We start from the raw sequence: 46,335 nt of genomic DNA, 5'->3' as shown, positions 1-46,335 counted from the left end.
AGAACGGCGCTTGTCCGTGCCGGATTCGTTGACACCCTCACGGCGGGGGATTACGCTTGCTGGCTGTTTTTCCACTGATTTCGATTTTCGAGAAGGCGGTTCCGTCATGAAGAGGACGTTTCAACCCAGCGTCATCAAGCGCAAGCGCAATCACGGGTTCCGTGCCCGGATGGCCACGCGGAATGGCCGCAAGGTGCTCGCTCGGCGCCGCGCGAAGGGACGCGTTCGACTGACACCGTAGGTCCGGCGCCAGTGACGGGCCCGGATCAGAGGTTTCCGCTCGAGGCCCGACTCTCCAGCAGTCGTGAATTTCGAGCGGTGTTTGCCCAAGCGAGTCGCTACGCAGACCGCTACTTCACGATACTGACCGGGGCTGGCCAGGCTGACCGGGCGCGACTAGGCCTGGCCGTTTCACGCAAGGCAGCCCCTCGCGCCGTCGACCGGAACCGGATTAAACGATTGATTCGCGAGCGGTTTCGACATTGGCAAGCCGATTTGCCCCAGGTGGACGTGGTTGTCATGGTTAGACCGGTCGCCCGACACACAGAAAACGCTATACTCTCCGCGGCACTGGACAGACTCTGGCAACGGGTATCCCGGTCATGCGAACCATCTTGATCGCGCTGCTACGCGCATACCGCTACGTCATCAGCCCCCTGCTGGGTCCGAGCTGCCGCTTTCATCCAACCTGTTCCTGCTACGCTATTGAGGCGGTTGAGCGCCATGGGGCGCTGCGGGGCGGGTATTACGCCCTTCGGCGCATTCTGCGCTGTCATCCCTTTCATCCCGGGGGGCTAGATCCTGTCCCGGACCAGGAATCTGCGAGTCACCGCCGATGATGGATAACCAACGCCTATTTCTGCTGGTCGCCCTCGCGCTTGTCATGCTGTTGGTCTGGACGACCTGGCAGCAGGACTATGGCCCGCGCCAGGCAGAGACCACCGCCGCCACTCAGGAAGAACAGGCTGACGCAGCGGCACCGGAGCCAGGCGCCGCGGATGATCGCGCCGCTGACGACCCCGCGTCTCCGGGTGGCCGCGAGGATGACGCCCCTGGCGCATCGGATGACACCGGTGCAGGCGCGGACAGTGAGGCCATCATGGCCGATACCGTGCGCGTGACCACGGATGTACTTGACATTGAGATCCCGCTAGCGGGCGGCAACATACGCGACGCGGCACTGCGCGAACACACACGGGCGGTCGACGATGACACGCCGTTTCAGCTGCTCGGCAACACTGATCCCTTGTTCGTCGCCCAGAGTGGGTTGATCGGCGATGATGTGGAGGCACCCGGGCACATGGCCGAATGGGAGGCCGTGGCGGAGCGCTATACGCTTGAAGACGATGCAGATCAGATCGAAGTGCCGCTTCGCTGGCGCAGCGAGTCGGGTGTCACCATTACTCGGCGTTATTTATTCGAGCGCGATAGCTACCTCGTGCGCGTCGTGCATGAAGTCGAGAATGCCAGCGACGCCGACTGGCGCGGCTATCAGTACAGCCAGCTTCGCCGTACGACCGAAACCGAGGGTCCGGGTTTCCTGGGTGCTGCCAGCTACACCGGTGGTGTGCTCTACAGCCCGGAGGAGAAGTATCAAAAGATCAGTTTCGGTGACATGGACAAGGAGGACATCTCCCTGGACATCGCCGATGGTTGGCTTGCGATGATCCAGCATTACTTCCTCGCCGCCTGGGTGCCACCGCGGGATCAGGAGCTGCGCTACTACTCCCGGGTTAGTCGGGGTGAATACATCCTCGGGCATAGCTCGCCCTGGCAAAGTGTGGCCGCCGGTGACACGCAGGCCTTCGAGAATCGTTTGTTCATTGGCCCCAAGGAGCAGGACCGCCTGGACGCGGTGGCCGCCGGGCTTGAGCTCACCGTGGACTATGGCTGGCTGACCATCATCTCCAAGCCCCTGTTCGTGGCGCTGGACTGGATCCACGACGTCGTCGGTAATTGGGGCTGGTCAATCATTCTGCTCACGCTCGGCATCAAGTTGGTGTTCTACAAGCTCTCGGAGACGAGTTATCGCTCCATGGCCCGGATGCGCAAGCTCCAGCCTGAGATGCAAAAGCTCAAGGAGCGCTATGGTGAGGACCGCCAGCAGATGAATCAGGAGCTCATGCAGCTCTACAAGAAGGAAAAGGTGAACCCGCTGGGCGGCTGTTTGCCGATTCTGATTCAGATACCGGTGTTCATTGCGCTGTACTGGGTGCTGTTGGAGAGCGTGGAATTGCGCCAGGCTCCGTGGATTCTCTGGATTCAGGATCTGGCCGAACGGGATCCGTTCTATGTGCTGCCGCTGTTGATGGGCGCGACCATGTTCCTGCAGCAGAAGCTCAATCCGGCGCCGATGGATCCGATTCAGCAGAAAATCATGATGGGCCTGCCGTTGGTCTTTACAATTTTCTTCATGTTCTTCCCGGCGGGGCTGGTGCTCTACTGGGTGACGAACAACAGTCTTTCCATCCTCCAGCAATGGATTATCACCCGGCGTATTGAGGCCGGCGCGAAGTCCTAGCATGGCCGAGCCCACCCTGTGCGCCGTGGCCACACCGCCGGGGCGCGGTGGGATCGGCGTCGTACGGGTCTCCGGGCCTGATGCTCAGGCGCTGGCGCAGGCTATTGCTTCGCCCCTGCCGGCGCCACGCTATGCGGCGCTACGACGGTTCCGTGACAGCAACGGTGAAGCCCTTGATGAAGGGCTAGTGCTGTTCTTTCCTGGTCCCCAGTCGTTCACGGGCGAGGACGTGGTCGAGTTCCACGGCCACGGTGGCCCCATCGTTCTGGATCGATTACTCCAGCGGCTCCTCGCGTTGGGTGCGGTACTGGCCGAGCCCGGCGCGTTCAGTCAGCGCGCTTTTCTGAATGGCCGCCTGGATCTGACCCGCGCTGAGGCCATTGCCGATCTGATTGACGCCGGCAGTGAGTCTGCGGCCCGCGCTGCAATGCACTCCCTTCAGGGCGAGTTTGCCGAGACAGTCAATGGATTGGTGGCCTCGGTGACCGAACTGCGGGTGCATCTGGAGTCGAGCATTGATTTTGCCGACGAGTCACTGGATGGCCTGGCGGCGGACGAACTGATTGGCCGCATTGATGCGATTGCCGAGCGGCTTGCGGCGACGCGGCGGGCGGCGGGACAGGGGCAGCGGCTACAGGAGGGCCTGACGCTGGTTATTGCCGGGCGGCCCAATGCCGGCAAATCGAGCCTGCTCAATGCCCTCGCCGGGCGCGATGCAGCCATTGTGACCGAACTCGCGGGGACGACTCGGGACATCCTGGACACCCAGCTTCATATCGATGGCTTGCCTCTGCGCGTCCTGGATACTGCGGGTTTGCGGGACGGTGGCGATGTCATCGAGCAGGAAGGGGTGCGCCGAGCGCAGGCGGCCATGGCCAGAGCCGACCGCATTCTGCTGGTGAGTGATGATGCCGCCAAGGACCCCGATGCGTCATCCGATCTGCTGGATGAACTGCCCGCGGATGTTCCGCTGACTCGGGTGGCCAGCAAGATTGACTTAACCGACCGTGCGCCGGGCGTTCAAGCGGGGGTGATCGGGGTATCGGCCCTAACCGGAGCCGGTCTTGATCACTTGCGCGCGCACTTGCGGGGTGAGTTGGGTGAAATGCATACCGAGGCCGGTTTTATCGCCCGTCGCCGGCATCTCCAGGCGCTGGATGCAGCCGCCGAGGCACTCACCGAGGCGCGCGGCGCAGCAGCGGCTGGGCTGGGAGATGAGCTGGTCGCGGAATCGCTTCGTCTCGCCCAGGACCGGTTGGGGGAGATTACCGGGACCGTGACCACCGAGGATCTCTTAGGGGCGATTTTCTCAACCTTCTGTATTGGCAAGTAATTGATAAACTGCACGGTCGTTGAACACATCAGGTAAGGCGTCATGGATCCTGCAAGGCCATTTGAAGTCATTGTCGTCGGTGGCGGTCATGCCGGCACCGAGGCCGCGCACGCCGCGGCCCGTATGGGTGTGCGCACACTGCTCCTGACCCAGAGCCTCGAGACCATCGGTCAGATGAGCTGCAATCCGGCGATTGGCGGGATTGGCAAAGGCCATCTGGTGCGTGAAATCGACGCCATGGGGGGCGTCATGGGTCGGGCCATTGACCGGGCAGGGATTCAGTTCCGGTGTCTCAACCACCGCAAGGGGCCGGCGGTGCGTGCGACCCGCGCTCAGGCGGATCGGGCGCTGTACCGGGAAGCCGTGCGCCATGAACTCGATGCCCTCGAGGGCCTGCAACTCTTCCAGGACAGCGTCCAGGATCTCATCGTCGAGCAGGGCGAGGTCTGTGGCGTGGTCACCGGCATGGGGCTGTCATTGCGGGCGCAGGCGGTGGTGTTGACGGTCGGGACCTTCCTCGGTGGACGGATTCACGTGGGCGATCACAGCCACAGCGGGGGGCGTGCCGGTGATGCCCCGTCCAATGCCCTTGCCGCACGGTTGCGTGAGCTCCCTCTGCGGGTGGGCCGGCTTAAGACCGGAACGCCACCGCGAATTGATGCCGGCAGCATTGATTATCGGCAGATTGGCGAGCAGCCCGGGGACGATCCGGTGCCCTACTTCTCGCGCTGGAGTCGGCGAGATGAGCATCCACGGCAGGTGGCCTGCCATATCACGCACACCAACGAAGCCACGCATGCCATCATCCGTGACGGATTGCATCGCTCACCGATGTTCAGCGGCGAGATCGAGGGCACGGGCCCGCGTTACTGCCCGTCGATCGAAGACAAAGTGGTGCGCTTTGCCGATCGCAACGCCCATCAGATTTTCCTGGAGCCTGAAGGCCTCGGCAGTCGCGAGGTGTATCCCAACGGCATTTCCACCAGCCTGGCTTACGACACGCAGGTGGCCCTCGTGCGCAGCATTCAGGGGCTTGAAAACGCCCACATCACCCGACCGGGCTACGCCATCGAGTATGACTATCTGGATCCGCGGGATTTGCAGCCCCATCTGGAGAGTCTGCATCTGCCAGGGTTGTGGTTGGCTGGGCAAATCAATGGCACCACCGGATACGAAGAGGCGGCCGCCCAGGGTTTGCTGGCCGGGGTCAATGCCGCCGCGCGCGTCCAGGGAGAGTCGAGCTGGGTGCCGGGACGCCACGAGGCGTATATCGGCGTGCTTGCGGATGATCTGACAACGCGGGGAACGCGGGAGCCTTACCGCATGTTCACCTCGCGGGCGGAATATCGCCTACAGCTGCGCGAGGACAACGCGGATCTGCGATTGCTCCCGGTGGCCTATCGTTACGGGCTGATCAGCGAAGCGGCCTGGGCGGATTTTGAGGCCTATCGCGAGGGGATCGAGACCGAACGCGTGCGATTGGAGCGCACCTGGGTCAAGCCGGGTGATTTAGGCGACGATGCTGGCGCCAGCTTACTGGGACAGCCCCTGCGCCGGGAGCAGACGCTCATGACACTGCTGCGGCGCCCTGAGATGGATTACCTGACCCTGATGCAATTGCCGGGGGGTGGGCCCGGACCGGCGGACCCGCGCATTCGCGAGCAGTTGGTTATCGAGGCACGGTATGCGGGTTATCTGAAACGACAGACCGATCAGGTAGCACGCAGTGAGCGATCCGAGCATCTGCGGATCCCGCAAGATCTGGATTATCAGTCGGTCGCCGGGCTGTCTGCAGAAGTTCGGGAAAAGCTCCTCAGTCATCGACCGGCGACGCTGGGGCAGGCCGCGCGTATTCCGGGTATAACGCCCGCGGCCGTCTCGCTGTTGCTCGTGCACCTGCGCCGGGATACCGAGCGCCGGAGCGCCTGAGTGGCCCTGCGTGCCGGTGAGGATAACGCCACACTGACGGCGGGCTTGGCTGCTCTGGGTGAACGCCCAGACCTGGCGGAACCGCTGCTCGCCTACCGGGATCTGCTTGCGCGGTGGAATCGCGTCTACAACCTCTCCGCCGTGCGGGACCCGGCCGCGATGGTGCCCCGCCATCTGCTCGACAGCCTGGTCGTGCGGCCCTGGTTGCCGACCGGCGCTCTATTGGATGTCGGCACCGGCCCGGGGCTACCCGGGATACCCCTCGCCGTGGCGGAGCCTGACCGGCCGGTCACACTGCTCGAGTCCAATGGCAAGAAAACGCGATTTCTTGCGCAGGCCTGTCTTGAACTCGGGTTGTCTAACGTCGAGGTGGTGCAGACCCGGCTTGAAGACTACGCGCGTGCCGAGGGCTTCGCGGGCGTCATTTGCCGGGCATTCAGTGAGGCGGGCACATTCTGGGCGGGTATCCGGCATCTACTGGCGCCCGGCGCACCCGCGCTGGCCATGAAAGGACGCCGCCAGGACCATGAGTTGGCAGGCCTTGAGCAAGCCGGCGTATCATGCCGCTGGCATAAACTGGATGTGCCCGGGCTTGATGCCGAGCGCCATTTGCTCATTATGACGGGCACGGAGCCCGCCACAGGATAGAACGATGACTCAGACACTGGCCGTGGCTAATCAAAAGGGTGGCGTTGGCAAGACCACCACCTGTGTCAACCTTGCCGCTTCATTAGTGAGCAGCGGCCGGCGCGTGTTGCTCGTGGATATGGATCCACAGGGCAATGCGAGCGTTGGGGCAGGGCTTGAGAAGAATTCGGTCACGCACACCAACTATGAGTTGCTCATGGGCGAGGCGGACGCCTCGGCCGTGCGCTGTACGGGCCTCACCGGTGGGTTTGATTTGCTACCGGCCAACGGGGACCTGACGGCCGCTGAGGTGGCGCTGATGGGCACGGGTGAGGGTCGCGACAAACGCCTGCAGGAGGCGCTCGCCCCCATTCGCGACGACTATGATCATATTCTTATTGACTGCCCACCGGCGTTGAACATTCTCACGGTGAATGCCTTTGTGGCGGCTGACCGGGTGCTGATCCCGATCCAGTGCGAATACTATGCCCTCGAAGGGCTGTCGGCGTTGCTCAACACCATCGAGCGGGTTCGCCAAACCGTGAACCCGACACTCGAGATTGAGGGGTTGGTGCGCACGATGTTCGATGGCCGCAATAACCTGGCCAACCAGGTTGGCGCGCAGCTCCTTGAACACTTTCCAGGCCAGGTTTATCGGACCCAGATCCCGCGCAATGTGCGCCTGGCCGAGGCGCCGAGCCACGGGTTGGCAGTGCTTCAGTACGATCGGGCCTCGCGCGGTGCAGTGGCCTATCGGGCGCTTGCCTCGGAGCTGTTGCGTCGTCAGCAAGCGGGCGCCGCCACGGCAGGAGACACGGCATGAGCAATCGGCGACGGGGATTGGGACGCGGTCTGGATGCCTTACTGGGTGAGGCCTCGGCGGAGGCGGGTCAGGCCGGAGAATCCGGTCTGCGTGATCTGCCCCTCGATCAGCTTGAGGGTGGGCGCTATCAACCGCGTCGAGAATTCGATCCGGCCGCATTGCAGGAGCTGGCACATTCCATTCGAGCCCAGGGGGTCGTACAGCCCATTGTCGTGCGGCCGCTGCCTGGTGGCGAGCGCTACGAAATCATTGCAGGCGAGCGGCGTTGGCGGGCGGCACAGCTGGCGGAGCTGGAGACGATTCCTGCCATTGTTCGGGATATCCCCGATGAAATGGCGGTGGCCGTTGCCCTGATCGAGAACATTCAGCGCGAGGACCTCAACCCGCTGGAAGAGGCAACGGCGCTGCACCGGCTGATCGAAGAATTCGGCATGACGCACCAGGCCATTGCGGATGCGGTCGGCCGGTCACGCGTTGGCGTCTCGAATTTGCTGCGCCTGCTGGATGTCTCGGCCACGGTTAAATCGCATATTGCCAATGGCGAACTGGAAATGGGCCACGCCCGTGCCCTGCTCTCGCTGGATGAGGCGGGCCAGGCCGAGGCGGCCCGCCAGATTGTGGCGCGGGGCCTGTCCGTGCGCCAGACGGAAGCGTTGGTCCGGCAGATGCAGTCGGCGACGACGGATCGCCAGGAAAAAGCCGCACCGGATCCGAATATTCGCAGTCTGCAGGACGATCTGGCTGAACGTCTCGGGGCGAATGTGCGCATCGAGCACGGGCAGCGGGGCAAGGGCCGGCTGGTGATTCGCTACAACAGTCTTGACGAGCTCGATGGGATTCTTGAGCACATTCGTTGAAGCCGTGAGCGGAGTTCTTTATACTTCGAGCGCTTTTCCGATCCTGCTTTCCGGTGAAAGCGGATGCTGAGACGGGTTGCGTTTAAGGTCATTCGGATTCAGCTCGTGATCGGATCAGTGGCAGTTGTGGCCTGGCTCATCGCCGGGGGAATGACGGCCGGGTTCGCGGCGCTTGTGGGGCTTCTCATCAGCATTGCCATGACCGGTTACGTTGCGCTCAAGTGGTCCTTGAGCAGCACGGCCGAGGAACCACGGGCCATGCTCGGTGGCTTCTATCGGGCTGAAATGATGAAACTGCTACTAGGCACAGGATTGATTTTCGTCGGGGTTTACATGTTCCGCGACCAAGCCGCGGCCCTCGTCACAACGCTGGCTTTCACGTTGGCCGCCTACGGCTTCGTGTTGCTCGAGAACATCGACTGACTGGTTTCGGCACAGGATAGAAAAGGGTATGGCAAGCGGCTCGGCCACAGAATATGTCACTCACCACCTTGAGCATCTCTCGGTGGGAGAGGGTTTCTGGACCCTGCATATCGACACCCTCATTGTGTCCTGGATTCTGGGCTTCATCTTCTTTGGTCTGTTTTACGCGGTGGCGCGCCGCGCAAGCGTCGATGCGCCCAGTGGACTGCAAACCGCTGTCGAGGCGTGCATCGAATTCATTGATAACCAGGTGAGCGAGAGTTTCCATGGCCCTAAGGACTTCGTCGCGCCCCTCGCGCTGACGATCTTTGTCTGGGTGTTCTTCTGGAACCTGATGGACCTCATACCGGTGGATCTCTTCCCGGAGCTGCTCAAGCTCGTCGGGATTGAATATGTGCGCATCCTGCCATCCGCCGACATGAACGCCACGTTTGGCCTATCGCTGACCGTGCTCGCGTTGATCATCATCTACGGCATCAAGGGCAAGGGCGGGAAAGGCTTTACCAAAGAGCTTTTCTGTCACCCATTTGGTTCGCACCCGGCGCTTTGGCTGGCCAACCTGATGCTGAACATTGTCGAGATGATCGCCAAGCCGGTATCGCTGGGGATGCGGCTGTTCGGCAACCTGTATGCCGCCGAGATCATCTTTATTCTGATTGCACTGCTGCCGATTTGGGCACAGTGGGTGCCGGGTGTGGCCTGGGCGATCTTCCATATTCTGGTGATCCCGCTGCAGGCCTTCATCTTTATGGTGCTCACGGTTGTGTACCTGAGTCTGGCCTACGAGGAACACTGAGCGGCGCCCGGGGGCCGTTCGTGCTGGTTTTAACTTAAAGACCCCTGTTTGGAGGAATCATGGAAGCTATCGCACAGGTTCAGGCGCTCACCGCCATCGCCATCGGACTGATTTTCGCCTTCGCCGCGGTCGGCACCAGCATTGGCTTCGGCATGCTGGGTGGCAAGTTTCTGGAGGGCATTGCCCGCCAGCCTGAGGTGGCCGGTGTGCTGCAGGTCCGCATGTTTATCGTCGCCGGCCTGCTCGACGCGGTGTCGATCATCGGTGTGGCGTTCGCCGCCCTGCTGATGTTTGCGAACCCGCTGCTGGGCGCGCTGAGCTGAACAATCCACTCGCCGCGAATCCCGTCAACGGGCAGCATGGGAGAGTGAACCGTGGGCATTAACGTCACACTGTTCGGGCAGATGATCACCTTCCTGGTGTTCATCCTGTTCACGATGAAGTTTGTTTGGCCGCCGATTCAGCAGGCCATGCGCGAGCGTGAGAAGCGTATCGCCGACGGGCTGGCATCGGCCGAACGGGGCCAGCACGAGCTGGACCTCGCGAAAGAGCGCGCTGCGGAGCATGTCCGAGAGGCCAAGGCGCAAGCGGCTGATATTATCGAGAAGGCCAACCGCCAGGGTGCCAATCTGATTGACGAGGCGCGGGAGGAAGCGCGAGCCGTCGGTGAGCGTGAGCGCGCTGCGGCCGAGGCCCGGATCGAGCAGGAGCTCGGCCAGGCCAAGGCGCAGTTACGTAGCGAAGTCTCCGAGCTCGCCATCCTGGGTGCGAGCCGGATCCTTGAGCGGGAGGTTGATGCGAAGGCGCATCAGCAGATGCTCGATCAGCTGACTGAGCAGGTCTGAGGGGCGCTCGATGGCACAGTCGATCACCATCGCCCGACCGTACGCTGAGGCCGCATTCGAACTCGCCCGCGAGTCGAATGACCTGGCGGGCTGGGCCCAGGGGCTAACGTTAGCCGCCGCAGTGGTCGGCAATGAGCAGGTGGATCTTGTCCTTCGTAGCCCACGCGTGAGCGACGAGGACAAGGCCGCGCTGATCATCGAGATCTGCGGGGATGACCTCAATCCGACGCTCGCCAACATGATCCGGCTGCTGGTCGATCGTGACCGCATTTTGCAGCTGCCGGAAATGGCGCGTCAGTTCGATGACCTGCGTGCCACCCATGAACGGACGCTGGATGCACAGCTCGTCACGGCCCAGCCGATTGACGATGCGGTCCGGGATCGCTTGGCCAAGGCGTTGTCGACCCGGCTCGATCGGACGGTGCGACTGGCGTCTGAAATCGACGAAACACTTATCGGTGGTGCCATTGTGCGCGCCGGTGACCTGATCATAGATGGATCGGTGCGCGGCCGCCTGACGCGTCTGACCGGCGCCCTGAGCCGCTAAGAGGACAGATGAGATGCAACTTAATCCGACGGAAATCAGTGACCTGATCAAACAGCGCATCGAGAACTTCGAAGCGGTGGCTGAGGCGCGTAACGAGGGCACCGTGGTCAGCGTGACCGACGGCATCGTGCGCATTCACGGACTCAGCGACGCCATGCAGGGCGAGATGCTCGAGTTCCCGGGCGAGACCTACGGCATGGCGCTTAACCTGGAGCGCGACTCCGTCGGCGCTGTGGTGCTCGGCGATTACTCCCACCTCAGTGAGGGCGACAGCGTTCGCACAACGGGCCGTATTCTCGAGGTGCCGATTGGTGAGGCACTCCTGGGTCGCGTGGTGAACGCGTTGGGCGAGCCGATCGACGGCAAGGGCAACATCGACACCGATCAGACCGCCCCGGTCGAGAAAGTCGCCCCCGGCGTGATCGCCCGCCAATCAGTCGATCAGCCTGTGCAGACGGGTCTGAAAGCCATCGACTCCATGGTGCCGGTCGGCCGAGGCCAGCGTGAGCTGATCATCGGTGACCGCCAGACCGGTAAAACCGCGGTGGCCATTGATGCCATCATCAACCAAAAGGGCACGGGCATTACCTGTGTCTACGTGGCGGTGGGTCAGAAGGCTTCCTCTATCGCCAACGTGGTGCGCAAGCTCGAAGAGCATGGTGCGCTGGAGCACACCATTATCGTGGCGGCCTCGGCAGCCGAATCGGCGGCGTTGCAGTTCATCGCGCCCTATGCGGGTTGCACGATGGGCGAGTTTTTCCGTGATCGTGGTGAAGACGCCCTGATTATTTACGATGACCTCTCCAAACAGGCGGTCGCGTACCGTCAGGTGTCGTTGCTGCTGCGCCGTCCGCCAGGCCGTGAGGCGTTCCCGGGTGACGTGTTCTACCTCCATTCACGGTTGCTGGAGCGGGCTGCCCGCATCAATGCCGACGAGGTCGAGCGGCTGACAGAAGGCAAGGTCAAGGGCAAGACCGGTTCGCTGACCGCGCTGCCGATCATCGAGACCCAAGCCGGTGACGTCTCCGCCTTCGTGCCAACCAACGTCATCTCGATTACCGATGGCCAGATTTATCTTGAGACCGATCTGTTCAACGCTGGTATACGGCCAGCCATCAACGCGGGTCTATCCGTTTCGCGTGTGGGTGGCTCAGCGCAGACCAAGATCATCAAGAAACTGGGTGGCGGTATTCGCCTGGCCCTGGCGCAGTATCGGGAGCTCGCAGCGTTCTCGCAGTTCGCGTCGGATCTGGATGAGTCGACACGTAAGCAGCTCGAGCGGGGTCAGCGGGCCATGGAGGTCCTTAAGCAGGGCCAGTACGCGCCGCTGTCAGTGGCCTACATGGCGGTCTCGCTGTATGCGCTGAACGAGGGGTACCTCGATGAGCTGGAGCTCAAGAAGATCAGCGCCTACGAAGGAGCGCTTCATCAGTATATGTCCAGCAACTATGCCGAGTTGATCAAGCAGATCGACGACAGCGGCGATTACAGCGACGACATACAGGGACAGCTGAAAGAGGCCCTGGATGATTTTGCCGCCAACGGCACCTGGTAACCCGGAATAGGATAGAACGGCATGTCCGGCGCGAAGGAAATCCGCACACAGATCAAAAGCGTGAACAACACGCAGAAGATCACGACGGCCATGGAAATGGTGGCCGCTTCGAAGATGCGCGGCGCACAAAAGCGCATGCAGGCGGCGCTCCCCTATGCCGAGAAGATGCGCCAGGTCATCAGTCATCTGGCTGAGGCCAATCCTGAATACCAGCACCCCTTCCTGGAGCGCCGGGATGAGGTGAATCGGGTGGGTTACATCGTTGTCTCGAGTGATCGGGGCCTGTGCGGTGGGCTGAATAACAATCTGTTTCGGGCGATTATTCGGGATCTGCGGGATCATGAAGCGGCTGGACAGGAAGTCCGGCTGTGCACGATCGGCTCCAAAGCCATTCAGTTTTTCAGTCGGCTCTCGGCACCGGTGGTCGCGGAGGTCTCGCAGCTGGGTGATACGCCCCGTCTTCAAGATCTGATTGGCACCGTCAAGGTGATGATGGATCAGTATGCCGAGGGTGAGCTGGACCGGGTGGTCATTTGCTACAACCGGTTTGTGAATACGATGACCCAGTCGCCGACGGTGGAGCAGCTGCTACCGCTCCCCGTCGCCGAGGAAGATCAGGCCATGGCCCGGTCCCACAGCTGGGACTATCTCTACGAACCCTCGGCGGCTGTCGCGCTGGATCTACTGCTCGAGCGCTATATCGAATCCCTCGTCTATCAGTCCGTCGTCGAGAATATTGCCTGTGAGATGGCCGCCCGCATGGTGGCCATGAAATCCGCCTCCGATAATGCCGGTAAGCTGATTGATGACCTGAACCTCGCCTATAACAAGGCGCGTCAGGCCGCCATCACAACGGAGCTATCGGAGATTGTTGCCGGCGCCGAGGCCGTCTAGCGTGGACGGCGCCCAACCAATGAATAAAACGCTTTCGCGAAGAGGAACCGCGCTATGAGTTCAGGAAAGGTCGTCCAGATCATCGGTGCCGTGGTGGACATCGAATTCCCCCGCGATTCCGTACCGAAGGTCTACGACGCGTTAATGGTGAGCACACGCGATCTGGTCCTGGAGGTCCAGCAGCAGATCGGTGACGGCGTCGTCCGGGCGATCGCCATGGGCAGCACGGATGGGCTGCAGCGTAACGTCGAGGTCACCAACACCGGCGCGCCGATTTCCGTGCCGGTGGGTGAAAAAACCCTTGGCCGCATCATGAACGTGCTGGGTCACCCGGTGGACGATGCCGGTGACATCGGTGCCGAGCAGAATTGGCCCATCCATCGTAAGGCGCCGTCTTACGAGGAACAGGCCGGTTCGACCGACCTGCTGGAGACGGGTATCAAGGTCATTGACCTGCTGTGCCCCTTCGCCAAGGGCGGCAAGGTCGGCCTGTTCGGCGGTGCGGGTGTCGGTAAGACCGTCAACATGATGGAGCTGATCCGGAATATCGCCATTGAGCATTCCGGCTATTCCGTGTTCGCCGGTGTCGGTGAGCGAACGCGCGAGGGCAACGACTTCTATCACGAGATGAAAGAGTCGGACGTGCTGGACAAGGTGGCCCTGGTTTACGGGCAGATGAACGAGCCGCCCGGTAACCGCCTGCGCGTTGCCCTGACCGGTCTCACGATGGCGGAGTTCTTCCGGGATGAGGGGCGCGATGTGTTGATGTTCATCGACAACATCTACCGCTATACCCTCGCGGGTGTGGAGGTCTCGGCGCTGCTTGGCCGCATGCCGTCCGCCGTGGGCTATCAGCCGACGCTCGCCGAGGAGATGGGCGTGCTCCAGGAGCGGATCACTTCCACGAGCAAGGGCTCGATCACGTCGATCCAGGCCGTGTACGTGCCGGCGGATGACTTGACCGACCCGTCCCCGGCGACGACCTTCGCCCACCTGGACGCGACCGTCGTGCTAGCGCGCTCCATTGCTGAGCTTGGTATTTACCCGGCGGTGGATCCACTCGATTCGACGTCGCGCCAGCTGGACCCGCAGGTCGTGGGCCAGGAGCACTACGACACCGCGCAGGACGTCCAGCAGGTGCTTCAGCGCTATAAGGAGCTGCAGGACATCATCGCGATTCTTGGCATGGATGAACTGTCCGAAGAGGATAAGCAGACCGTGACCCGGGCGCGTAAGATCCAGCGTTTCCTGTCGCAGCCGTTCTTTGTGGCCGAGGTGTTTACCGGCTCGCCTGGCAAGTACGTGTCGCTCAAGGACACCATTCGCGGTTTCCGTGCGATCGTTGACGGCGAGCATGATGACCTGCCGGAGCAGGCGTTTTACATGGTCGGCAGCATTGATGAGGCCATTGAAAAGGCCCGTAGCCTGTAAGGTATCGCCACTATGGCCTTGACCATGCATATCGACATCGTGAGCGCTGAGGAGTCCATCCACTCCGGCGTTTCCTCATACATCCTGGCCCGGGCGACTGAGGGTGAGGTGGGCGTGTACCCGCGCCACCTGCCCATGCTGGTTCAGCTCCGGCCGGGTGAGGTAACCGTGCGCGATGAGCACGGCCAGGAAGATCATTATTACGTGTCGGGTGGGACCATGGAGGTCCAGCCACATGTGGTGACGATACTGGCTGATGCCGCGACGCGGGCGGGTGACATCGACGAGGCCGCCGCTGAGCAGGCGCGCAAGCGGGCTGAGGAAGCGCTGGCCAACCGTAGTGGTGAAATTGACTACGCCCGCGCTCAGGCCGAGCTTGTCGAGGCCGCCGCTCAGCTGCGCACGATCCAGAAACTGCGCAAGAACACGCGGGGCTGACCCGCCGTGGGCAGCCCCTGCTGTATGGCTGAGGGTTCCTGATGGCTTCCTACCCGCTGAGTGTCGTTGTCCTTGCCGCCGGTGAGGGCAAGCGCATGCACTCCGATCTTCCCAAAGTCCTCCATCCCATTGCCGGTCAGCCGATGCTGGGTCGTGTGCTGGATGCCGCCCAGGCGCTGGCCCCGAGCGTGATCCATGTGGTGCATGGCCATGCCGGCGAAACTGTGAAGGCCGCCTTCGCCGATGCCCCGGTGAACTGGGTGTACCAGGCCGAACAACTGGGGACAGGTCATGCCGTGATGCAGGCGTTGGCGCAGGTTTCGGATGGCCACCAGGTGCTGGTGCTCTGTGCCGATGTCCCGCTGATCAGCGCGCAGACGTTGCGTGATTTGGTGGAAGCGGCGGGAGAGGGTGTCTCGTTGCTCAGTGTCTGCCTTGCCGAGCCCCGCGGGTATGGGCGGGTGCTGCGCGATGCGGATGGCGCGGTCATGGGTATTGTTGAGGAAAAGGATGCGACGGATACCCAGCGTCAGATCAACGAAGTGAACACCGGGGTGATGTGTTTACCCGCCAAGCCCCTGCGCCGCTGGCTCTCCGACCTGGATACCACCAACGCGCAGGGCGAGTACTACTTGACCGACTGTATCGCTCAGGCTCGGCGCGCAAGTGTGGGTGTCCAGTCTCTCGTTTGTGACGACCCCTGGGAGGTCCAGGGCGTCAACGATCGGCTCCAGCTGGCTGCGGTGGAGCGTGCCTGTCAGCGCCGTCAGGCAGAGACGTTGATGCGTGAGCACGGCCTGGGAATAGCCGATCCGAGCCGATTCGATCTGCGCGGCACGCTTAGCGTTGGCCGCGATTGCTTCATCGAACCCAACGTCATTATCGAGGGCACCGTCTCGCTGGGTGACCGGGTGACGATTGGTCCTTCGACTCGATTACTGGACACCCATATCTCATCCGACACCGCGGTCCTTGGCCACTGCGAGATATTGGACACCCACGTTGGTGCCGGCTGCCAGATCGGGCCGTTTGCCCGCCTACGCCCGGGGACGGTGCTCGCAGATAAGGCAAAAGTGGGCAACTTCGTGGAAACGAAAAAGGCGCAAATCGGTTCTCGTAGCAAGGTGAATCACTTGTCTTATATCGGTGACGCGGAGCTCGGCGAGGATGTGAATGTGGGCGCAGGGACGATCACCTGTAACTATGATGGCCAGGCGAAGCACCTCACAAAAATCGGTAACGGTGTGTTTATTGGCTCGAACACTGCCTTGGTGGCACCGGTCGCCGTTGGGGACGGCGCGATGATCGGGGCGGGCACGACCATCCGGGACGATGTGCCGAGTGATACGTTAGCCGTCACTGATGGTCGGGCGCGTCAAATTCCCGGCTGGCAGCGACCTCACAACGAATAGGAGTTCAGCATGTGCGGCATTGTTGGAGCCGTTGCCGAACGCGATGTCTCGCCGATATTGCTTGAGGGGCTCCGGCGACTTGAATATCGCGGCTACGACTCGGCCGGGTTGGCGGTAATGGACACCCACAATCTGCTTCACCGGCATCGAGCGGTCGGCAAGGTCTCTGCGCTGGACGCCGCGCATGCGAGTGCGCCACTGACCGGCTCTACTGGCTTGGCACATACTCGTTGGGCCACGCATGGCGCGCCAACCGAGGCCAATGCTCATCCGCACCTGGCCCGCGATGAGGTGGCCATCGTTCACAACGGAATCATCGAAAACCACGAGTCGTTGCGCAAACGCCTGACTGCCGATGGTTATCACTTCACCTCCGAGACCGATACCGAATCGGTCGTCAATGCAATTCACGCCCGCCTTGCAGCGGGTGATGATCTTTTTGTGGGTGTCCAGAACGTGCTCAGCGAGCTTGAGGGCGCCTACGCACTGGGTGTGATTAGCACGCGTGAGCCGGGTCGGCTGATCGCCGCGCGCCGCGGCAGTCCGCTGGTGATCGGCGTGGGTATTGGTGAGCATTTCATTGCCTCTGATGTTGCTGCCCTGTTGCCCGTAACCCGCGATTTCATCTACCTCGAGGAGGGTGATGTTGTTGATCTGACTCGCGATTCACTGACCATCTATGACACGAATGGGCAGCCTGTCGACCGTCCGGTCAGGACGACGGAACTCACCGCCGATGCCGCTGAGCGGGGCGAATACCGGCATTTCATGGCCAAGGAGATTCACGAGCAGCCGCGCGCTATCGCTGAAACACTCGAGGGTCGCATCTCGGATAACCGTGTGCTGCCAGAGGCCCTTGGCCCAGAGGCAACGGCACTGCTCGAGCAGGCCCAACGAATCCAGATCGTGGCGTGTGGGACGAGCTACCACGCCGGGCTGGTGGCGCGTTATTGGTTTGAATCGCTGGCGGGCCTGCCCTGTGATGTCGAGGTGGCGAGCGAATTTCGGTACCGCCGTCATGTCGTTCCCGCGGGAACCCTGTTTGTGACGCTTTCTCAGTCTGGAGAGACGGCGGATACCCTCGCCGCGTTGCGCGAGGCGAAGACCCTCGGTTATCTGGCTTCGCTCGCGATCTGCAACGTCCCGGAGAGCTCGCTCGTCAGGGAGTCTGACCTCGTTATGATGACGCGGGCAGGCCCCGAGATTGGGGTGGCGTCAACCAAGGCCTTTACCACTCAGCTCACCGCCTTGCTTCTCACCGTGATCGCCGCGGCCCGGCGCCAGGGCTTGGGGGAGAGCGAGGAATCCCGTCTGGTGGCCGCCTTATGTCATATCCCGCGTCAGATTGAAGAGGTGCTCACGCTTGAATCCAAAGTTGAGGCCTTGGCGGAGCAGTTTGTCGACAAGCATCACAGCCTTTTTCTTGGCCGCGGGAGCCAATTTCCCATTGCGATGGAAGGCGCGCTGAAGCTCAAGGAAATTTCCTACATTCATGCTGAAGCCTACCCCGCGGGCGAGCTCAAGCACGGACCGCTCGCGCTGGTCGATGCCGATATGCCGGTCATAACGGTCGCGCCCCGGGATGATTTAGTGGAGAAGCTGAAATCCAATCTCCAGGAGGTTCGGGCCCGCGGCGGGCAGCTCTATGTATTTGCGGATGCCGCCTCTGCGCCCGCGGCCGATGACGGTTGCCAGGTCCTGATCCTGCCCTCAGTTGACGAAGTCCTGGCGCCGTTGCTTTACACGATTCCCTTGCAGCTGCTCGCCTATCACGTGGCTGTCCTCAAAGGCACCGATGTCGACCAACCGCGTAATCTCGCCAAGTCCGTGACGGTGGAATAGTCCCTGCCTACTGTCTCCCTGGCTGAGGGATTCCTCAATGCTGGACACCCACAACTCGCTGGCGGCTGACCCGAAGGGGCAATTCAGTCGTATGTTGGCGGGTGGCCTCCTGGCTGCCTGCGTCGTAACGGGGGCAATAGCCAGTTTGACGTCGTGGTTACCGACGCTTCTGGCGGGTCTCCTGGCATGGGCAGCGGGCTTTATTCTGTGGTTGGAGGTCCCCAAACGAACCCGCGTACAGAGCGCAATCCTGCTAACCGTGGGAGGCCTTGGTCTGCTGGTCGGGTTTGTTGCAGATGGTTCATTGGCGTGGCGTACCACCATTGCAGGTAACGCTAACTTGATTGCCATGCTGGCTGCGGTGAGCTTCCTTCGTCTGATTACCGCGCCATCGAACGCCGAGCCGGTCGTTAGCGCGTACGGCCGCCGAAGCCTCCTCGCGACGATTGTGGGTGTCCATCTTTTCGGCGCGGTGGTGAATTTGTCGACAGTCTTCATCATGGCGCGCCGCATGAGCGACGGCGACACGCTGTCTCGGCAGCAGTATGTTGCCTTGGTGAGGGGTTTTGGGTCAGCAGCGTTCTGGTCCCCATTTTTCGCGGCTATGGCCGCTGCGCTAACGTACGCGCCAGGGGCTCAACTCTCTTCGTTGCTCGCCTTCGGGCTACCGCTGGCCATGATTGCCCTTGCCCTGACTTATCGCGACGTGAACGCTTTGGGTGTCCAGCACTTTCGGGGTTATCCCATGAACTTCGCTAGCCTGTGGCTGCCCGGCTTGTTGGCCGCGCTTATCTTAGGTGCGCACTGGTGGCGGCCCGCGCTCTCGGTACTCGGTCTGATTGCTGCGCTGGCCCCATCCGTTACGATTCTGACGCTGGCGCTCCGCCGGCAACCGGTGGGTCGTCAATTGGCACATCACATACGTGAGGGCTTACCAGGGATGAGGGCTGAGTTAGTGCTTTTCCTCGCTGCCGGCGTGATGGCGGCGGGTTTGATGAGCCTGATTGCCGTTACTGGGGTGTCCTTACCGTTTGATGGCTTCGGGGCCTGGCAAGCGAGTGCTTTGTTGACCGGGTTGGTTGGTCTCTCAATCGTGGGTGTCCATCCTGTGATTGGCGTCGCCGCGGCAGCGCCCTTGGTGGCGCCGTTGGACCCGGATCCGAGTCTGCTAGCGAGTTGTTTCCTCGCCGCGTGGGGAATTGGTGTTGCCGCAAGCCCGCTTTCAGCGATGAACCTGGCACTGCAAGGCACCTATCGCCTGAGGGCGGGGGATAGCTTGCGATGGAATCTCCCTTTCGCCGCCGCAATGCTCGTTGCAGCGGCCCTGCTTTTTTTGTTGCACCCAGGCGCCTGAGGCGGGTCGGGCGCCTTTACTTCGTGGAGGCCTAAGGCGAGGTTTGCCCTTTAGGATTTGCCGGCCGTGAACCCGCCGTCTACTAGAAGATCGGCTCCGGTCACAAAGCTTGCTTCGTCGCTTAGCAAGAAAGCGACTGCGTTGGCGATCTCCTTAGGCTGTCCAAGACGCCCGATTGGGTGAAGATCTCGGAGCGCATTGACGCTTTCCTCATCGAGTGCCTCGAGGATGGGGGTTTCGACGTAACCGGGCGATACGCTGTTCACACGGATGCCCTGAGCCGCGAACTCGATGGCCAGCGTTCGGGTGAAGTTTAATACGCCGCCTTTCGCCGCGCTGTAGGCCGGCGTTTGGGACTGGCCGAGGTGGCCAAGGATGGACGCGCAATTCACGATGCTGCCGCTGCGACGGGGCTGCATATATTGAAGGGCTTTCCTGGCGATTTTGAAAACGCCCGTCAGATTGATATCAACCACCCTCTGCCAGTCGGCGTCACTGCACTCAGCACTCGGTGTAATGGCGCCGACGCCCGCATTATTGAAAACCCCATCGACGCCACAGAATCGCTCCGCGGCTTCGAAGAGGGCGTCGACTTCTTGGGTGTCCACGACATCGACGTGAAGGTACTTGACCCGGTCTTCGCCGAGCTCGTTGACCAGTTCCGTTCCTTTGTCGTTATCAAGGTCGGCGATGATGGCTCGCCCACCCTCTTCAACGATTTGACGCACGGTCGCCTCACCGATACCACTCGCGCCGCCGGTGACGATGACGCCCTTTTCACTGAGCCGCATAAGCTGCTCCTTAAGTCTTGGTTGTCCATTTTTTGTCCGAGACGTTAGATGCTGGACACCCAAACTTGTTCACTGATCAGTCATTCCTCTCCGCCTTGATCGAGCAAAGTCGCCATCCGATCGGCTTCTTCGCGCGCGGTGACCAAGGAGGTAATGTCGTACTGGACACCCAGGTAGTACATCAGTTGCCCGTTCTCATCGCGTAAGGGCTGGACGGTGAGCTGGTTATGAAAGAGCTCGCCGGTCTTTCGATAGTTTCGCAGCGTAACCTCGACTTTCGATTCGGTCTTAAGCGCATCACGAATCGCTTGCAGGCCCGGCTGGTCCCGGTCATCGCCGTGCAGGAAGCGGCAGTTGCGGCCGATGATTTCTTCCTGTGTATAACCCGTCATGTCACGAAAAACGCGGTTAGCGAAAACGATGGGGTTATCTGGCTGGTCGGGATCCGACAGGGTAATCCCATTCACACAGGTATCCAGGATCTGCGTAAGTACACTCGGGATAATTCCAGGGTCTTTTTCCGGTGTGAATTCCATCATTGCACTCCTGCGAGCGGGCCAGCGCGATTGGTCTGGCATATTATTTGGGTGTCCAGTACTGACATCATCCAGATGGTGTCTCTGATTCCACGAGGTATTTTAGGTTACGCGCGACCCGGTCTACACCACTTTGGACCGCATGCTTGATCAACTTCTCGAAAGGCTTAAACGCCATGCCGAGCTGACCGAGCTCGAACACGAAGGTCAGCTGTGTGCTGTCCTCGGTTGCCGCCGCAAAATGGAAATCAATGAAGTAAGGGTCTTTGATTCCTTGAAACCCCACGTGCTCCGGCGGTTTCAGTGCAATCACCTCGAAGTCGGTGGCGGTGCGGCGACCCTGGTCGACACGGACTTGTCGAGCCTTCCAGCCTTGCACTAGAGGGCCGTCACTCAGTGGTTTGAGGCTTTTGACTTCGGGGGACCAGCGTGGGTAGTTCTGAACAAAGTCATCCACGACAAACGAGAAGACCACTGGACTGGCCCGGTTGATCAGTGCACTGGCGCTTGTTCTGACCATAACTCTCCCGGTAGTGGACACCCACACTTCGTTCAAGCACCTTAACCCGAGGATCCCGATAACCGAAACACTAACGCGTACGCTGCGCGTAAGAGGCGACCACGCCAGTACATCTGTCTCAAATGCCCGCAGCGACGAAGGAGAATCTCGCGATGGATTTAGCAGTCCCCGGGCGGCGCCTAAGCTTCCTTCGACTCGCCCTCTTCTGTTCTCTGGGTGTCCAGTTCTTGGCAACTTCGGCTTACGCTGAGCCCGCCGCCGAGCCGAGTCCCGAGCTGTCGCCGGAGCAAGTGGTCAGAATTCAGCTTGAGGCGCTAGCGGACAATGACGACCCCTCTCAGGACGCCGGTATCGAGCAAGTCTGGGCGTTTGCCCATCCGAATAACCGTGAGATGACAGGCCCTTTGGAGCGCTTTACTCGCATGATCAAAGGGCGTAACTATCGGACCTTGATCAACCATCGCTCCTATGAGCTTCAGCGGGTTGCATTATCCGATGCGGTCGCGGTCTATGCCGTGCGCGTTCTTGCAGCCGACGGGAGCTTTTACGGGTTTAGCTGGCACTTGCGCACAGCAGAAATTTCAGCTGGAGAAGTCTGGATGACAACCATTGTCTCGCCCGCTGAGGATACCGGTGAGCAAATCTCCCAACTTGAGCGCTCAAACCTGGGCATCGTCGCTCAAGCCGATTGAGGCACCTGGAAGACCGTTTCGGCGGCACCCTGCCCCTGTAAAAAGCGACGTCCCAGCAATCCGGCAATGTGTTGCATGGCGTGGGATGGGCCAATCCAGTTTTTGAAACGGCGCTCGGTCCGACTGATGAGTCGTGTGTAGCCATCTGGCTGCAAGCCAAGCCGAACCAGCAGTGGAGGAAGCGTGCGGCTAATCACGCCGATTTTATCCTTTTGAACGAATCGCCCGCTCCAGTCGACGAGCTCAAGATAATCGTCGAGGCCGCAGAGTTGATTACCTAGGTCTCCAAGGCGGTCTCCGAGGGGTTCGAGGGGTTCTCCAGCCCCTCTTCGACCCCTGATTCGCTCCTGGATAGAGGTGTAATCAGCGTCTTCGGGTGTGGAGGCGAGGCCTGCGCGAATTGGGTTGAGATCGACATAGGCCATCGCGGCAATGAGAGCGCCAGCTGTTAACAGCGCCTGGCTTTTGAACCGTCCGTCCCAGAAGCGACCGGCAACGTTGTCCTCCTGGTTCGCCATCCTGGCGATGGGTTCATTGATGGCGCGCATGAACCAGGACAGCGATCCCAGCCGCTCTCTGTAGAGCGGGATGAGCATCTTGATCCGTGCGCGCTCTCCCGTGGACAACTTTGCACCGCGGGTGAATCGATCGAGTAGCGCTGGGCCTTTGAAGGCCATACGCCAGCGCCGGATAACCTCCGTGTCACTCCACTGCAGCACCTGATGAGGTTGCAGCTCAACCACCAGGTGAAAGTGATTCGACATGATCGCGTAGGCGTGGATGTTAATGGCAAAAGCCTTGGCAGCCTGTCGCATACGCGCCCGGATCCATTCCCGACGATGCGTGAAATCGCGCGAGGTCCGGGTGTCAAAGCCGCATAGGAACTGCTGACGCACGCATCGGCTGATCACATGGTAATACGGCGTTGCTTCCGGACGGACGAGGCTGGCGCGAGGTAGGGTCATCTCAATCACTCCGGTGTCATCTGCATGGCCTGCTAGCATGCGTCTATGGATGACGGGAGTTTTGGTGCTGCGTCACATTTTTTTGCTTGGTCCCCAAAAAGGACTCCCTGGGCCGTTTTTCTGGCCCAAGGAGCGCTACTGTCGCGTCAGCTCAGTGTTGTGTTGACGTCAACGTTGCCTTTGGTCGCATACGAATAAGGGCACACGACATGGGCTTTTTCGACCAGCTTCTCGGCATCCGCTTGATCAACGCCAGGCAGGTTCACATCGAGGTCTGCGCTGATGTTGAACCCCTGCCCGTCATCACGCTTGCCTAGCGAGATGGTGGCCGTGACTTTTGTTTCAGCAGGCACTTTAATGCCTTCCTGGCCCCCCACGAACTGCATGGCACCGAGAAAGCACGCTGAGTAGCCGCAGGCAAAAAGCTGTTCCGGGTTGGTTCCCTCGCCACCCGGGCCACCGAGTTCTTTTGGCGCAGTTAGCTTTACATCCAGGGAACCATCAGCGGTCTTAGCCTGGCCATCCCGACCACCCGTCGCTGTTCCTGTCGTTGTGTAGAGCACATCCATCGCGGTCTCCTTCGTTATTGATTGAAATCCGAGCCTTTTATGAGGCGATACTGGACACCCAAAGTTCCATCACGATACACCGTCTAATCTGCGTTAGGCGGATTGTGGGTGTCCAATACGCTAATCCCTGCCATGATGCACGGACAGATGCGGACAAGCGAAAGACGAGGGAAATCGTGAAGCGGGACACGAGGTTGGTGCACGGCGGACGGCCGGGCTACAGCGATGGCCGGCGGCCTGTTAATCCGCCGTTGGTGCGCGCGTCAACGGTCGACTTTTCCTCGGTCGCTGAGATGAAGGAAGCCCAGCGTCTCGGCGCATCCGGCGAGCAGGCGTTCACCTATGGGATCCACGGAACACCGACGACGTTCGCACTCGAGTCATTGATCACAGAACTGGAGGGAGGCGCGGGCACCTGCCTGTACAGCTCTGGGCTGGAGGCCATTAGTGCCGTGTTCCTGGGCTTTCTGAGGCCAGGCGACCATCTGTTAGTGGTTGATACGGTTTACTCACCGGTTCGGCGACTTTTGGACCGCTTCTTGGCTGAGCGCGATATTCAGTACGACTTCTATAGTCCGAGGGAAGCTGATCTCGGCCGTCTGATTCGAAAAGAAACCCGAATGATTTACACCGAGACGCCGGGGTCGGTGTCCATGGAGCTCCAGGACATTGATGCGATTGCGCAACTCGCCCGTCAGCACGGGGAGATGATTGTCGCCTGTGATAACACCTGGGCATCAGGCTACTGCTTTCGCCCTCTCGAGCATGGCGCCGATCTCTCGATCGTGGCGGGCACCAAGTATCTGAGTGGCCATTCGGATGTGATGATTGGCTCGGTAACGGCTACAGAACAGCGTTATTCGACCCTGCACAGTACGCACGAGCTCCTGGGCTTTTCGGCATCTCCGGATGATTGCGCGCTGACGTTAAGGGGAGCCCGGACGTTGCATATCCGATATCCGGCCCACGCCGAGCGGGCGCTTCAGGTGGCGCAATGGCTTGAGGGACACGATGCCGTTGTGGCTGTCCACTACCCAGCACTGCCCTCCAGCCCAGATCATCCGCTGTGGCTGTCCCAATATGAAGGCGCCGCCGGCTTGTTCACGATGGAGCTGTATGACGTTGATACACAACGGGTGACGTCTTTTCTGGATCAGTTGAAACTCTTCGGGCGTGGCGCGTCATGGGGTGGTTTCGAGAGCCTGGCTTTGCCTTGCCCGATCGCCGAGAGCCGTTGTGTCGATGATTGGGAAAAGCGCGGCGCGTTAGTCCGGCTACACATCGGCCTCGAAGATCCCCTGGACCTGATCAACGATCTTGCGCAGGCCTTGGCTGCGGCTGGTTGCCGGACGCGATAGCGCATCGGCGACACCGGCGTCGCTGGATTAAATCCGGCCGGTCACATCGTGCTGGACAGCCACATAATGCGTAGCGGAACCCTGCTGGGTCACCGGGATGACATGCCACTCCATGATGAATTCCGTGCCGTCCTTCCGGTAGTTGATGGTTTCTCCGTGGAATGGCTCGCCTTTGCTAATTTGGCTCGCCAGTCGCTCCAAGACGGCAGGCTCTGTGTTCGGGCCCTGCAGCATGCCGGGGCTTTTGCCCATGACTTCGTCTGGTGTGTAGCCCGTCATTTCGGTAAACGCTTCATTGACGTAAATGATTGGCCCAGCGCCGCCCTGGGGGCTCGCCTCGGTCACCGTGATGGCATTGAATGCCCGGTCCGCTGCGGTTTTAAACAGCGTAAATCCCAGCTCGCTCGAAATATCTTCGACTTTCATTACTTGCCCTCACATGAGCCAATCCAGATTCGCCCCAGAGTCACAGCCTGCCGCGAGCGAGTCAATTCATCTTGAAGTACTGGACACCCACAGCTCGATCAGTGTGCGTCACTGCGGTGCTTCGCCATGGATGCTGCGTTGAGCAAAACGAACAGCAATGTCGCCGAGCACACAATCGTCGCCCCGGTTGGTGTGTCCAGGTGCCAGGAGCCGAATAAGCCGGTGATCACCGCAGCGATACCCACCAGGGCTGCACCGGCCGCCATCCGCTCGGGGGTTGTGCTGAACGGTCTGGCTGCCGCAGCCGGAATGATCAGCAGCGCGGTGATCAGCAAAACCCCCACCACTTTAATGGCCACGGCAATGATGATGGCGAGTGCAATGGTCAGAATGAGCCCTTCCCGTCGGGGGTCATAGCCCTCGGCGTAAGCCAGATCCTCACTCACCGTCGCGGTGAGTAGGGCCTGCCAGCGCCAGAGCATTAAAAGGACGACCAGCCCCGCTCCGCCCCAGATGATCGCGAGGTCGTAGCGACCGACGGCCAGGATGTCGCCGAACAAATAGGCCATCAGGTCAATGCGCACGTCCGTAATGAACGACACAGCGACGAGGCCAAAGGCGAGCGCTGCGTGGGCAAGGACACCCAGAAGCGTGTCCATTGCGTAGCCACGATCGGTTAGCACGTTGACAACAATGGCCATTAATAAGGCGACCGCCAGGACGCCGGCGAACACGGAGATGGACAACGCCAGGGAGAGCGCAACACCCAGTACCGCAGCATGCGCCGTCGCCGCGCCAAAAAAGGCCATGCGGCGCCAGACCACAAAGCATCCCAGTGGAGCGGCCGCCAGGACGACCCCCAGACCGGCAAGCGCCGCGCGCACCATGAAGTCATCAAGCATCAGGACTGCGCCCTTTTTTGTGGGTGTCCAGTCTCCCCATGGGGATGGTTATGCGGGTCGTGACGAAAGATCGCCAGGGCCTCTTCGTCGTCCGTGCCAAACAGGGCGCGATACTCGGGGTCAGCGCTGACGTCCTCCGGATGGCCTTGGCAGCAGATCCTGTGATTCAGGCAAACGACACGATCGGCCGCTCGCATTACAACGTGCAGGTCGTGGCTGACCATCAGCACGCCACAGCCAAGGTCATTCCGGATTTCCTCAACCTGACGGTAAAAGTCGGCGGTGCCGGTCTGGTCGAGACCTTGAGAGGCCTCGTCCAGCATGAGCAGGTTAGGCTGATCGAGCAGGGCGCGGGCCATGAGCGCGCGTTGGAACTGCCCGCCAGACAGCCCGGCCATCGGGACATCTCGGTGGCTGGCGATGCCCGCTCGTTCAAGCGCTTTTTGTATTTCGGACGCCCGGTGTCGTTTCGGCAGGTTGAGGAACCGTCGGACGGTGAGCGGCAACGTTGGGTCGATATGGAGCCGCTGCGGTACATAACCGATACGCAGATCTGATTGACGCTCAATCTGTCCTGCACTCAGTTCAATGGACCCGATCAGTGCTCGAAGCAACGTCGATTTGCCTGATCCATTCGGACCGACAACGGTGACGATTTCCCCAGGCGAGATCGTGAAGTTGATCTGCTCAAGAATGGCGTTGCCACCGATGCGGACGTGCAAGTCGGTGGCACGAATCAATGGCTGGGTGTGTGCTGACATAGTAGTTGGCGACCGTGCCACAGCGGTGCCCTTTTCGGTAGCGGCAATATTGATATAGTATAACATAACGCTTTCCCGCAAAAGCAGCTGCACATGCCAGCTCGTCGATAAAGGAGTCCACCATGTCGATTCGATCCTCACGTGCAGCCAATAGAGCAACCCTGCGACGGTTGATCGCGCTTGCTGTGCTTAGCGTGAGCGCCCTTCTGACGACGCCCGCGCAGTCTGCGCCCCGCGTTGCCGCAGATATTCCGCCGGTGCACTCGCTGGTGGCTCAGGTCATGGAAGGCGTTGGTGAGCCAGAGTTGGTGATTCAGCGCGGCGCATCGCCGCATGACTACGCCTTAAGGCCTTCGGAAGCGGCGGCGCTAGAACAAGCTGAGATCGTGTTCTGGACGAGCGCCGAGCTGACGCCCTGGCTTGACCGCTCCCTGCAGACACTGGCGGCCGACGCAACACAGATTCAGCTCATTGAGTCCCGCGGCACGACCCGTTATGCGTTTCGAGAGGCATTTCTGGACACCCAGGCATCTGGCCACGACCACGGACACGAGCAAGAATTGGACACCCACAAATCGACCGGCGACCATGATCATGCTCACGACAGCATCGACCCCCATGCTTGGCTGGACCCGGTCAATGCCCAGAATTGGTTCGGGGTGATCGCGGAGACGCTGGCCAAAGCGGATCCCGAGAACGCAGCGACATACCGAGGGAATGCGCAGGCGGGTGACGAGGCGCTGAATACCCTCATGGATGATATTCGGGGCGATCTCCAACCTGTTTCCGACGAGGCCTTTATCGTTTTTCACGACGCCTACCAGTATTTTGAGCGGCGCTTCGATGTAACGGCCCTTGGCTCGATTGCGTTGAGTGATGCGTCAGATCCAAGCGCTGCGCGGATTGCCGAGATTCGGGAAGTGGTGCGTGCAAATGACGTCCGCTGCGTGTTTGCCGAGCCTCAGTTCAACCCGGATCTTGTGGAAACGGTATTGGATGGGACTCAGGCGGAAACGGGTGTGCTGGATCCCCTTGGCAGCGATATTCCCTCCGGTCTCGACTTTTACCCGGCCTTGATCGAAAAGCTATCAAGCAACCTGGTGGAGTGCCTGGGCAGTGGCTGACACGCCAAAGAGCACTGGAACCCGGTGTACTGGGTCAAGGCATGGGGTCGCGGTAAAATTAAAGCCAATACTGGACAGCCACGTTTTTACCCATGACGAACATTAACTTCCGGGATCTGCGCTATCTGGTGGCCGTCGCTGACCATCAGCATTTTGGTCGGGCGGCGGCGGCCTGCTTTGTCAGTCAGCCAACACTGAGCACGCAGGTCAAAAAACTGGAGGAATACCTGGGTGTCCAATTAGTGGAGCGCACCAGCAAGAAAGTCATCGTGACGCCGGTTGGTCGTATGGTCAGCGAGCGCGCGCGCCAGGTCCTCAATGAGGTGGATGACATTGTTGACGTCGCCCGGGCAGCGGGCGATCCGATGGCGGGTGACCTGCGCCTCGGGATCATCCCCACCCTCGGTCCGTATCTCATCCCCCATCTTTTTCCCGTGCTCCAGGCCGAGTATCCGCGCCTTAAAGTGCTGTTACATGAGGAGCGAACCAGCGGTCTGATCGACCGGCTGCGCGAGGGCAGCCTTGATGCCGCGATCATGGGCGCTCCGATTCCTGATGATGCCCTGATTCCGCAGCCGCTTTTTCAGGAACCTTTCCAGGTCGCTCTGCCTGCCGGCCATTCCCTGGCGGCGCAAGCGACGATTGAGCGAGCCGATCTGGGTGCGGTTCCCATGCTTTTGCTGGAGGAAGGCCATTGCATGCGGGATCAGGCCCTGGACTTCTGCTCCACCGTGGGGGCGCAGCAACAGCAGGATTTTCGGGCGACGAGCCTTGAGACGCTGCGACAGATGGTTGCCACAGGGGCCGGCGTGACGCTGCTTCCCACGCTGGCTGTCGACCCTGCGAGCGCGGCGCGTGAGCACATTGCTGTGCGCCCCTTAGCTGGCGCGCCGCCAGTGCGTGAACTGGCGGTTTACCGCCGCCGAGGCTGTGCCCGTGAACCGGTGATCAGCGCGCTTGCCGAGCTCATCCAGAACCTGCCACCGGTCAGACATCTGAGTGACCCGTAGCCGAGGGCGCCGCTGATATACTCCGGCGCATGGATGTCTCTGACCTCATCGACCCGCTGAACGACGCGCAACGTGAAGCCGTCGCCGCCCCCCTGGGTCGGGCGCTTGTCCTGGCGGGCGCTGGCAGCGGCAAGACGCGCGTCCTCACCCATCGTGCGGCTTGGCTGGTGCGGGTGGAGGGCACGACGCCGTATAACCTGTTGGCGGTGACGTTCACGAATAAGGCTGCCGCGGAGATGCGCGGTCGCATCGAGCGTTTGCTGGGCATTTCGGGTTCGGGCATGTGGGTTGGCACCTTCCATGGCCTGTCTCACCGCCTGCTTCGCTTGCACTGGAAAGAGGCGGGTCTGCCCCAGGGCTTTCAAATCCTCGACAGCGAAGATCAGCGCCGCCTCGTCAAACGGGTGATGCGCGATCTTGAAGTCGATGAAAATCGTTGGCCCGTTCGCCAGCTCCAGGGGTTCATCAATGCGCGCAAGGATGCTGGTGAGCGTCCGGACGATCTCGACAGCAATGATCCCTATACCGGTCAGATGGCCCGCGTGTATGCCGCTTATGAGGCCGCCTGCCGCAGCGCAGGCGTGGTGGATTTCGCCGAGCTCATGCTGCGCACGGTCGAGATGCTCCAGAACCATCTCGAGTTACTTGGGCATTACCGGCGTCGCTTTGCCCATGTGCTCGTCGACGAGTTTCAGGATACCAATGGCATTCAGTATCAGTGGCTCAAGCTGCTTGCCGGCCCGGAGGCGGATGTCTTCATTGTGGGTGATGACGATCAGTCCATTTACGGCTGGCGCGGTGCGCGGGTTGAGAACCTGCAGCGTTTTCGCAGCGATTACAGCGACACACGCGTGCTGCGACTGGAGCAGAACTACCGGTCCACCTCGACGATTCTGGAAGCCGCCAACGCACTCATTGCGCTGAACAGCGATCGCCTGGGCAAAAAGCTGTGGACCGAGGGCGAGCAGGGCGACCCCATCGCGTTGTATGCCGCGTTCAATGAGCAGGATGAGGCGCGTTTTGTTATCGAACGGCTCGTGAGCCTGATCGATGACCAGGGACTCGCCCGAAGCGATGTCGCCATTCTCTACCGATCCAACGCGCAATCGCGGACTTTCGAGGAGGCCCTCCTATCCCGGCGCATCCCGTATCGCGTGTACGGCGGCTTGCGATTCTTCGAGCGCGCGGAAATCAAGGACGCCCTTGCGTATTTGCGCTTGATCGCCAATCGGGATGACAGCGCGGCCCTCGAGCGCGTCATTAATACGCCGACGCGGGGGATTGGCAATCGCACCCTTGAGGCGATCCGGCTGGCGGCGCGGGAGCAGGACGTCAGTCTGTGGCGAGCTGCCTCAGGCCTCTTTGCAAGCCACGGCGCCCTGCCCGCGCGCGCCGCGAATGCGCTGGGTGCCTTTCTCGGTCTGATCGACCGGCTGGCGGCCGAGACGGCCGACATGGCGCTCGCTGATCAGCTTGAGACGGTCCTCGATCGCAGCAGCTTGCGCGCGCATGTGGGGAAAGATCGCTCTGAGCGGGCGCAGGACAAGCTCGAGAACCTCGATGAGCTGATTACCGCCGCGCGCAATTTTCAGCAGGATGCGCAGATCGACGAGGGAATGGATCCACTGACTGCCTTCCTGTCCCACGCCGCACTGGAAGCGGGCGAGGGCCAGGCTGGCGCCTGGGAGGACTGTGTCCAGCTCATGACCCTGCATTCGGCCAAGGGCCTGGAGTTTCCGGTGGTGTTCCTCGTGGGCCTGGAGGAAGGGCTTTTCCCCCATCGCATGTCGGTTGAGGAGCCGGGTCGACTTGAGGAAGAGCGCCGGCTGGCCTACGTCGGCATCACCCGGGCGCGACAGCAGTTGGTGATGACCTATGCCGAGCGCCGTCGCCTGCACGGCCGGGATGAGTTCGGGATCGCGTCTCGATTTATTCGCGAGCTGCCGCCGGAGTTGGTGGATGAGGTTCGGGCGCGCTTTTCGGTGACGGGTCCGGGGGTTGCCGCCAGTCAGGGGGGTATGGCTGGCGCGGTGGCGCCAGAGGCGGAATTCGGGCTCGGTGAGCGCGTGCAGCATAGCCGTTTCGGTGAGGGCGTTGTGCTGGATTGTGAGGGCAACGGCCCGAACGCCCGCATCCAGGTCAACTTTGACGCGGTCGGCGCTAAGTGGCTGGTGGCGGCCTACGCCAATCTCGAGCGGGTTTGAAGTCGATTATAGATCGAGCAGGACCTCCCGTTCCGCCTGAGACGGCTCAAAGCCCCGGTGTTCGTAGTAATCAAAGATGGCGTCCACCGCCGCCTGAGGCTCATCTAGTAGTGTGAAAAGCGCAAGATCCTCACGATCGATGTGTCCCGCCGCCACCATGCGCTGCTCAAGCCAGTCCACCAGGCCTTGCCAATACGCGCTGTCCATCAGGATGACGGGGATCTGACGGGTTTTGCCCGTCTGCACCAGCGTCAGAATCTCCGCAAGCTCGTCCAGCGTCCCAAATCCGCCGGGGAACACGACATAGGCCGAGGCGTACTTCACGAACATCACCTTGCGTGAGAAGAAATGCTCAAAGTTAAGCGCGATCTCCTGATAGGGGTTGGCTGTCTGCTCGTGGGGCAAGTCGATATTGAGCCCAACGCTCGGCGACTTGCCGTCGCGGGCTCCCTTGTTCGCGGCTTCCATGACACCTGGGCCGCCACCGCTGATGACCGAAAATCCGGCATCGGAGAGCAGTCGGGCCGTCTCTTCAGCCCGCTGGTAGGCTGGGTGATCCGGGCTGACGCGGGCCGAACCGAATACACTGACTGAAGGCCTGATCCGGGCGAGCCGCTCAAACCCCTCCACGAACTCGGCCATGATCTGAAAGATCTTCCATGACTCGCGCGTCATCAGCGCGTCATCGATCTTCCGCCCAGCCGGCCCGTCGTACTTACTCTCGCTCATTGAATTGGTCTCGCAATCTCTGGGTGTCCATTATCGTCGCACGTCGCGTCCAGGCCGTGGCTGAAATGTGGGTGTCCACAACTGTCTGGGTGTCCAACGCTGCGCTGCCCCGGGTATCATTCACCGGATCGTAGTGAGGAATGCTTCATGACCAGTTCCGAGAAACGTCTGCTGCTGGTGGACGGCTCGTCTTACTTGTACCGCGCCTACCATGCACTTCCGCCCCTCACGAGCGCAGAGGGTGACCCAACGGGTGCCATATACGGGGTGATCAGCATGCTGCGTCGCCTGGTGGCCGATTACGAGCCGATTTACATGGGGGTCGTGTTCGATGCGCCGGGGAAGACGTTCCGCGATGAGCTGTTCGCTGAGTACAAGGCCAATCGCCCATCGATGCCGGAGGACCTCGCGGCTCAGATCAAGCCGCTAAAAAAGGCCGTGATCGCGATGGGGTTACCGCTTGTGGAAGTCGGCGGTGTTGAGGCTGACGATGTAATTGGCACATTGGCGGTCCGTGGCCGGTCGGCCGGCATGGAGCTGGTGATTTCCACCGGCGACAAGGACATGGCCCAGCTGGTGAATGGCGATGTCACCTTGCTGAACACCATGTCCAATACCGTGCTGGACCATGATGCCGTGGTGGAGAAATTCGGAGTTCCACCAGAGCGCATTATCGACTACCTGGCGCTCGTTGGGGATACCTCAGACAATATTCCGGGCGTCCCCAAGGTCGGTCCGAAAACGGCGGCGAAATGGCTGAACCAGTATGGCTCCCTCGACGCGGTTCGCGATCGCGCGGATGAGATTGCTGGTAAGGTTGGAGAGAGCCTCCGAGAACATCTGGATGCGCTTGATCTCTCCCGCCAGCTCGCCACGATTCACTGCGATGTCGAGCTCCCGGTAACGCCGGGCGATCTGAAAGTCGCCGATCCAGATTTCGAAGCCCTCACCCAGCTCTTCCGTCGCTTTGGTTTTAACGCCTGGCTTCGAGAGGTTGATCCAACGGTAGTGGACACCCAGACATCCCCTGATCACTCAGAGGGTGAGTTACTGGACACCCACAATCCGGCAGCGCCAAGCGCGCACTACAGCTGCATCCAGGACCAGGCGACGCTGGATGAGTGGATCACGCGACTCGAGGCCGCGGAGGTGTTTGCGTTTGATCTCGAGACTGACAGCCTGAATTACATGGAGGCCCGGATTGTTGGCGCCTCGTTCGCCGTTAAATCGGGAGAGGCGGCCTACTTGCCACTGGCGCATGCCGGGCCGGATCAGCCGCAGCAGTTGGATCGCGACGCGACGCTTGAGCGTCTGCGCCCGCTGCTCGAGAAACTGGACACCCACAAACTGGGCCAAAACCTCAAGTACGACACCAGCGTGCTCGCGAACCACGGGATTACGCTGCGCGGCGTGGTGCATGACACGATGCTGGAGTCGTACTGCCTGGACGCCACGGCGAATCGTCACGACATGGATACGCTGGCCAGTAAGTACCTTGGCTATCAGCCGATTAGCTATGAGCAAGTGGCGGGCAAGGGCGCCAAGCAAATCACCTTTGATCAGGTTGCGCTGGCCGAGGCGACGGACTATGCGGCCGAAGATGCCGATGTTGCTCTGCGTCTCCATGAGCACCTCTGGCCGCGGCTCGCTGAGCAGGCGGGGCCTCGGTCGATTTATGAATCGATTGAGATCCCGCTGCTGCCTGTCCTCTCGCGGATCGAACGCACGGGCGTCCGCGTCGACGCCGAATTGTTGGGTGTCCAGAGCCGGGAACTCGCCGAGACCATGCAGCAGCTGGAAGCCCAGGCGTATGGGGCGGCGGGCGGGCCATTCAATCTGGGCTCTCCAAAGCAGATTCAGGAGATCCTTTATGAGCGTCAGGGCCTGCCAGTGCTCTCGAAAACGCCGAAGGGCGCCCCTTCAACCGCCGAGTCTGTGCTTGAGGAATTGGCGGCTCAGGGCCATGAGCTACCGCAATTAATTCTCGATTACCGGGGCGTCTCGAAGCTGCGCTCGACCTACACGGACAAGTTGCCGACACTCATCAACCCGAACACCGGACGGGTGCACACCTCTTATCACCAGGCGATTACGGCGACCGGGCGGTTGTCATCGTCCGATCCCAATCTCCAGAACATCCCGGTGCGTAGCGCGGCCGGCCGGCGCATTCGCCGCGCTTTCATTCCGGCCGAAGGCCATCGGCTCATGGCGGCAGACTACTCCCAGGTTGAGTTGCGCATCATGGCGCACCTGTCCGGTGATGAGGGGCTCAAACGCGCGTTCGCCGAAGGACAGGACATCCACGCCGCGACGGCGGCCGAGGTCTTTGGGACGAGCGCCGAGGCTGTAACAGCGGATCAGCGTCGCGCAGCCAAGGCCATCAATTTCGGCTTGATCTATGGGATGTCGGCCTGGGGGCTGGCGCGTCAGCTCAATATTGAGCGTGGCGAGGCGCAGCGTTATGTCGATCGGTATTTCGAGCGCTACCCCGGTGTCCGTGCCTTCATGGACCGGACTCGCGAAACCGCGCGCCAGCAGGGTTATGTGGAAACCGTGGATGGCCGTCGCCTTTACGTACCGGAGATCAACAGCCGCAACAATCAGCGTCGGCAATATGCCGAACGCACCGCGATCAACGCGCCGATGCAAGGTACCGCAGCCGACATCATCAAGCGGGCCATGATTGCAGTGGACGCGTGGATTACCGCTGAGTCGCCTGGCACGGCCCTTGTTATGCAGGTCCACGACGAGCTCGTGCTCGAAGTACTGGACAGCCAGGTTCAGGACGTCGCTGAACGGATTCGCGGCTTCATGGCCGAGGCCGCGTCGCTGGATGTGCCGCTGGAGGTGGAAATCGGGGTCGGAGAAAATTGGGACGATGCCCACTGAACTCTACCCAAAAGCGTGGTGTCACAGTATTCGCGCCAGTGCCCGGCGCGGCCCGCTATTCCCTCCCTTTTAGCGGGCCATGGGATCCGGCCCCGCCCCCAAGGCCGGGTCCATCGTCCCCGAAGGCCACACCCCATGGCCTTCGGGGTTTTTTATTTCAGACCGCCGAGCAGCCATTCGTCGAGTTTGGTGCGTGCATCACTCACCCCCTGGCGCGTCTGCGCGGAGAAAAGCTGCACGCTGCTACCAGGGCAGTGTGCGATGACCTTCGGGCGAACCGCCTGAAGGGTATTTCCTGCCGCCCCCCGGCTTAGTTTGTCGGCCTTGTTGAGCAGGACATGGACGGGCAACTCAGCGGCTGCCGCCCACACCACCATCTGCTCATCCAGCGGTCCGAGCGGGTGGCGGATATCCATGATCAGGACCAGGCCACGCAGGCTGCGGCGGTTTTCCAGATACTCCGGCAGGGCCTTTTGCCAGTGCGTGCGCATCGCCGCTGGCGCCTTTGCGTAGCCATAGCCGGGTAAGTCGATCAATCGGTGGGTGTCCAGGATTGGAAACACGTTGATCTGCTGAGTCCGCCCCGGCGTCTTGCTGACCCGAGCGAGTTGACGTTGATCGGTGATGGCATTCAGGGCACTGGATTTACCGGCGTTCGAGCGCCCGGCAAACGCCACCTCAGCCCCCTCATCCACGGGTAATTGGGAAGGCTCCGCGGCGGAGAGCAGAAAATGAGCCTGGCGGTAGTCAAGCGGCATGAAATCGCACCCCGGCGGAAATTGACCCCTTACGGGCCCGTTGGTATAAATCACAGGATTGTACTCGAGAGTTTTGTTACATGACCCCCAAGATCGCTGCCCTGATTCTGCTTAGCTTCATCAGCTTCTCCGCTGTTGCCCAACTGGACAACGCGGACCCCATGCGTGGCGAGGAATCGGCCGCGGCCTGTGCGGCATGCCATGGCGCGAAGGGCAACAGCAATAATGGGGAGTGGCCCAACCTGGCGGGCCAGCACGCCGACTACATTTATGAGCATCTTCAGTACTACAAATCCGGTGAGCGCGAAAATGCGCTGATGCTGGGGCAGGCCGCTGGATTGGACAAGCAGACCATGGCGGATCTTGCGGTCTACTTCGAGGGCCTCGAGCCCGAGGTTGGCGAGACGCCGGAGGAATTGCTCGCTACGGGGCGTAGCATTTACATGGGCGGTATTGCCGAGAAAGGGGTGCCGGCCTGCGTGAGCTGTCACGGCCCAGCAGGCCTTGGCGTGCCCGGCAGCGGTTACCCGCGCCTGAGCGGGCAGAAAGTTCAGTACACCACGGATCAGCTCGGTCTGTATCGCTCCGGAGAGCGCGCCGGTTACGGCCAGGCTGGTGTCATGAACGACATCGCCTCAAACCTCACGGATGAAGAAATCCAGGCTGTCGCCAACTACGTTCGCGGTCTCTACCCCAAGGACATCGCCGCCGAATAGGTCAGCGCTGGCGTCGGGTCTCCGTCCCGCCACGCCGACGCCTTGCGTTGACGTTGCGCAAGAATTTCTTTGCTCAATGGTGGTCGATTAATGGCTGTGTTCAGGTTACCCTGACGGGGTAACCCCCTAACCGAGAGTGATCACGACACCGGAACCATGGCTGAGACCGCTGCCAGCGTAGCTTCCACTCCGACCCGGCCCCGCGCGCAGCGTCGTAAGGGCCTCGGGGCGATATGGCTCGAGTTCCTGGGGTCGATGAACCTGGCGATCAGCCTGCTGGTCGTGGTGAGCATCAGCTCGGTCATTGGCACGGTGCTCCCTCAGAATCAGGCCTACAACGAGTATTTGATCCAGTTCGGGCCCTTCTGGTTCGAGGTCTTCCGTACCCTGAACCTGTACGACGTTTACTCAGCATGGTGGTTCCTGGCCATCATGGGCTTTCTCGTGCTGTCCACCGGTGTCTGCGTCACGCGCCACATGCCCAGTGTGTGGCGGGAAATCACCCGTTACCGCACGCATGTGCGCGAGCAGTCGTTAATGGCACTGAGTCAGCATCGCCGCTGGCGGTGCGCAGAGGCACCCGCCCAGATGGCGGCCGTCGCCGAAACCGCCTTCCATGCCCACGGCTTTCGAACCCGTGTCGAGACCCGGGGTGATGCGACGGTCATCGCCGGCATGAAGGGCCGGGCCACGCGCATGGGTTACGTGCTAACCCATGTCGCCGTGGTGGTCATCGCCGTTGGTGCGCTGGTGGATGGCAACATCATGCTCAAGATTCGCGAGATGACCGGTGATCTCGCGGTTGAGACGCGCGATTTGCCCGTTTCTCAGGTACCGGGTCGTAGCTGGCTTGAGCCGGAGAGCGGCTCGTTTCGCGGGAATGTGACGATTCCGGAAGAATCGAACAGTGGCGTCGCCTTTCTTCAGGTGCGGGATGGCTATGTCGTCCAGGAGCTGCCGTTCGAAATCTTTGTTGAGGACTTTCGAATCGACCACTATCCCAACGGCATGCCGCGCGCCTACGAGAGTGATCTCGTGATTCACGACCCGACACTCGATGAGCCGATCCGCGAGACGATTTCGGTTAACCATCCGCTGACCCATCGGGGTCACACGATCTACCAGGCGAGCTTTAACGACGGGGGGACGCGGCTGCACCTGTCGGGCCATCCGCTCGATGGTTCCGGGCAGACCATGGACATTACCGCTCGGGTGTTCGAGAACCTGCAATTACAGCTTGGACGCCTGGAGCAAACGCTCGAGCTCGAGGATTTCCAGCTCTTCAATGTGAATCGAACTGATCCCCGCGCGGTGGAGCGTACCGGCAGTCGGGATGAATTCACCAACATCGGCCCGTCCTTTAACTACACGCTGCGCGATGAGGCCGGCCAGGCCCGCGAGTTTCATAACTACATGGCACCGGTGGAGATTGACGGGCGCTGGTACTACCTCCACGGGATGCGCCCCAGTGGCAGTGAGCGCTTCCAGTACCTCCACATCCCCGCTGACGAACAGGCCTCGATGGACACCTTTTTGGCCTTCCATCAGGCACTGCATGACCGCAGCCGGGTAGACCGCGCTGCGCAGCGCGCCGCCGATGCGTTACTCACGCAGATGGGTGTGGGCAGTCGTGACATGGGTCAACGCGTGGCGGGTACGGCCCATGACATGATGGGCACGTTGCTCGATGGCGGGTTCGCCGCGGTCAACGCTCAGCTCGAGGAGCGCGTGATGGGAGCGAATCGGCCCGACATGCTGCTGGCGTTCTCCCGCTCGGTGCTTCAGCGCACCCTGTTTGAGGTCTACCGCGATGTGGTGGCGGAGCGCGACGGCGTGGCACTCGCCGCGGTTCGGACGGACGCGGACCAGCGGGCGTTTTTTGAAGATGCCATGAATGCCGTGTCAGCAACGGCGGATTACGGCGCGCCGATGTTGTTCAGTCTGGATCACTTCGAGCACCGTCAGGCCACCGGGCTGCAGATCACGCATGCGCCGGGCAAAAATGTGGTCTACGCTGGCTCTGGGCTGTTGATTTTGGGCATTTTCATGCTCTTTTATGTCTCTCAACGTCGGGTTTGGGCGATGATTACGCCAGGAGAGGACGGGCAGCATCAGTTGCTTGTGGGGGGTGCGAACCAGCGCCGGCCAGAGCAATTTGAGCAAGAATTCGAGGATCTGGCCGACACCGTCGACCAGCATCTGGGCCAGGGCGGCGAGCACGCCCCGAACGACAGAGGATAAGCGCCATGGTGGCCTCACGCGAAGACATGCTTCGGACCATGCGTCGGCCGTCGTTGGTACAGCGGCTGACGCCAGGAGACTGGGTCTGGGCTGCCCTGATGGTGGTCGCCACCATCGCGACTTACGTCGTGCTCTGGGACGCGATGAACGTCTACGAAGTGGTGATCACCTTCTTCACCGCCGGCTTTATGATCGGCATGGGATGGCACTGGCATGGCTCACGGCTCTACATGGGGCTGGTGTGCACGGCGAGCCTGTTTGCGATTGCCCGTTACCCCGAGTTGGCGGCTGCCCAGTCCGACTTTTTCTTGAAGTATTTGCTCTCCAGCCAATCGGCGATCATGTGGATGAGCGCGCTTTTCCCGGCGGCAACGCTGACCTATGGGGTCGCGCTGGTATCGGGTAATGACTTCACGGCGCGGGTGGCCTCCCGTCTGACCTGGATAGCGGCGGGGGCGGGTCTGATCGGCCTGCTTGTCCGTTGGCACGAGACCCATCTCTATGACGGGGCCATCGGCTATATCCCGGTCAGCAACCTCTACGAGGTGTTTGTCCTGTTCGCGGTGATTACCGCGCTGATCTACCTCTATTACGAGCAGGCCTACAAGGCCCGGTCCATGGGGTTTTTCGTGTTGCTCGTCATTTCGGCGTCAGTCGCGTTTTTGCTCTGGTATCACTTTGATCGCCAGGCCTACCAGATCGAGCCGCTGGTGCCCGCGCTCAACAGCTACTGGATGAAGATACACGTCCCCACCAATTTCATCGGTTATGGCTGTTTTGCCATCGCCGCCATGCTGGGTGTGGCCTATCTAATCCGGGCGCGGGTGGCCGATGACAGTCCCTGGGCTGAGCGCCTGCCCACGCTGAAGCAGATCGATGACGTCAGCTATCGCGCCATTGCCCTGGGTTTTGCGTTTTTTACGGTCGCCACGGTACTGGGTGCACTCTGGGCCGCCGAGGCGTGGGGCGCCTACTGGTCATGGGATCCCAAGGAGAGCTGGGCGCTGATCGTGTGGTTGAACTACGCGGCCTGGCTCCACTTGCGTTTCACCAAAGGTCTGCGGGGCAAGCCGATGGCGTGGTGGGCGATTGTCGGATTGTTTGTCACGACGTTCGCATTTTTGGGTGTGAACATGTTCCTGTCGGGTCTGCACTCCTACGGTGAACTCTAGTGCAGGTATCGAAGAATGGAAGGCGTGTGTTGATGCATCGACTGAATTGGATTCTGGTAGCTGGCCTGCTGGCGCTGTGCGGCGTTGCGGGGCCCGTGTTGGCGCAGGATCAGCCGTATCGCGAACTCGATTCCCCGCAGAGCACTGGGGGCGGGGCGGTCGAAGTCCGGGAGTTCTTCTCCTACGGCTGTCCCCATTGTCATGACTTTGAGCCGCGTTTGTCGGCCTGGGCTGAGTCAATGGGTGATCGCATTGATGTCGTGCACACCCCGGTGACGTTCGGGCGGGATAGCTGGGCGCTGCTGGCGCGGGCGTACTACGCTGCTGAGGCGCTGGATATTCTGGGCACAACGCACACGGCGACGTTCGAGGCGATCCACGAACAAGGCCGGCAGTTCAGTGATGCCGACGATGTGGCGGCGTTTTATGCCGAGATTGCCGAGGTGAGCGAACAGGCGGTCCTCGATGCGCTAGCGTCTTTTGAAGTGGATGCCAGTGCACGTCGGGCTGAGCGCATGGTCAGTGCCTATGGCGTACCGGGCACGCCGGCGGTGGGTGTTGCCGGGCGCTATTTGATCGATGTGCGCGCTGCCGGTGGCCAGGCGGGCATGCTCGATGTGGCTGAGCAGCTCGTGGCTGAGGAATCCAGCCGCTAGTTGGTGTCATTGAACCCGACACAGGGCCCGGCGCCGACGCTCCCTGCCACGCTGCGGTTGATGAGCTTCAACATCCAGGTCGGCATCGAGACGCGGTATTACCATCAGTACTTCACTCGGGGCTGGCGTCATGTGCTGCCGGATGCAGGACGGGTGCCTAACCTGCGGCGCATCGCCGAGTTGATCAGTCGCTTTGATCTGGTGGGCCTGCAGGAGCTTGATGCCGGTAGCCTGCGCAGTGGGTTTGTCGACCAGACTGCATTTCTTGCCGAGACCGCGGCCTTCCCGCACTGGTATCACCAGACCAATCGCCCGCTCGGTCGGCTGGCGCAGCACAGTAATGGCCTGCTGAGCCGGTTGCAGGCCCGAGCCGTGATCGAACATCGTCTACCCGGCCGCATTCCAGGCCGTGGGGCCTTGATGCTGCGCTTTGGCCCTGCGCAGGCCGAGTTGGTCGTGGTGCTCTTGCATCTGGCCTTGAGCCAGCGGGCCCGGCTCAATCAGCTCGCCTATGTGGCCGAGCAAATCGCCGACAGTGATCATGTGATCGTGATGGGAGATCTCAATTGCCATTCCCGCAGCCCCGAGCTGGCCTTTCTCTGCGCCGAGACAGGCCTACGCGAGCCGCTGCATGATCTGCCGACATACCCCAGCTGGCGACCGGCCCGGAACATTGATCACATCCTGGTTTCACCCAGCCTCACCGTAGATTCCGCAGAGGTGCTCGACGCACCGCTGTCCGATCATTTGCCCATGACCATGGCAGTCCGCCTACCCGAGGCGTTACAAGGGGCCATCGCCGAGGGGCCGGTGCGCGCGGGCTGATCCGTCGGGTGTCAGTCTCGCTCGGCGGTAGCGCCGCCCCCTTCGAGGAGCGGTCGCAGCGCCGTCCAAATGTTCTCGAGGATCCGTGGCTGCGCCGCTTCGTTGGGATGAATGCCGTCGGCCTGCATCAGCGTTTCATCTTCGGCGACCCCGTCCAGAATGCGCGGCACAAAGGCAACGTCGTATTCCTTGGCCACGTCTTCATAAACACCCAGGAACCGTTCGATGAATGCGCTGCCATAATTGGAGGGCAGCCGCACGCCCGCGAGCACAACCGCCGCGCCGGCGGTGTGTGAAGCGGTTATCATATCCACCAGATTGGCCCGGACATCGCCGAGGGAGTAACCCCGCAGCCCGTCGTTACCCCCGAGCGCAATGATCACGACATCCGGTTGGTGGGTGTCCAGTAATGCGGGCAGGCGTGAGACCGCGCCAGCGGTGGTTTCGCCGCTGATGGCGGCGTTGATGACGGTGGCGTCATCGTCCAGGCGCTCCGAGAGGAGAGCGACCCAGCCGTCGTCGGTGGCCATGTTGTAGGCCGCCGAGAGGCTGTCGCCGAGGACCACGACGGTGGGTGATGAGGCGCTGGCTGCGGCTGCACCCGATCCGCACAACAACGCGATCAGACAAAAGGCCAGGAGACGGCGGCGCAGGCCGGCACATTCCGATGCAAAGAGGGATTCCATGAACGATTCATCCTCCAGTGAGGCGGCGATCCTTGAGACACGCGCCCTTGCGATGCGATTTGATGCCCCTGAGGGCCGGATCAGCCTGTTCGAGAACCTCGATCTTAGCATCCAGGCGGGTGACTCTCTGGCCATTCTCGGGACCTCGGGCTCGGGCAAGTCCACCCTGCTCGGCCTGCTCGCCGGCCTCGATTTGCCCACCGCCGGGACAGTGATCATGGACACCCACGATTTGACCACGCTCGATGAGGACGAGCGTGCGGCGTTGCGGGCCGGCCGTGTCGGCTTTGTGTTCCAAGCCTTTCACTTGCTCCCGGGTTTGACCGCGCTGGAGAACGTGATGCTCCCTGCCGAGCTCGCAGGCGCTGCCGACGCCCGCAGTCGAGCGGTTGAGGCCCTGCGCCGAGTGGGCCTCGCTGACCGCGTGGCGCACTACCCGGCCCAGCTCTCTGGTGGCGAGCAGCAGCGCGTGGCGCTCGCCCGAGCCTTTATCAGCGAGCCACAAATCCTCTTCGCTGATGAGCCCACCGGCAACCTGGATCACCGCACGGGCGAGCAGATTGTGGATCTACTCTTTGAACTCAACCGCGACCACGGCACCACGCTGATCCTGGTGACGCACGACCATGCGGTGGCTTCGCGCTGTGCCCACATTCGCTATCTGCGCGATGGGCGGCTTTCGAAGGACGCTGCCTGATGCTCTCACTGCGCCTGCTCTACCGCGACTGGCGGGGGGGCGAACTGCGCCTGCTCGCCCTGGCGGTGATCGTTGCGGTGGCCGCCGTCACGGGCGTGGCCTGGCTGGCCGACCGCGTGGCGGGCGCGACGGAGTCCCGTGCCGCCGATTTGCTCGCCGCCGACCGCGCGGTGGAATCGCCAGAGCCCATTCCATCGGCGTGGCGTGAACGGGCTGAGGCCGCGGGGCTTGAGACGGCGTTGATCGTGACCTTCCCCACGGTGGTGGTGGCCGAAACCGACAACCGCCTGGTGTCGGCCAAAGCCGTTGACGAAGGCTATCCCCTGCGCGGTGAATTGTTGGTCAAATCAGCGCCTGGTGCAGCGGAGACTGACCCCGGGGGGGTGCCCGAACCCGGCACCGCCTGGGTTGAGTCGCGCCTGCTTGGGCTGCTGAATCTCGAGATCGGGGACACCCTAGCGCTTGGATCCGCCGAGGTTGAAGTGGATCGGCTGATCAGTTTTGAGCCGGATCGTGGTCAGGGCTTTGGCAGTTTCGCACCGCGGGTGATGTTCAACCGGGCCGATCTGGAATCCACCGAGCTGCTGGGTGAGGGCAGCCGCGCCCGGCATAAGCTACTGCTTGCCGGCCCGCGTGCGGCCATCCAGTCATTCACTGACGCGTTGGTCGCCGAGCATGGCAACGCCGTTGAGATCGAGACCCCGGGTGAGCAGGGCCGCGGCGCGAGCGAGATTATCGGCCAAGCCAAACGGTTTCTTGGTCTGGCGGCGCTTTTGACGGTCATTGTGGCGGGCGTGGCGGTGCTGCTCACCGTGCGTCATTACGCTGAGCGCCAGCTCACGGGCGTGGCCGTCATGCGGGCCATTGGCGCAACCCGAGCCCAGGTGCTGCGGCTTTTCATGGGCAAGCTCGTCTGGCTGGGCCTTTTCGCTGGCGCCATTGGCGCTGCGCTGGGCTATGGGCTGCATCTGGGCATGCTCGCCTTGGTGGCGGAATTGCTCGACACCGAGCTACCTCCGCCCAGCTGGCAACCCCTTGCCACTGGCTGGTTGACGGCTGGCGCCGCCCTGCTCGGTTTTGCGCTGCCAACCGTGGTTCGCTTGCGCGATGCGCCACCCATGCGCGTATTGCGCCAGGACCTGGGGAGCGGGCTGTTGCGGGCGGGCACGCCATTGCTGATGGCAGCGGTGGTCATCCTTGGCTTAATGGCCTGGCAAGCGGGTGATGTGCGGGTCACGCTGAGTGTGTTTGGTGCCGTCGCCGGCACACTGGCGGTGCTTGCCGGGGTGGCCGCCGCCGTGGTGTACGGCGCCCGGGCCTGGTCTCGCCGGGGTGGGCAATCGCGCCTGCTCTGGTTGACCGGCTTCACCCGCCGGCCAGTCACCGCGATCATCCAGATCGTGGCGGTGGGCGTGGGACTCATGAGCCTCTTTTTGCTGGCCGTGGTGCGCAATGACCTGCTCACCGCCTGGGAAGCGGAGATCCCGCCGGATGCCCCGAATCAGTTCCTGATCAACATCCAGTCCGATGAAGTGGACGGGGTGCGCAATACCCTCACTGAGGCGGATATCGACACCACGTTCTATCCCATGGTCCGGGCGCGGATGACCGAACTGGATGGCGAGCGCGTCGCTGCGGAGGACTATGACAGCCCACAGGCCCGGCGTCTGGCGCAGCGGGAGTTCAACCTGTCCTGGGCATCCACCCTGCAGGATGACAACCGGATCATCGCCGGCGAGTGGTGGGGGGACGGTGCCGATGTCCCACCGCAGCTCTCGGTCGAGACCGACTTTGCTGATGAGATCGGCATTGAGCTCGGCGACACGCTGACGTTTTCCTCAGGCGGTAATCAGGTCACCGCTGAGGTGACGAGCCTGCGGGACGTGCGCTGGGAGAGCTTTAACGTCAACTTCTTCGTCCTGGCCTCGCCGGGGACGTTTGATGAGCTGCCACGCACCTGGCTGACCAGTTTTTACCTGGCCGATGCGGACCGGGCGGTGCTGACCGATCTTATTCGCGCCTACCCGAGTGTCACGCCCATTGATGTCACCAGTGTGCTGCGCATTGTGCGGACGATTATCGATCAGGGATCGTCCGTGGTGGAGTTGATGGCATTGCTGACGCTGGCGGCCGGCGTTCTCGTGCTATTGGCGGCATTGCAGATCACGGGCGAGGAGCGCCGCTTCGAGAGCGCGGTCCTTCGGGCGCTGGGGGCGAGTGGCGCGCGCATTCGACGCATGGCGCGCCTGGAGTTCTGGATCATCGGTGCCATTGCTGGCGGCCTGGCCGGCCTGACCGCAACGGGGGCGGGCGTGGTGATCGCCGAAGTCCTGTTCAGTCTCGATTACCCCTTCCGGCCGCTGACCCTTGTGATCGGTGCGCTGGTTGGGTTGCTGACCGTCTGGGCGGCCGGATCGCTGGGCGCGCGTCGCTACTACCGGGTCTCCCCCATGCGCCTGCTGCGGGAGGGATAACGCGCACCGTCTCTGGAACCTGTGCCGGATGACACCATCCGACAAGACAGGACACCCACTTTCCAGGAGGCCATATGACGCGCGTCCAGCACGCATTCGCAGAGCAGGTCAGCGAGGACACACCGTTTGACCGGCTGCTCCACGCCGGCATGGGTCGGCTGACGGGCGGGATGTCACCCACCGCGCTGCAGCTGGCGTTTTTCGACTGGGCAGCGCATTTGGCCACCAATCCGGGTCGCCAGACGGCCCTGGCCGAGAAGGCGATGCGCAAAAGTCTGCGGCTGGCGGGTTACGCCGGGCATTGCCTGAGTGGTGACGACCAGGGCCGCTGCATCGAACCCCTCGCCGATGACCAGCGGTTTGACGCAGCGGCCTGGCAGCAGTGGCCCTTTTCGCTCATCCATCAGGGCTTTTTGCTCCAGCAGCAGTGGTGGCATGTGGCGACGACCGGCGTACCCGGCGTTGATCCGCATCATGAAGAGGTCGTGAACTTCAGCGTCCGGCAAATGCTGGATGTGTTCTCGCCATCGAACTTTCTGCCCACGAACCCCGAAGTCCTCGAGCGCACCTTGCAGGAGAATGGTTGGAACCTGGTTCGTGGGGCATCGAACGCGGTCGAGGATCTTGAGCGCGAAGTCGGTGGTCATCCCGAAAAAGGCAGTGAGGCCTTTCAGGTCGGTGAAGACCTGGCGCTCACGCCCGGCAAGGTCGTCCACCGCAATGCACTAATGGAACTCATCCAGTACTCCCCCACGACTGAGACAGTGCACCCGGAACCGGTGCTGATTGTTCCGGCGTGGATCATGAAGTACTACATCCTTGATCTGCGTCCGGGCCGGTCCCTGGTCGAGTACCTCGTGGGCCAGGGCCACACCGTGTTCATGGTGTCGTGGAAAAACCCGGGGCCAGCGGATCGGGAGCGCGGCATGGCCGATTACCGGCGCCTGGGTGTCAATGACGCGCTGAGCGCGGTGAAAACCATCGTGCCTGATCAGAAGGTCCACGGC

At 61.5% G+C, this 46,335-nt stretch carries 46 protein-coding genes (1 of these 46 only partly in view); 35 read left to right on the top strand and 11 right to left on the bottom strand.

Annotated elements, in window-relative coordinates:
• Positions 1-106 precede the first annotated feature (106 nt).
• From rpmH to SPISAL_RS08520, 21 genes are all read left to right on the top strand, one after another.
• Positions 107-241 (top strand): 50S ribosomal protein L34, encoded by a 135-nt coding sequence (gene rpmH / locus SPISAL_RS08730; protein ID WP_016354092.1) that lies wholly within the window; start codon positions 107-109, stop codon positions 239-241.
• An 11-nt stretch (positions 242-252) separates the two neighbouring features.
• Complete coding sequence (gene rnpA / locus SPISAL_RS08870; protein ID WP_016354091.1) at positions 253-618, top strand: ribonuclease P protein component; 366 nt, start codon at positions 253-255, stop codon at positions 616-618.
• Complete coding sequence (yidD, locus tag SPISAL_RS08865; protein ID WP_016354090.1) at positions 603-839, top strand: membrane protein insertion efficiency factor YidD; 237 nt, start codon at positions 603-605, stop codon at positions 837-839. The genes rnpA and yidD overlap by 16 nt, the downstream gene beginning before the upstream one ends.
• Entirely contained in the window at positions 839-2,521 is a 1,683-nt protein-coding gene (gene yidC, locus SPISAL_RS08605; RefSeq protein ID WP_016354089.1) for a membrane protein insertase YidC, read from the top strand. The genes yidD and yidC overlap by 1 nt, the downstream gene beginning before the upstream one ends.
• A gap of 1 nt (position 2,522) precedes the next feature.
• Positions 2,523-3,854, top strand: a complete 1,332-nt coding sequence (gene mnmE, locus SPISAL_RS08600) for a tRNA uridine-5-carboxymethylaminomethyl(34) synthesis GTPase MnmE (protein ID WP_016354088.1) — start codon at positions 2,523-2,525, stop codon at positions 3,852-3,854.
• A gap of 42 nt (positions 3,855-3,896) precedes the next feature.
• Positions 3,897-5,783 carry a tRNA uridine-5-carboxymethylaminomethyl(34) synthesis enzyme MnmG gene (mnmG, locus tag SPISAL_RS08595; protein ID WP_016354087.1) on the top strand — a complete coding sequence of 629 codons (1,887 nt, stop codon included), beginning with the start codon at positions 3,897-3,899 and terminating at the stop codon, positions 5,781-5,783.
• Complete coding sequence (gene rsmG, locus SPISAL_RS08590; protein WP_016354086.1) at positions 5,784-6,431, top strand: 16S rRNA (guanine(527)-N(7))-methyltransferase RsmG; 648 nt, start codon at positions 5,784-5,786, stop codon at positions 6,429-6,431.
• A 4-nt stretch (positions 6,432-6,435) separates the two neighbouring features.
• On the top strand, positions 6,436-7,233 hold the full coding sequence (locus SPISAL_RS08585; protein WP_016354085.1) for a ParA family protein: 798 nt from the start codon (positions 6,436-6,438) through the stop codon (positions 7,231-7,233).
• Positions 7,230-8,090: a ParB/RepB/Spo0J family partition protein gene (locus SPISAL_RS08580; protein ID WP_016354084.1), complete on the top strand. Its 861-nt coding sequence runs from the start codon at positions 7,230-7,232 to the stop codon at positions 8,088-8,090. Before SPISAL_RS08585 ends, SPISAL_RS08580 begins: the two co-directional genes overlap by 4 nt.
• Positions 8,091-8,153: 63 nt before the next feature.
• On the top strand, positions 8,154-8,513 hold the full coding sequence (locus SPISAL_RS08575) for an ATP synthase subunit I (protein ID WP_016354083.1): 360 nt from the start codon (positions 8,154-8,156) through the stop codon (positions 8,511-8,513).
• A gap of 28 nt (positions 8,514-8,541) precedes the next feature.
• Positions 8,542-9,309, top strand: coding sequence for a F0F1 ATP synthase subunit A (gene atpB / locus SPISAL_RS08570; protein ID WP_016354082.1), 768 nt, complete (start codon positions 8,542-8,544; stop codon positions 9,307-9,309).
• Positions 9,310-9,368: 59 nt separating this feature from the next.
• Positions 9,369-9,632 carry a F0F1 ATP synthase subunit C gene (gene atpE / locus SPISAL_RS08565; protein ID WP_016354081.1) on the top strand — a complete coding sequence of 88 codons (264 nt, stop codon included), beginning with the start codon at positions 9,369-9,371 and terminating at the stop codon, positions 9,630-9,632.
• A gap of 51 nt (positions 9,633-9,683) precedes the next feature.
• The gene (locus SPISAL_RS08560) at positions 9,684-10,154 is read left to right on the top strand and encodes a F0F1 ATP synthase subunit B (RefSeq protein WP_016354080.1); all 471 of its coding nucleotides are present in this window, start codon (positions 9,684-9,686) and stop codon (positions 10,152-10,154) included.
• 10 nt (positions 10,155-10,164) lie between these two features.
• Entirely contained in the window at positions 10,165-10,701 is a 537-nt protein-coding gene (locus tag SPISAL_RS08555) for a F0F1 ATP synthase subunit delta (protein ID WP_016354079.1), read from the top strand.
• Positions 10,702-10,714: 13 nt separating this feature from the next.
• Positions 10,715-12,256, top strand: coding sequence for a F0F1 ATP synthase subunit alpha (atpA, locus tag SPISAL_RS08550; RefSeq protein ID WP_016354078.1), 1,542 nt, complete (start codon positions 10,715-10,717; stop codon positions 12,254-12,256).
• 21 nt (positions 12,257-12,277) lie between these two features.
• On the top strand, positions 12,278-13,150 hold the full coding sequence (gene atpG / locus SPISAL_RS08545) for a F0F1 ATP synthase subunit gamma (RefSeq protein WP_016354077.1): 873 nt from the start codon (positions 12,278-12,280) through the stop codon (positions 13,148-13,150).
• Positions 13,151-13,204: 54 nt separating this feature from the next.
• On the top strand, positions 13,205-14,581 hold the full coding sequence (atpD, locus tag SPISAL_RS08540; RefSeq protein WP_016354076.1) for a F0F1 ATP synthase subunit beta: 1,377 nt from the start codon (positions 13,205-13,207) through the stop codon (positions 14,579-14,581).
• A 12-nt stretch (positions 14,582-14,593) separates the two neighbouring features.
• On the top strand, positions 14,594-15,019 hold the full coding sequence (locus SPISAL_RS08535; protein WP_016354075.1) for a F0F1 ATP synthase subunit epsilon: 426 nt from the start codon (positions 14,594-14,596) through the stop codon (positions 15,017-15,019).
• Positions 15,020-15,060: 41 nt separating this feature from the next.
• Positions 15,061-16,431, top strand: coding sequence for a bifunctional UDP-N-acetylglucosamine diphosphorylase/glucosamine-1-phosphate N-acetyltransferase GlmU (gene glmU / locus SPISAL_RS08530; RefSeq protein WP_016354074.1), 1,371 nt, complete (start codon positions 15,061-15,063; stop codon positions 16,429-16,431).
• Positions 16,432-16,440: 9 nt separating this feature from the next.
• A complete protein-coding gene (gene glmS, locus SPISAL_RS08525) occupies positions 16,441-18,273 on the top strand; it encodes a glutamine--fructose-6-phosphate transaminase (isomerizing) (protein WP_016354073.1) in 1,833 nt (610 codons plus the stop codon).
• A 37-nt stretch (positions 18,274-18,310) separates the two neighbouring features.
• Positions 18,311-19,627: a hypothetical protein gene (locus SPISAL_RS08520; protein WP_016354072.1), complete on the top strand. Its 1,317-nt coding sequence runs from the start codon at positions 18,311-18,313 to the stop codon at positions 19,625-19,627.
• Between the two features lie 50 nt (positions 19,628-19,677).
• On the opposite strand, the gene SPISAL_RS08515 is transcribed toward SPISAL_RS08520, so the two are convergent.
• The 3 genes from SPISAL_RS08515 to SPISAL_RS08505 form a co-directional block, all read right to left on the bottom strand.
• Positions 19,678-20,418: an SDR family NAD(P)-dependent oxidoreductase gene (locus SPISAL_RS08515; RefSeq protein WP_016354071.1), complete on the bottom strand. Its 741-nt coding sequence runs from the start codon at positions 20,416-20,418 to the stop codon at positions 19,678-19,680.
• Between the two features lie 80 nt (positions 20,419-20,498).
• The gene (locus tag SPISAL_RS08510) at positions 20,499-20,954 is read right to left on the bottom strand and encodes a PAS domain-containing protein (RefSeq protein WP_016354070.1); all 456 of its coding nucleotides are present in this window, start codon (positions 20,952-20,954) and stop codon (positions 20,499-20,501) included.
• Between the two features lie 67 nt (positions 20,955-21,021).
• Positions 21,022-21,474, bottom strand: a complete 453-nt coding sequence (locus tag SPISAL_RS08505) for an SRPBCC family protein (RefSeq protein ID WP_016354069.1) — start codon at positions 21,472-21,474, stop codon at positions 21,022-21,024.
• A 152-nt stretch (positions 21,475-21,626) separates the two neighbouring features.
• Here SPISAL_RS08505 and SPISAL_RS08500 point away from each other — a divergent pair, with 152 nt between their 5' ends.
• Positions 21,627-22,166, top strand: a complete 540-nt coding sequence (locus tag SPISAL_RS08500; protein ID WP_016354068.1) for a DUF4864 domain-containing protein — start codon at positions 21,627-21,629, stop codon at positions 22,164-22,166.
• Here SPISAL_RS08500 and SPISAL_RS08495 read toward each other — a convergent pair.
• Complete coding sequence (locus SPISAL_RS08495) at positions 22,154-23,131, bottom strand: transposase (protein ID WP_016354067.1); 978 nt, start codon at positions 23,129-23,131, stop codon at positions 22,154-22,156. The genes SPISAL_RS08500 and SPISAL_RS08495 overlap by 13 nt on opposite strands.
• A gap of 146 nt (positions 23,132-23,277) precedes the next feature.
• Positions 23,278-23,700, bottom strand: coding sequence for an organic hydroperoxide resistance protein (locus SPISAL_RS08490; protein ID WP_016354066.1), 423 nt, complete (start codon positions 23,698-23,700; stop codon positions 23,278-23,280).
• 176 nt (positions 23,701-23,876) lie between these two features.
• On the opposite strand from SPISAL_RS08490, the gene metC reads away from it, so the two are divergent.
• A complete protein-coding gene (gene metC / locus SPISAL_RS08485) occupies positions 23,877-25,058 on the top strand; it encodes a cystathionine beta-lyase (protein ID WP_222821393.1) in 1,182 nt (393 codons plus the stop codon).
• Between the two features lie 27 nt (positions 25,059-25,085).
• On the opposite strand, the gene SPISAL_RS08480 is transcribed toward metC, so the two are convergent.
• From SPISAL_RS08480 to SPISAL_RS08470, 3 genes are all read right to left on the bottom strand, one after another.
• Positions 25,086-25,484 carry a PAS domain-containing protein gene (locus SPISAL_RS08480; RefSeq protein ID WP_016354064.1) on the bottom strand — a complete coding sequence of 133 codons (399 nt, stop codon included), beginning with the start codon at positions 25,482-25,484 and terminating at the stop codon, positions 25,086-25,088.
• Between the two features lie 98 nt (positions 25,485-25,582).
• Positions 25,583-26,386 carry a metal ABC transporter permease gene (locus tag SPISAL_RS08475; RefSeq protein WP_016354063.1) on the bottom strand — a complete coding sequence of 268 codons (804 nt, stop codon included), beginning with the start codon at positions 26,384-26,386 and terminating at the stop codon, positions 25,583-25,585.
• Positions 26,386-27,213, bottom strand: coding sequence for an ATP-binding cassette domain-containing protein (locus tag SPISAL_RS08470; RefSeq protein ID WP_016354062.1), 828 nt, complete (start codon positions 27,211-27,213; stop codon positions 26,386-26,388). Before SPISAL_RS08470 ends, SPISAL_RS08475 begins: the two co-directional genes overlap by 1 nt.
• Positions 27,214-27,269: 56 nt before the next feature.
• On the opposite strand from SPISAL_RS08470, the gene SPISAL_RS08465 reads away from it, so the two are divergent.
• From SPISAL_RS08465 to uvrD, 3 genes are all read left to right on the top strand, one after another.
• Positions 27,270-28,271 (top strand): zinc ABC transporter substrate-binding protein, encoded by a 1,002-nt coding sequence (locus tag SPISAL_RS08465; RefSeq protein ID WP_016354061.1) that lies wholly within the window; start codon positions 27,270-27,272, stop codon positions 28,269-28,271.
• A 92-nt stretch (positions 28,272-28,363) separates the two neighbouring features.
• Entirely contained in the window at positions 28,364-29,281 is a 918-nt protein-coding gene (locus SPISAL_RS08460) for a LysR substrate-binding domain-containing protein (RefSeq protein WP_016354060.1), read from the top strand.
• A gap of 29 nt (positions 29,282-29,310) precedes the next feature.
• Positions 29,311-31,485 (top strand): DNA helicase II, encoded by a 2,175-nt coding sequence (gene uvrD, locus SPISAL_RS08455; RefSeq protein WP_016354059.1) that lies wholly within the window; start codon positions 29,311-29,313, stop codon positions 31,483-31,485.
• A 6-nt stretch (positions 31,486-31,491) separates the two neighbouring features.
• Here uvrD and SPISAL_RS08450 read toward each other — a convergent pair whose 3' ends face one another.
• Positions 31,492-32,214: an LOG family protein gene (locus SPISAL_RS08450; protein ID WP_016354058.1), complete on the bottom strand. Its 723-nt coding sequence runs from the start codon at positions 32,212-32,214 to the stop codon at positions 31,492-31,494.
• Positions 32,215-32,361: 147 nt separating this feature from the next.
• Between SPISAL_RS08450 and polA the strand changes: the two genes are divergently transcribed.
• Positions 32,362-35,103, top strand: a complete 2,742-nt coding sequence (gene polA, locus SPISAL_RS08445) for a DNA polymerase I (protein ID WP_016354057.1) — start codon at positions 32,362-32,364, stop codon at positions 35,101-35,103.
• Positions 35,104-35,255: 152 nt separating this feature from the next.
• On the opposite strand, the gene yihA is transcribed toward polA, so the two are convergent.
• Positions 35,256-35,861, bottom strand: a complete 606-nt coding sequence (yihA, locus tag SPISAL_RS08440) for a ribosome biogenesis GTP-binding protein YihA/YsxC (protein ID WP_016354056.1) — start codon at positions 35,859-35,861, stop codon at positions 35,256-35,258.
• Between the two features lie 80 nt (positions 35,862-35,941).
• Between yihA and SPISAL_RS08435 the strand changes: the two genes are divergently transcribed.
• The 5 genes from SPISAL_RS08435 to SPISAL_RS08910 all read left to right on the top strand — a co-directional run bounded on the left by SPISAL_RS08435 (position 35,942) and on the right by SPISAL_RS08910 (position 41,471).
• Positions 35,942-36,577, top strand: a complete 636-nt coding sequence (locus SPISAL_RS08435; RefSeq protein ID WP_016354055.1) for a c-type cytochrome — start codon at positions 35,942-35,944, stop codon at positions 36,575-36,577.
• 156 nt (positions 36,578-36,733) lie between these two features.
• The gene (locus tag SPISAL_RS08430) at positions 36,734-38,818 is read left to right on the top strand and encodes a cytochrome c biogenesis protein ResB (protein ID WP_081633242.1); all 2,085 of its coding nucleotides are present in this window, start codon (positions 36,734-36,736) and stop codon (positions 38,816-38,818) included.
• A gap of 5 nt (positions 38,819-38,823) precedes the next feature.
• On the top strand, positions 38,824-39,990 hold the full coding sequence (gene ccsB / locus SPISAL_RS08425; RefSeq protein WP_016354053.1) for a c-type cytochrome biogenesis protein CcsB: 1,167 nt from the start codon (positions 38,824-38,826) through the stop codon (positions 39,988-39,990).
• A 32-nt stretch (positions 39,991-40,022) separates the two neighbouring features.
• Positions 40,023-40,646, top strand: coding sequence for a thiol:disulfide interchange protein DsbA/DsbL (locus SPISAL_RS08915; protein WP_016354052.1), 624 nt, complete (start codon positions 40,023-40,025; stop codon positions 40,644-40,646).
• A gap of 3 nt (positions 40,647-40,649) precedes the next feature.
• Positions 40,650-41,471, top strand: coding sequence for an endonuclease/exonuclease/phosphatase family protein (locus SPISAL_RS08910; protein WP_425423127.1), 822 nt, complete (start codon positions 40,650-40,652; stop codon positions 41,469-41,471).
• A gap of 11 nt (positions 41,472-41,482) precedes the next feature.
• On the opposite strand, the gene SPISAL_RS08410 is transcribed toward SPISAL_RS08910, so the two are convergent.
• Positions 41,483-42,157 (bottom strand): arylesterase, encoded by a 675-nt coding sequence (locus SPISAL_RS08410; protein WP_016354050.1) that lies wholly within the window; start codon positions 42,155-42,157, stop codon positions 41,483-41,485.
• Here SPISAL_RS08410 and SPISAL_RS08405 point away from each other — a divergent pair.
• From SPISAL_RS08405 to SPISAL_RS08395, 3 genes are all read left to right on the top strand, one after another.
• Positions 42,156-42,854 (top strand): ABC transporter ATP-binding protein, encoded by a 699-nt coding sequence (locus SPISAL_RS08405; protein ID WP_016354049.1) that lies wholly within the window; start codon positions 42,156-42,158, stop codon positions 42,852-42,854. The two genes, SPISAL_RS08410 and SPISAL_RS08405, sit on opposite strands and share 2 nt — an antisense overlap.
• Positions 42,854-45,328 carry an ABC transporter permease gene (locus SPISAL_RS08400; protein WP_016354048.1) on the top strand — a complete coding sequence of 825 codons (2,475 nt, stop codon included), beginning with the start codon at positions 42,854-42,856 and terminating at the stop codon, positions 45,326-45,328. The genes SPISAL_RS08405 and SPISAL_RS08400 overlap by 1 nt, the downstream gene beginning before the upstream one ends.
• Positions 45,329-45,402: 74 nt before the next feature.
• A protein-coding gene (locus SPISAL_RS08395; RefSeq protein ID WP_016354047.1) for a PHA/PHB synthase family protein crosses the window boundary here: on the top strand, positions 45,403-46,335 show its 5' portion. 819 nt of this gene lie beyond the right edge of the window; the window shows 933 of its 1,752 coding nt (coding positions 1-933); it begins with the start codon at positions 45,403-45,405; its stop codon lies beyond the right edge, outside the window.

The sequence above is a fragment of the Spiribacter salinus M19-40 genome (assembly GCF_000319575.2).
GTDB classification, from domain to species: Bacteria; Pseudomonadota; Gammaproteobacteria; order Nitrococcales; family Nitrococcaceae; genus Spiribacter; species Spiribacter salinus.
Note: the sequence above shows the minus strand (reverse complement) of the source record. Positions and strands in the feature narration are given on the sequence as shown.

What these genes read in the sequence shown, in the direction of transcription:
- rpmH (WP_016354092.1), top strand. Translation starts at nt 107, where the DNA reads ATGAAGAGGACGTTTCAACCCAGCGTCATCAAGCGCAAGCGCAATCAC.
- yidD (WP_016354090.1), top strand. Translation starts at nt 603, where the DNA reads ATGCGAACCATCTTGATCGCGCTGCTACGCGCATACCGCTACGTCATC.
- yidC (WP_016354089.1), top strand. Translation starts at nt 839, where the DNA reads ATGGATAACCAACGCCTATTTCTGCTGGTCGCCCTCGCGCTTGTCATG.
- mnmE (WP_016354088.1), top strand. Translation starts at nt 2,523, where the DNA reads ATGGCCGAGCCCACCCTGTGCGCCGTGGCCACACCGCCGGGGCGCGGT.
- mnmG (WP_016354087.1), top strand. Translation starts at nt 3,897, where the DNA reads ATGGATCCTGCAAGGCCATTTGAAGTCATTGTCGTCGGTGGCGGTCAT.
- SPISAL_RS08585 (WP_016354085.1), top strand. Translation starts at nt 6,436, where the DNA reads ATGACTCAGACACTGGCCGTGGCTAATCAAAAGGGTGGCGTTGGCAAG.
- SPISAL_RS08580 (WP_016354084.1), top strand. Translation starts at nt 7,230, where the DNA reads ATGAGCAATCGGCGACGGGGATTGGGACGCGGTCTGGATGCCTTACTG.
- SPISAL_RS08575 (WP_016354083.1), top strand. Translation starts at nt 8,154, where the DNA reads ATGCTGAGACGGGTTGCGTTTAAGGTCATTCGGATTCAGCTCGTGATC.
- atpB (WP_016354082.1), top strand. Translation starts at nt 8,542, where the DNA reads ATGGCAAGCGGCTCGGCCACAGAATATGTCACTCACCACCTTGAGCAT.
- atpE (WP_016354081.1), top strand. Translation starts at nt 9,369, where the DNA reads ATGGAAGCTATCGCACAGGTTCAGGCGCTCACCGCCATCGCCATCGGA.
- SPISAL_RS08555 (WP_016354079.1), top strand. Translation starts at nt 10,165, where the DNA reads ATGGCACAGTCGATCACCATCGCCCGACCGTACGCTGAGGCCGCATTC.
- atpA (WP_016354078.1), top strand. Translation starts at nt 10,715, where the DNA reads ATGCAACTTAATCCGACGGAAATCAGTGACCTGATCAAACAGCGCATC.
- atpG (WP_016354077.1), top strand. Translation starts at nt 12,278, where the DNA reads ATGTCCGGCGCGAAGGAAATCCGCACACAGATCAAAAGCGTGAACAAC.
- atpD (WP_016354076.1), top strand. Translation starts at nt 13,205, where the DNA reads ATGAGTTCAGGAAAGGTCGTCCAGATCATCGGTGCCGTGGTGGACATC.
- SPISAL_RS08535 (WP_016354075.1), top strand. Translation starts at nt 14,594, where the DNA reads ATGGCCTTGACCATGCATATCGACATCGTGAGCGCTGAGGAGTCCATC.
- glmU (WP_016354074.1), top strand. Translation starts at nt 15,061, where the DNA reads ATGGCTTCCTACCCGCTGAGTGTCGTTGTCCTTGCCGCCGGTGAGGGC.
- glmS (WP_016354073.1), top strand. Translation starts at nt 16,441, where the DNA reads ATGTGCGGCATTGTTGGAGCCGTTGCCGAACGCGATGTCTCGCCGATA.
- SPISAL_RS08520 (WP_016354072.1), top strand. Translation starts at nt 18,311, where the DNA reads ATGCTGGACACCCACAACTCGCTGGCGGCTGACCCGAAGGGGCAATTC.
- SPISAL_RS08515 (WP_016354071.1), bottom strand. Translation starts at nt 20,418, where the DNA reads ATGCGGCTCAGTGAAAAGGGCGTCATCGTCACCGGCGGCGCGAGTGGT.
- SPISAL_RS08510 (WP_016354070.1), bottom strand. Translation starts at nt 20,954, where the DNA reads ATGGAATTCACACCGGAAAAAGACCCTGGAATTATCCCGAGTGTACTT.
- SPISAL_RS08505 (WP_016354069.1), bottom strand. Translation starts at nt 21,474, where the DNA reads ATGGTCAGAACAAGCGCCAGTGCACTGATCAACCGGGCCAGTCCAGTG.
- SPISAL_RS08500 (WP_016354068.1), top strand. Translation starts at nt 21,627, where the DNA reads ATGGATTTAGCAGTCCCCGGGCGGCGCCTAAGCTTCCTTCGACTCGCC.
- SPISAL_RS08495 (WP_016354067.1), bottom strand. Translation starts at nt 23,131, where the DNA reads ATGACCCTACCTCGCGCCAGCCTCGTCCGTCCGGAAGCAACGCCGTAT.
- SPISAL_RS08490 (WP_016354066.1), bottom strand. Translation starts at nt 23,700, where the DNA reads ATGGATGTGCTCTACACAACGACAGGAACAGCGACGGGTGGTCGGGAT.
- SPISAL_RS08480 (WP_016354064.1), bottom strand. Translation starts at nt 25,484, where the DNA reads ATGAAAGTCGAAGATATTTCGAGCGAGCTGGGATTTACGCTGTTTAAA.
- SPISAL_RS08475 (WP_016354063.1), bottom strand. Translation starts at nt 26,386, where the DNA reads ATGCTTGATGACTTCATGGTGCGCGCGGCGCTTGCCGGTCTGGGGGTC.
- SPISAL_RS08470 (WP_016354062.1), bottom strand. Translation starts at nt 27,213, where the DNA reads ATGTTATACTATATCAATATTGCCGCTACCGAAAAGGGCACCGCTGTG.
- SPISAL_RS08465 (WP_016354061.1), top strand. Translation starts at nt 27,270, where the DNA reads ATGTCGATTCGATCCTCACGTGCAGCCAATAGAGCAACCCTGCGACGG.
- SPISAL_RS08460 (WP_016354060.1), top strand. Translation starts at nt 28,364, where the DNA reads ATGACGAACATTAACTTCCGGGATCTGCGCTATCTGGTGGCCGTCGCT.
- uvrD (WP_016354059.1), top strand. Translation starts at nt 29,311, where the DNA reads ATGGATGTCTCTGACCTCATCGACCCGCTGAACGACGCGCAACGTGAA.
- SPISAL_RS08450 (WP_016354058.1), bottom strand. Translation starts at nt 32,214, where the DNA reads ATGAGCGAGAGTAAGTACGACGGGCCGGCTGGGCGGAAGATCGATGAC.
- polA (WP_016354057.1), top strand. Translation starts at nt 32,362, where the DNA reads ATGACCAGTTCCGAGAAACGTCTGCTGCTGGTGGACGGCTCGTCTTAC.
- yihA (WP_016354056.1), bottom strand. Translation starts at nt 35,861, where the DNA reads ATGCCGCTTGACTACCGCCAGGCTCATTTTCTGCTCTCCGCCGCGGAG.
- SPISAL_RS08435 (WP_016354055.1), top strand. Translation starts at nt 35,942, where the DNA reads ATGACCCCCAAGATCGCTGCCCTGATTCTGCTTAGCTTCATCAGCTTC.
- SPISAL_RS08430 (WP_081633242.1), top strand. Translation starts at nt 36,734, where the DNA reads ATGGCTGAGACCGCTGCCAGCGTAGCTTCCACTCCGACCCGGCCCCGC.
- ccsB (WP_016354053.1), top strand. Translation starts at nt 38,824, where the DNA reads ATGGTGGCCTCACGCGAAGACATGCTTCGGACCATGCGTCGGCCGTCG.
- SPISAL_RS08915 (WP_016354052.1), top strand. Translation starts at nt 40,023, where the DNA reads ATGCATCGACTGAATTGGATTCTGGTAGCTGGCCTGCTGGCGCTGTGC.
- SPISAL_RS08405 (WP_016354049.1), top strand. Translation starts at nt 42,156, where the DNA reads ATGAACGATTCATCCTCCAGTGAGGCGGCGATCCTTGAGACACGCGCC.
- SPISAL_RS08410 (WP_016354050.1), bottom strand. Translation starts at nt 42,157, where the DNA reads ATGGAATCCCTCTTTGCATCGGAATGTGCCGGCCTGCGCCGCCGTCTC.
- SPISAL_RS08400 (WP_016354048.1), top strand. Translation starts at nt 42,854, where the DNA reads ATGCTCTCACTGCGCCTGCTCTACCGCGACTGGCGGGGGGGCGAACTG.